This is a genomic window from Nocardia carnea (genome assembly GCF_029868855.1).
Classification (GTDB): domain Bacteria; phylum Actinomycetota; class Actinomycetes; order Mycobacteriales; family Mycobacteriaceae; genus Nocardia; species Nocardia carnea_A.
In genome coordinates, this window is sequence record NZ_JARWOV010000202.1 from 1 (window position 1) to 48,400 (window position 48,400).

The following is a 48,400-nucleotide window of genomic DNA, read 5'->3' on the forward strand; positions in this document are numbered from 1 at the left end:
TGGCGATATCGGCCGCCAGCAACGGCATCATCAGCGGTTTCGCCACCCACTGCAACGATTGCCGCCCGGGGCCCCCCGGGGGGGGGCGGGGCCGGCCCGCCCCGCGAACGCCGAACCCACCGCTGATGCCGCGACACCGGCGGCGGTGTACCCGAGCAGCGCACGTCGTGACAGCGAAACCATCGAAGACTCCTTCGCACCCGGTGGAAACAGCAGATGTCTGTTCGGGTGCCGTCCCCTCCGCACTGCGCGCCGACAGCCTCGAACGCGAAAACCATTGCATCACGTCCGATGCTCTGCGCTGTACGGACGCGCGGGGATCGGGGTTACCCGGCGCGGCGGGTCATTGCCACAGCCGGGCAGTTCGGTGCGCTTACAGCAGCCGGTCGATTCGTGCGGCTACGTCCAGGCTCCGGGTGGCCGGGTCGGCGAGTTCCGCACGGACCACCCGCACCACCTGGGCGATGATCTGCTTCTTGATTCCACCCAGAACACCGAGAGCGGCGGCGCGCATGCCCTGGGCCGCATATTCGAGGCGGACGTCCTCGCGGGCCGGTGGATCCACTTCGATCACGATCAGCAGAGGGTCGGCGGCGTGGGCGGTGAGGACCAGCGGGATTTCGAGGTCGGCACGGTAGCGGTTGTCCTTGAGGACATTGACGGTGATATCCAGCGACACCGGCACCGTGAGACCGAACCGCACCAGAGCGATATCGCTGTCCACCGCCGGGACCGCGGGCAGATCGGTGAGCAGCGGCTGCCCGACCTCGCCGTGTACGGTGACCTCGGCCGCCGCCCGGGGCCCGGTGCGAAACGGGCCGATCTCGATCGGCCGCTCCGCCACATACGCCACGAAACCGGCGAGCCGTTCGCGAGTGACCATCCACGGGAAGAAGCGACGGCCGAATTCGGCATAGTCGATCCACTCGAACTCGGTGCGGCCGCGGTGCGGGGAACGCCGCCCGTCGACGATGGCCTCGACATCGTAGATCCGGCTGCGCATGACACCGGGATCGCGCAGCATCGCATTCACCCGGTTCGCGACCTCGTTCTGCAATAGTCCCGAAATAGGGTCGAGCATCCATTCGGCCACCGAATCGGCCGCCGCCAAACGCAGCAGCACACGCACGTCCGAGCGGCGGACCTCCGGGATATCGATCACGATGAGCAGCGGGTCGGCCGTGCGGGCATGGAACGTGAGGTCGATCGAGACCACCGTTTCCAGTCCGAGCCGCCGGCCGCCTAGCAGGATCTTCGCAGCGAGCGAGACCGGTATCCGGACATCGAAGCTGACTCGCGACCCGCGGCGCACCACCTCCGGCCGGCCGATCCGGCCTTCGGCCAGGAAACCGGCGAGACCGGCCGGGCCGAGATTGAACGGGCCGATACTCAGCCCGCGTCCGGTGATCCCGGCAACCGCCGCCTCGATCCTGGATTCGGTCACCGCATGGGTGACGAATCGTTCGCCGAATTCGGCGTAATCGATCCATTCCATTTCGACCGCTTCGACCGGTTCCATGAGCCGTTCCGACACCTTCACCTCCACCGCCGAAGCTCACGCTACGCGATCGAGGTTGCGGGCCCGCGCGGCTGTCCCCGGCCGCCTACAACCGGCCGTATCCGACGATCGCGATATCGTCGGCGGCGGCCGGGTCCCACCGTTCGATGCGCACCTCGTCGTCTTCGTTACCGCCGATCGTGGTCAGGATTCCGTTTTCGGAAACGAGCACGATATTCGTGTGCTGTCCGAATCGGCTGTCCGGGCCGTACAGGATCACTTCACCGGTGGCCGGCCGGTAGTCCGGGCGGAACGGAACGAATCGGCCCTGGCTCTCGTAGTACTCCTGCAGGGTGTAGACGCCGGGAATCCGCCAGGAACCGGAATTCGGGTTGGCCAGCGGCATCCCGGCGGCACGCAACACCCAGCTCACGAAGTTCGCGCACCAGGGTTCGGTATTGCCCTCCGAATACCCGGGCCCGGAACGGGGCGCGGCGAATTCGGCCGCGGCCGCGTCGACGACTCTTGTCTGCTCCGGTGTCAGCATGCTCCGGTCGACGGCCGGGAATTCGGTGAGCCGCTCGCCCACGATGCCGTCGTTCGAGCCGGGCAGCGCACACCCGCAGAGCAAGGCCAGCACTGCCACCAGGACACACCAGGCACCTATCGCGCGTCGCACCGGCCGGCCCCGCCGGAGGGCGTATCGACTCTCCTTTTTCACCCCTGTTACTTCGGTTTCTCTGTGTCGTTCGTGAACGCATCGACGCCGCCGTATTCACGGGGCGGTGCAGCCACCACGGAGCGCGCCGCATCGGTCATACGGGCTCCGCCACATCTGTTCGCTTCGGGATCAGTGCAGTGAGCGCGATGGCCACACAGGCGGCGGCGACGGAGATCAGGAAGGTGGTGTGGAACGCGTCCCGGGACGGCAGGGACACGACGCCGAAGCTGATGGTCATATTGGCCAGCACCGCACTCATCACCGCGGCCGAAGTCGAGGTTCCGACCGAACGCATCAGCGCGTTCAACCCGTTAGCGGCCGCGGTCTCGGTAATCGGCACCGCGCCCATGATCAGCGCGGGCATCGCGGCATAGGCCAGCCCGACCCCACCCGCGATCAGCACCGATGCCAGCATGATCTGCCAGACGCTGTCCATCATGGCCGAAGCACACAGATAGCCGAGACCGATCACCGCCGACCCGGTTCCGAGGGTCAGTTTGGGACCGAAGCGGGCGGAGATCCGCGCGGATACCGGGGAGAGCAGCATCATCACGCAACCGCTGGGCGCCAGCGCCAGCCCGGCCGCGACCATGGACAAACCCAGCCCGTAGCCGGTTTCGGCCGGGGCCATCAGCAGCTGCGGGAAGGTCAGCGACATGCCGTAGAGGGAGAACCCGACGGCGATCGAGGCGATATTGGTGAACAGCACCCGGGGTCGCGCGGATACCCGCAGATCCACCAGCGGGTGCCGCCGGCCGAGTTCGTATCGGCCCCAGCCGAGGAAGACCAGGATGGATATCCCGAACAGGGTGAGAATCGACGAGCTGGTCCAACCCCATTGCGCGCCCTGGGTGATCGCGATGAGCAGGGCCAGTAAGGCGGTCGCCAGCCCCGCGGCACCGCCGAAGTCGAAGGGCGCGGGTGTGCGTACCGTCGATTCGGGAACGAACCGGAAGATCAGCCCCGCGCCGATCGTGCCCATGGCGGCCGCGGCCCAGAACAGCACATGCCAATCGGCGTGCTCGGCGATGACGGCGGCCAGCGGCAAACCGATCGCCCCGCCCACTCCGAGCGTGGAACTCATCACGGCCATGGCCGAACCGACGCGCTCCGGCGGCAATTCGTCGCGCAGGATGCTGATACCCAGCGGGATGGCACCGATGGCCACACCCTGTAGCGCGCGTCCGGCGACCGACGGAATCAGCGAGGACGACATCGCGCACAGCACCGAGCCGACGACCATCGCGAGCAGGTCGAGCAGGAGAATGCGGCGTTTGCCGAACATATCGCCGAGCCGGCCGCTGATCGGTGTGCACACCGCCGAGGCCAGCAGGGTCACTGTGATCACCCAGGAGGCGTTGGTGGGTGTGGTGTTCAGGAGGTCCGGCAGGCTCGGGATGAGCGGGACGACCAGTGTCTGCATCAGCGAGACGACGATGCCGATGGTGCTCAGGGTCGCGATCAGAAGGGTCGGCGATACGCCCGGACGACCCCGTTCGTCGGATCTGGAGGGGTCATCGGCTACGGCGGTCACTCTATGCACGTTACATAGCCTGTGTATGGTGCACAATTTTGCAATCGGACGAATCAGACGCCATAGTGGCCGAATGTCCGATTCGGCTCTGCCCGCCGGTGCGGCGGATCACCGGGATTCCAGTGTCCTGGCGCGACTCGTCCTGGAGTTGACTCTGCTGTCCCGGCATCATCCCGCCGCGCGCCGCAGAACGCCCTTCCAGCTGGACAGATCCGCGTATCTGATCTTGACCCGGCTACAACTCGGCGCGCCGCTCTCGCTGCGTGAACTGGCCGAGGCGTTCGGACTCGATGTCTCCACGATCAACCGGCAGGTCGCCGCGATGCTGGAACAGGATCTGGTGGAACGGGTTCCCGACCCCGACGGTGGGGTGGCCCGTAAGATCCGCCCGAGCGAAAAGGGTCTCCGGGTCTTCGAGGGCGACCTCGAACTACAGCGCGGCGGAATAGCCAATGTGCTCGCCGATTGGCCCGCTGACGAAATCGACCAGCTGGTCCGGCTGATGGAAAGGTTCAACGAAAGCGTCGAAGGAGTCGTCCGCCATCCCTGGCCGCGTCCGTATCGACCCGCGGCTTCCGGTGGTCGATAAGCGCGAACTCGCCGGTCACCCGGTGTTCTTCCGCAGCCGGTACGGTTGAGCCATGATCACGCTCAAAAAGGAAGACGGCGCTGCGGATCTCGCGGGGATGACCAAGCTGAGTGTCGGGGTCAGCTGGGATCCCTCCGCGGGCGCCAGCGGTGGCGCGCTCGGCTGGGCGCGCCGCAAGAAGGGGGTCGACCTGGACCTCATCGCCATCCTCATGCAGGGCAGCGAACCGGTGCGGTTCGCCGGCCTGGACTCGCTGGATCCACTGGGCAACGGCTCGGTGCTGCACTCCGGTGACGAGCAGACCGGCGCGGCGGCGGGGGACGACGAAACCGTGCACGTCACTTTCGCCGATGTGCCCGACGGAATCGACGCGGTGATCTTCGTCGCGGCCGCGTTCAAGAAGGGAACGTCCTTCGAGAAGGCGAACAATATCTCCTTCAAGGTGTACGACGCGTCCGGCGGCAGCAGCCAGCAGGTGGCCGATATCTGGCCGTCGCTACTGGGTGCCGACAACGCGAACGCCGTGGCCCGCGCTTTCCGTAACGGCAATGCGTGGCAGCTCGAAGTGCTGAACCGCAAGGGCAAGATCAAGCAGGGCGATAAGCAGGCGCTGCTGCGGTTCGCCATGGGCGGGCAGTGATCGAAACCTGAGCCCGGCGTCGCACCCCGCCGGTTCTCACCGGACCCGAGCCCGGCTCCTGCCGAACCGGTTCAGATCGGTTCGGCGGACCAACCGGCCCAGCGGGTGACCTCGAACGCGAGCACCGGCCCCGGCGGCGGCTGGTGCCGGTACACCGGGTAGCGCACGGTCAACTGCTCGATACCGATTCGCGCGCGCTCCCCCGCGACAATCGCTGCGACACCGTCGGCGCGCACCCACCACAGGCGCGTCCAGTCTTCGTCGTAGAAGTCCGCCAGGACAGCGACCTCCGGGTTCGCGGTGATATTCGCGAGCCGGCGCAGAGCCGTGGTGGATTTCGGTTTCGCGTCCACGGCCGTGTAGATCGTATTTCCGGCGACCGCGAAAACGATGGGCACGAGATGCGGCCGGCCCTCGGGGGTCACCGTCGCCAGCCGCGCTACCCGAGCGTCGGCGAACCGCTCCCGCGCCCGCCCTTCGTCCAACCGCATCCGTTCTCCTCGCGCGTGCCGGGCCGGCGGATCAGCGCCGCCGGCCCCGCAGATAGTCGCTGACCACGGCCGCGCCGAGGCCGTCCAGGTCCGGTGCCACCACCCGGCCACCGCTGCGCCGGGCCACCATATCCACGAAGGCGGCCAGCCGCGGCTGTTCTCCGAGCATGAACACCGAAATGGACGCACCCAGTTTCGCCAGGGAATCGACCTGGATCATGGTGGTGGCGAGGGTGCGCCGGTCCGGCGGCCAGTTGAAGAACGACGTACCGTCGGCCTCCAGATGGGCGGTCGGTTCACCGTCGGTCACCACCAGTACCACCGGCACGGCGTCGGGGTGGCGGCGCAGATGCCGACCGGCCAGCAGCAGCGCATGGTGCAGATTGGTGCCCTGTTCCCAGACCGGTTCCAGCGCGGTCAGTTCCCCGATCTCCACCGTGGTGGCATGGCGGCCGAAAGTGATCAGTTCGAGTGCGTCGGTGCGGAACCTGGTACTGATCAGATGTTGCAGCGCCAGCGCGGTGCGTTTCATCGGAACCCAGCGGCCGTCCTGCACCATCGACCAGGAGGTGTCCACACACAGCGCGACCGCTGCCCGGGAACGCTGCTCGGTTTCGGCGATCTCCACATCCGCGACATCCAAGGTCACCGTGCGGCTCCCGGTGGAGGCCGACCGCAGTACCGCATTACGCACCGTCCGCGAAACATCCCACGGTTCGGTATCGCCGAACTGCCACGGCCTGCTCGCGCCGGTCGGCTCCCCGGAAGCCCCGGCCCGGGCGGTCTCCCGCTCGCCCTTGCGGGTACGCAACTGCCCGACCACATCCCGCAGCGCCACCTCACCGAGTCGCCGTAATGCCTTGGGCGTCAATCGTAATGATCCGTCGGGCGCCCGTTCGAACAAACCTTGACGGCGCAGTTCCCGCTCCAGTTCCGCCAGCCGGGCGGCGTCGACCCGGGCGTCGGCACCGAGCTGGCGTTCCAGCATTTCCAGGTCGATATCCTCGAGCCGCGCACCCGGATACGACTGCGCGAGCTGCGCGGCGAGTTCGTCGAGTTCGCCGAGGTCTTGCATTGCCTCGACCGCTTCGCCCATACCCAGCGGGTCCTGACCGCGGAACCGCCGGCCCGACTCCCAGTCCTCGCCCGGGCGCAGCTCGCGCAGGTTCGCGTCCAAGGCGGCGATCTGCTGCGCCAGCGCGGGATCGCCGAATGCCTGCCCGAGCAGTTCGTTCAGCTCCGACCGCTGTTGATCCGACATCGAATTCAGCATCCGCTGCGCCGCGGCGGCGCGGGCGGCCAGGCTGTCGATCAGCTCCTCGGTATTGCGCGGGTTCTCGGGGAAGAACTCGCCGTGCTCGGACATGAACTCGGCGAACTGTTCGGTGGTGTCCTCGCCCCGGCCGTGCGTGGCCAGCAGATCGTTGAGATCCGACATCATCTGCCGGACCTGCTCCACGTCCTGCGGGGTGGTGTTCTGCAACGCCTGTTTCATGCCCTGGAAGCGGGATTCCAGTAGTTCCCGGCCGAGTAGGTCGCGGATCTGCCGGTAGTTCTCGCGTCCGGTTTCCGAACGCCACTGGTACTCGCCGAGTTCGCGGACCGCGCCCGCGGTACTCGACGGCAGGGCGTCCAGCTGCATTTCGGCGAAGCGGGCATCGTCGGAAGGGTCGGGGAACAGTGCCCGGCGTTCGGCTTCCAGTGCCTTGTCCAGAAGCTCCCGAACCTCTTGTAACGTCCCGTCCAGCCGGTGGTTGCGAGAGATCTCCGACCGCCGCTCCCACAGCCGCCGCGTCAGCTCCTCGAGCCCCGGCAACCCGGTCGTCCCGCGCCGCAACAGTTCCTCGAGAGCCGAGCGCGGCGACGATCCCTCCATCACTTCGCGGCCGATATCGGCCAGCGCCTCCCGCAGATCGAGCGGAGGCGCGAGCGGATCGGGCCCTTCGTGATAGGGCCCGTAGGAATATTCGCCCGCCGCTGTCATACCGTCTCTTCTCCGGCCAGTACAGCGGTCACGCGCCGTACACCGCTATGCCCTCGTCATCGGAATCCTTGGCCACCTGGCGTGCCAGATACAGGGATTCCAAAGCGAATTCGACCGTGGCCGCGATCCGCTGGGGCGCCTCCCCGGCGTCCACGCCGAGCCGGGCGGCCACCTCGTGCAGTACCGGCAGCTCCGGAAGACCCGCCAGCACCTGTGCTCCGGACACCCGTTCGCCCGTGGTCACCAGATGTCCCTGCTCGACAGCTTCGGCCAGCGGCCGCAGGTCCAGCCCACCGAGCCGCTCCCGCGCCGTATCGGCGAACGCACGCCGCAGCATATGGGTGAGATGTTCCTGCTCCCGCCCCTCCTCACCGGATTCGAATTCCAGTTTGCCGCGCAGCACGGCCGGCACCGATTCCAGATCGACCGGCCGGGCGACAGCGGGATTCTCCCCGGTGAGCGCGGACCGGCGCAGTGCCGCCGCGGCCACCGTTTCGGCCGCCGCCACCGCGAAACGGGCCGACACACCCGATCGCTGATCGATGGCCGGCGATTCACGCAACCGCCGCACGAACCGGGCCAGCACCTCGATCAGTGGATCGCCGACCTCGGCGACGAGTTCGGCTTCCTGCCGCACCAGCGCCATCTCGGCCGGCACGGTCAGCGGGTAGTGGGTGCGGATCTCCGCACCGAAGCGGTCTTTCAGCGGAGTGATGATCCGGCCGCGATTGGTGTAATCCTCGGGGTTCGCCGTGGCCACCAGGAGCACATCCAGCGGTAACCGCAGGGTATAGCCGCGGACCTGGATATCGCGCTCCTCCATGACATTCAACAGCGCGACCTGGATCCGTTCGGCCAGATCGGGCAGTTCGTTCACGGCGACGACTCCACGATGCGCTCGCGGCACCAGCCCGAAATGGATGGTCTCCGGATCGCCGAGACTGCGGCCCTCGGCCACCTTCACCGGGTCCACATCACCGATCAGATCGCCCACGGAGGTATCCGGGGTGGCGAGTTTCTCCGCGTACCGCTGCGACCGATGCCGCCAGGTGACCGGCAGATCGTCGCCGAGTTCGGCCGCCAGCCGCAGCCCCTGCGGGCTGATCGGTTCGAGTGGGTGTTCCCCCAGTTCCAGCCCCTCGATCACCGGGGTCCATTCGTCGAGCAACCCGAGCAGCGTCCGCAGCAGCCGCGTCTTGCCCTGGCCGCGCTCCCCCAGCAGCACCACATCGTGACCGGCCAGCAGAGCCCGCTCCAGCTGCGGCAGCACGGTCCGGTCGAATCCCACGATCCCCGGCCACGGATCCTCCCCCGCACCCAGGCGGGCCAGCAGGTTCTCCCGGATCTCGGCCTTCACACTCCGCGGCGCATACCCGGCCGCCCGCAACGCGCCCGCGGTCACGGGCAGATCCTTTGGCACAGTCACCTCACCGACGCTACGACGATTTCCGTCATCGGTCGACAGCTCGCCGATCACAGCCGCCGCCGCGACCGTATTCCAGACCACGAGCGGCCGCTTCGTTCCGGTTCGCGCGCCGCCCGATCCGCTACTCGCGAACCCTGCCGGACCGGCCTAACCGGCGTGCACCGCCAGGCGCGCTCGGAGCGTATCGACTCCGCTGCCGCCCAACTCGGCCGTGGCCACACTCCGCCCCGAGGCAGCCAGCAGCAAGGCGAGCAACGGGCCGGTGACCTCCGGCCCGGACCCCGTGGTGAAATCGGCATCATCGGCTACCAGCGTGAGTCCCGCGACCAGTTCCCGGCCACCGCCGAACCCTTCCGACGTGCGGATCTGCAACCGCAGCGCGTCCGCGACCGCCTCCTGCGGGTAGGCGCGGGCGATGCCCAGCGGCCGCCGGATGTCCTCCCCGTGCACGATCATCTCGACGAGCCGGCTGTCGGCCGGCGCGGGCGGTGAGACGGTCCGGTCCAGGACAGCGCGTAGCCGGCCGAGGGTTTCGGCGGGTTGTACGCCGCGTTCGCGTTCCACACCGTTGGCCGTGAAGCGATCGAAATCGAACCCCGCCCGTGCGAACTCCCAGCAGAATCCGAGTTTGGATGTTTTCGAGCTCGCCACGATATGGGCGAGTACATCGTGTACCGACCAGCCCGCACACAACGAGGGGGTTTCCCACTGCTGCTCGCCCAGCCCCTCGAGATCGGCGATGAGCGCCAGGCGCTCCGCCCGGACGGTCGGCCAGACATCCTGCACAGTTCCTCCAGAGCTGTAGGGCCGCAGTCCCGCGCGGCAGCCACTTGCGGGGAGCGTACGGCCACCGGCCGACAGATTTCCGTGATCAGGTCCTGGTCGTGGATTCCGCCGATCCGATCCCGACCGCGCGCACGAGTCGGCTGGATACGACCCGAATCAGCGGTTCGGGCGCTGAACGCGGTCGCCGCCGACTGCGCCGTGTGCGACGGCCTCGCTCCAGAGTCGCCGCAGAATCGTCGCGGCCGGGTCCGCGGCCGCCGACCGATATTCGGTACCTGCCCACAGCGCCATATCCTCCGGCGCACTCCCCGCGGCCGCGGCCGCACGCACCGGGCTGGTGAGGTGATGGACCTGGGGATATGCCGCCGGTGCGGCCTCGCCGTAGGTGGCGATGAATTCGTTGGCCAGCCCGCGGGCCGGTCGCCCGGAGAAGGCGCGGGTTATGACGGTGCGGGTGAACCGCGGATCGCTCAGCGCGTCCTTGTGCGCCGTTTTCGCCCCCGACTCCGGACTCCGGAGGAACGCGGTGCCCAGCTGGACGGCTACCGCCCCGTGGGCGAGCAGATCCGCGATCCGCGCACCGTCACCGATCCCACCGGCCGCCACGACCGGCAGCGGGCACCATGCCGTGATCTCGTCGATCAGAGCCGGTAGGGGCGTTGTCTCCGGTTCGTCCTCGACCCGGAACGTCCCCCGATGCCCGCCGCCGTCCGGCCCTTGCACGCACAGCGCCCCGGCTCCCAGGTCCGTCGCGGCACGCGCCTCCGCGTCGGTGGTCACCGTCGCGATCACCAGGGCGCCCGCCGTACGGAGCCGTCCGACGACATCTGCCGGCGGCAGGCCGAACGTCAGCGAGACCACGGGAACCTGCTGCTCGACCAGCAGATCCACCTTCGCCGCGAACCAGTCGTCGTCCCGTTCCCGGATGGGCGGTAATTCGATCCCGTACCGCTGAGCGGCCGCACGTAACCGGACCCGGTACTCCTGTACCGCGGCCGGATCGTAGGCGGGCTGCTGCGGAACGAACAGGTTCACCCCGAACGGCTGGTCCGTGCGGGCCCGCACCTCGCGGATCTGTTCCGCCAACGCCTCCGGAGTCTTGTATCCACCCGCGAGGAAACCCAGACCGCCGGCTTCCCCGACACTCACCACCAGGTCGGGTGTGGACGGGCCGCCCGCCATGGGCGCGGCGATGATCGGAACGGTCAGGTCCGCGAGGTCGAACACGGTTCCCCTCCTCAGCTGGTCGAATTCGGTTCCGACGTTACCCAGCGCTCCCGGAGGAGGTGGAAGCCGCACGGTGACGAGACCGGGCTGCAACCGGACCTCCACTGCTCCCCCGCCGAACCGGGCGTCGGCGATCTCCGGCGCCGGTCGCAGCCGTGGTGACCGCGCCACCGGCCGGCCGGGCGGGCACGACCCGCTCGACGCTGTCGCCGAGCAGCCGGACCCGACACGGACTGCCGGCCTCCGGCGGCGCGGCAGCGGACTGCGGAAGCCGCGTTCAGAAGCGGTTCTTGTGTTCGGTCACCCAGTCGGCGAAGGTCCGGGCGGGCCGGCCCAGGAGCCGTTCGACGGTGCCGTCCGGAATCCGCGCAGACGCGGGCGGATCGGCATGCCACCCGACCACGTACTCGGCGTCGGCCCGGGAGACACCGTCGCGCAGCATCCGTTCGATCGCCGCTTCGCCGCCGATCTGTTCGAAAACGATCTCCCGGCCCAGCGCGGCGGCGAGGATATCCACCCGCGCACGTGTGGTCAGAGCCTCCGGCCCGTTCAGGTTGTAGGCGCGGCCCGCATGTCCGTCCTCGGTGAGGGCGAGCGCGGCCACCGCACCGAGATCGCCCTCGTGCACCACCGCACTCGGCAGATCGAACGGCTCCCGGACCACGCCCTCGGCCTGCACGGATTCCCGCCAGGTCAGCGCATTCGCCATGAACTCCTGCGGTTCGAGCCGGGTCCAGGGCACACCCGATTCCGCCACCGCGGTTTCGGCGGGGCCCACGTATCCACCCCACAGGATGGTGATTCGCTCGACGCCGGCGGCGACAGCCCGCCGCACCAGTTCGGGCCCGGTCTCGGCCACCCCGGCCGTCACGGTGATATGCAATGCCGTGACGCCGTCCAAAGCAGCATCCAGCGTCTCCGGCTCGGTGTGGGTACCGGCCAGTACTTCCACACCCGCCGGCAGCAATCCCGCCGCCCGCCGCGGATCCCGGGTCAGTGCCCGCACCGGATATCCTCTGCCCAGCAGTTCGGACACCACGTGCCGTCCCGTGTTTCCCGTTGCGCCGGTTACCAATATCGTCACAATGACTCCCTTCCGCCGGCCACGCTATGACCTGAACAAAGGTTGAGGTCAACCCGTGAACGAGAGAGACTTCCGCATTGCGGCCGGGCGTCCGATCCGTTCCCGGATCCGACAGGGTTACAACGACTTTGGCCCTATCCGGCACGAGATGGTGCCAGCGGCCAGTCGTCGGGGTAGCGGTAGGGCACCGCGACGACCGCGCTCTGGAAGCGGATGTACTCGGCCATCGCGAGCACTTTATCGCCGGGACCGGCGGCGCGACCCGGCGGCAGAAGACACCCGGACCGCGACTACGACGACGGTGTGATGATTTCGTCGGCGACCCACTGCGCGGCACCGGCCGGATACGGCGGTTCCAGACCGAGGACGAAATGCCTGATACCGGCGTCCAAGGTTTCGGCAATCGCATCGCGGACCAGCCCCGGCCGGTCGTAGGAGACCGGAAGGAAGGTCGATCTGACGATCGAGGCCGGGTCGCGGCCGAGGGCGGTGCAGTAACGGTCCAGCAGGGCGGCGCGTTCGACGATATCGGCAGTATCGCCGCCGGGAATATTCCACAGGTCGGCATGCTCGGCGATCACCCGCAACACCGCGTCCGAGCGACCTCCGATCATGATCGGGGGATGTGGCCGCTGAACAGGTTTGGGGTTGCCGTACGCGCCGGCGAGCCGCACGTGTCTGCCCTGGAAATCGAACGGTTCCGGTTCGGTCCACAGCCGCCGGATCACCGTGCAGGCTTCGTCGAGGTTTTCCACCGAGTTGCCGAAGCCGTGGTACGGCAGGCCGTGCGCATCGTATTCGCGGCGGGCCATCGGCAGTCCGGGTCGTGAGCCCGCTCCGATGCCGAAATCGAGTCGGCCACCGGAGACGATATCGACGGTGGTAGCGATCTTGGCCAGCATCGCCGGTGGCCGGAAGCGGTTACTGGTGACGAGTAGTCCGAGGCGCAACCGCCGCGTCTGCGCGGCGAGAGCGGACAGCAGGGTCCAGCCTTCGAAGATCGGCCCTGTCATATCGCCCACGATCGGGAAGAGATGGTCGAACAGCCAGGCGTGCTCGATCTCCGGGAGAGCGTCGGCCTCCTGCCAGACGCGCTGGACATCCTGGTAGTCGACCTGCATAGGGGCGGTCATGATGCCGAAGCTCGGGGCTGTTCTGGGCATGGGCGGTCGGTCCTTTCGGCAGAACGCAGAAACTGTGGCAGGCCCCGCCGCTCACCGGCGACGCAGCGCCGGATCGAGCAATGCGGGTGGCGTATCGAATTTCTCCCCGGGGGCGAGGTCGACACCGGGGGCGACGATGGTGTCGATCGCGTCGAGCACCTCAGCGGACAGCACGGTGTCGGCCGCGGCCAACTGGGCGTGCAGGTGGTCCATGGTGCGCGGGCCGATGAGCGCGCTGGTCACGGCCGGGTGCGCGGTGACGAACCCGAGCGCCAGCTGGATCATGGACAAACCGGCTCCCTCGGCGACAACGGCCAGTTTCTCGACGGCATCCAATTTCGCGCGGTTGACGGGAATCGCGGTGTCGAAACGGTCCGGGAGCATCGCCGACCGGCTGGTCGAGATTTCCCGGTCCGCCCGGATGGCGCCCGACAGCCAGCCCGAGGCCAGGGGACTCCAGGCCAGCACCCCGAGCCCGTACTGCTCGGCGACGGGCAGCATATGCGCTTCGATCCCGCGCTGCAGGATCGAGTAGGCGGGTTGTTCGGTGACATAGCGGCTCAGGTGGTTCTCCCGCGCCGCCCACTGCGCCTGGACGATCCGATAGGCAGGGAAGGTCGAGGAACCGAAGTAACGGATCTTGCCCGCGCGTTGCAGGTCGGTGAGCGCCGAGAGGGTTTCGTCATCGCCGGTGTCCGGATCCCACCGGTGCATCTGATAGAGGTCGATATGGTCGACGTTCAGCCGGCGCAGGCTGTCGTCCACGGCCGTGAGCAGCCAGCGCCGGGAACTTCCTCGGTGGTTGCGCTCGTCGCCCATCGGCATGGTCGCCTTGGTGGCCAGCACGATATCGTCGCGCCGCCCGGCGACGGCTCTGCCGACCATCCGCTCCGATTCGCCCTGGCTGTACATGTCCGCGGTGTCGACGAGGTTGACACCGCCGTCCAGTGCGATATCGACCATGGCCGTGACCTCGTCCTGAGTCGTCTTCCCCAGACTTCCGAAATTCATGGCACCGAGCGAAAGGGTGCTCACCTGCACGCCGGTCCGGCCCAAACTGCGGTACTGCATAACCGACCTCTCCGAGAACGGGATCGCCACCCGCTCGACTCCGGGCGGGGCGTCCCTGGCATCCTGAAAGCGGAACGATGTTCCGATAACCAACGTACGGAACATTGTTCCGTTTGCCAACAGGAAGGACGGAGGTCGCTGCGCAGTGACCGAAACTGGCGCCCCCGGCTCGCCGGCCCCGCGGAAACGGGCCGATGCCCGCCGCAACGAGAAAACCCTGCTGGACGCGGCCGCTGCCGCGTTCGTCGAATCCGGGGTCGGCGTGCCCGTCCGCGATATCGCCGCCCGCGCCGGCGTCGGCGTCGGCACCATCTACCGCCACTTCCCCACCCGCGCCGACCTCATAGTCGCGGTCTACCGCCACCAGGTGGAAGCCTGCGCCGAGGCCGGGCCGGAACTACTCGCCGAGGGCCCCACCCCGCACGCGGCCCTGACCCGGTGGATCGACCTCTTCGTCGATTTCCTGGTCACCAAACACGGTCTCGCCGAAGCACTACAGTCCGACAATGCCGCCTTCGAATCCCTGCACGCCTACTTCATCGACCGGCTGCTGCCGGTCTGCACCCGACTGCTCGACGCGGCCGTGGACGCCGGCGAGATCGTGCCCGATATCGAGCCCTACGAACTGATGCGCGGTGTGGGCAACCTCTGCGTCGGCGCCGACAACGACCCCCGCTACCACGCGCGGCGCATGGTCGGGTTGTTGATCACGGGGCTACGTGCCCGCTAGCGGCCGCCCGCGAGAGTGGTCAGGAATCGAGAAGCGCTGGTCACCGCACCGTCATTAGCCTCGTCCGCATCGAGATCGCGGGGCACTGCGCCGGACGCGAACGGCCGAGGAGGACGAGATGAACTGGAACAAACGAGTCCGGCAGACACACCGGGTAGTGGCGATGGCGTTCGTGGCGACCGTCGTCGTCACCGTCGCCGTCATGGCATTGCAGGGACCGGTCTGGGTCTCCTATATTCCGCTGCCACCGCTCGCCCTGCTCCTGTTCTCCGGCCTGTATCTCTACGTGCGGCCGTACATCGTCGCCCGGCGCGGCGGGCGTACCGATACCACGCACGGTTCGACCCGGACCCGTGCGCTGCACCGCTTGTCGGCCGCCTGCTTCGCGGGCAGCATTCTCATCACATCGGCCACCCTGGCGTTACAGGGACCGATGTGGGTGTCCTATCTGCCGCTGCTGCCGCTCGCCGCACTCCTGTTTTCCGGCCTGTTCCTGTTCGCGCGGCCCCGCCCGGCCCAGCACCCCGACGACCGTGCCGGTCGTTCGGTTCGAGTCGGCCTCAATCCCTGACCGAGCACGATTCCGAGGTCACCGGATATCGCCCGGCGGGCGCACCGGCGAATCCCCGAATCCGGCGAACTCGGCGCAGCGCGCCCCCGTCGCGCAGCCACCGCCGATATCGTCACGCTCAGCCGGTGACTTGTTCACTGCGGGTTTCGGCGGGATCCGGAAGATCGAAACCGGTCACCTTGTGCGGGATGACGCGAATGATCACCCGCCGGAGGTGCCCGGGTTCTGCGGGTGCGTCCTGCCCGAGATACTTCTGCGACAGTCTCCGCGGCAACGATCTGCCCGGATCCTCGGACAGTTCGGCCGTACCCCGGATATCGACGGACCGGTAAGGATTCGCGGAATCCATCACGGTGAGGCTGATTCGCGGGTCCGCCCGCAGATTGCGGACCTTACGCTTGTCCGCCGTCGAGGAGAAAACGACGGTGTCGCCGTCCCGGTCCATCCAGACAACCGACGTATGCGGTGCCCCATCCGCTGACAGCGTCGCCACGGTGGCGAAGTTCCTGCCGTCGAGCAGTCGGCGGGTTTGCGCATCGAATTCGACAGTCATGGTGTCTCCGTTCAGATTTCGTGTGCCGGTACTTCCAGGCCCACGTTGTGGCCCCGGCGCTGTTCGCCGGGCGGATCTTGTGACCGGCTCCGTCAGTGCGCCGGTCGGCCCACTTCGGCGAGCCCGGGTTCCGGCAGCCCTCCGGAGGCAGCCGGGCGCAGTACGGTGGCCGCCACGACCAGCGCGGACACCAGCAGTCCGGCGGCGACTGCGAAGGCCGACCGGTAGCCACTCGTCAGCGCTTCCGCGGCACCGGCTCCCGCGTCGAGCAGGGTGCCGGTCCGGGCCGACGCCAGCGTGGACAGAACCGCGACACCCAGCGCCATACCGATCTGCTGGGTGGTGTTGAACAACCCGGAGGCGAGCCCCGCGTCCCCGGCCGCGGCATCCGACATACCCAGCGCCGTCAGTGCGGGCATGATCAGTCCGAACCCGGCCACCAGCACCATCACCGGAAGCAGATCGGTGAGATAGGCGGCCTGCACCGGAAGCCGGGTGAGCCAGAGCATTCCGGCGGTGACGATCAGCAGACCGACGATCAGCACGTTGCGCTCACCGAAGCGGGCATTGAGCCGGGGTGAGACGAACAGCGACACTCCCCCGATCGCGACCGCCGCGGGCAGCATCGCCGATCCGGTCTCGAGGGCTCCGTAACCGAGTACCCGTTGCATATACAGAGCCACCAGGACTTGGAACGCGAACATTGCCGACAGGGCGAGCATCTGCGTGAGGTTGGCCCCGGTGACATTGCGCGAGAGGAAGATCCGCAGCGGCATCAGCGGTTCACGCGCGGTCGCCTGACGTGCTACAAAGGCCACCAGCAGGGTCAGCGATACAGCACCGAGCCCGAGCGTGCGCGCCGCGGTCCAGCCGTACCTCTCCACCTCGACGATTGCGTAGATACCCAGCATCGGTCCCGCGGTGGCCAGGGCGGCGCCCAGCACATCGGCCTTCGCGATCCGGCCGGCACCCCGGTCGGCGGGCAGCACTCGAACGGCCGCGAGAATCGTCACCAGGCCGATCGGCACATTGATGAGGAAGATCCACTGCCAGCCGAGTCCGTCGGTCAGGACGCCGCCCAGCACTTGGCCGAGTGCAGCACCGGCCGCTCCGGTGAAACCGAAGACTCCGATGGCGACCGTACGTTCCCGGCGTCCGGTGAACAGCGTGATCAGGATGCCCAGCGCAACGGCCGATGCGAAGGCACTACCCACCCCTTGGAGGAAGCGTGCCGCGATCAGCTGGCCGGGAGTGGTTGCCGCACCAGCGAAGAGGGAGGCGGCGGCGAATATCCCGTTCCCGGCCAGGAAGATCGTCCGGCGGCCCACGAGATCACCGAGCCTGCCACCGAGCAACAGCAGTCCGCCGAAGGCGATCAGGTAGGCGTTGACGATCCAACTCGATCCGGCCGGGGTGAAGCCGAGTTCGTGTTCGATCGCGGGCAGCGCCACGGTGACGATGCTGCCGTCGAGGATCGTCATCAGCGTCGCGGCCGACAGCACGGCCAACGCGAGACGTTCGGGGTAGGTCATGGCACTCTCCTGCTCGAACCAACAGAAGAGACTGTAATAGATAGTTTCGTTACAGACAATCCATAAAATTACTATTGCCGAGCCCGGCGAGCCGCGACCGGCGTCTCCGCCGGCTCGGCGAGAGGCCCCTCGGCCAGCAGGCGCAACGTGCGCAGCAGTGACTCGCGCTCTTGCACGGGCAGTGAATCGAGCGCCGCCCTGTGCACACCGTCGACGATCTTCTGACTCCGAGCGGCCACCTTGCGCCCTTCCTCGGTGACCGCGATGATCCGGGCACGACGATCAGTGGACGAGGGCCGCCGCTGCGCCCACCCGGCCTTCTCCAGCGCATCGACGGTGACCACCATCGTGGTCTTGTCCATATCGCCGATCTCCGCGAGCTGCGCCTGGGTTCGCTCCACTTCCAGGGCGTGTACCAGCACGCAGTGCATCCGGGCGGTCATCCCGATCTCCGACAGCGCTGCGGCCATCTGGGTTCGCAGCACATGGCTGGTGCGGTCGAGCAGGAACGACAGGTCGGGTTGGGTACGTCCGGTGGCCATCGCGGTCATGACCTCCATGGTAGTTCCGTTGCAAACTATCTTTCCCCGACGCGAGCCGGCCCGGAGGTCACCCTCGCCAGGTCCAGCGGGCCTTCGACGCCTGGCATGTTGCGGGTTCTGCCAGGATGACCCGTATGAGAACCACGGCGCGACCCGGCACGATCTCCGCCGGGACTCTGGTTCTGCTGACTGCCCTCTACTTCGCGCAGGGACTGCCCTACGGGTTCTTCACCCAGGCACTGCCCGTCGTACTCCGCGAATCCGGTTTCTCGCTGATCGAGATCAGCGCCACGGGAGTCCTGTTCGCTCCGTGGGCACTGAAGTTCCTGTGGGCCCCCTATGTCGACCATTACGGCACCCGCCGGCAGTGGCTGCTGTCGCTGCAGCTGACCAGTGCGGCAGTTGCCTTCGGGCTCGCCTGCCTGGATCTCTCCTCGTCGTTGCGCTGGCTTCTCATCGGGATCGCCGTGGTGAACGCGGTATCGGCGACCCAGGATGTCGCCACCGACGGGCTCGCCGTGCAACTGCTGGGCACACGGGAGCGCGGTCTCGGGAACGGGATCCAGGTCGGCGCCTACCGGATAGGCATGATCGTCGGCGGCGGCGCGCTGCTCTGGCTGTTCGCGCTCGCGGGCTGGCGGAGCCTGTTCGCCGCCATGGCGATCCTGCTCCTGCTGACCACGATCCCGGTCTGGTGGCTACCACGGACCTCCACGCGCACCGAACCGAAAGCACCGGCGCCCCGCCCGGCCGCGTTGACAACCGGATGGTGGAAACGCCTACGACGACCGGGGATGCTCGTCTTCATCCTGCTCATCGGCGGGTTCAAATTCGGGGATTCGATGGGCTCGGCGATGGTCGGTCCGTTCATGTCCGACGCCGGACTGACACTCGGCCAGATAGCTCTCGTCAAAGGCGCCCTGTCCTCGGCGGGAGCTCTCGCGGGTGCGGCACTGGGCGGCTGGCTGTGCTTCCGGTACGGCCGCCGCCGCGCCCTGCTGATCGGCGGTGTCACCCAGACCGCGAGCCTGGCGCTCTACCTGCTCGCCGCGCTGGGAACCGGGGGTTTCGGACTGATCGTCACCGCGAGTCTGGCCGAACATATCCTCGGCGGCGCCGCGACTGTAGCGGTTTTCACTCTCATGATGGACGCCTCGGACCGCGACCATGCCGGCAGCGACTACACGCTGCTGGCCTGCGCGGTCGTGACGGTGCAGGGTATCGCGGGGTTCGCGGCGGGTACGGTCGGCGAATTGCTCGGCTACCCGGCCCTGTTCGGGTCGAGCCTGGTCCTTTCCGGTCTCGGTTGCGCCGTGCTGATCATCGCGACAGATCGCGGCAAGGGCCCCAGCGGTGTGCACGAGGTATGGGACAGCCCCCGGCCGGCACGGCGGCGCCCGCCCGAATCCACAACCCGCGCGAAGCCCTCCGTATGAGTTTCTGCGCGCGGCAAACGGTTCGGCCTCAGCACACCGCTCCCCGGCTGTCACTCCGGTCTCAGCACACCCTCCAGGACTCGGCGCAGCAGCGGCTCGAAAAGATTCCCCGGCCCGCCGGAGCCGCGGTCCGACGGTTCGAGAGCCGCCGCCAGGTACCGATGATCACCTGCCGCGGCGATCTTGTGCACATAGGCCGCCTGGGAGATCTGCCGCGAACGGTTCGTCGTTCGCTCCCCGGCTTCGGCGCGCGCGAACTGCTGGACCAGCGCGTTCAGCACCGCAACCGCCTGCAATTTGACCGCCCCGGGCACGTCGACATCCGCCATCGCCCGTAGCGCGTATTCGAGATAGTCGATTCCGCGTGGTCCGACCCGGAGCGGCTCGACCGGGATATCGGTCAGCCAGGGGTATTTCACATGGACACTCTTCGCGCGGACCGCCAAGGCCACGAGGTCGTCGAGCGCCGAACCGCTCAGCGGTATATCGAGATCTATTTCGCCGGCGGCGAGATCGAGCATGAGGTCGAGTACATCGTCGCGACCGGACACGTAGCGGTACAGCGCCGACTGGCTGACGCCGAGTTTCTGCGCGATCCGGCGGGTGGAAACAGCCTGCAGACCGCCCTCGCCGGCCAGTTCGATCGCGGCGGCCGCGAGTTCGTCCCGGCTGTGTGCGGGCACCGGCCCGCGCCTGCCGTCGGCTCGTTCCCATACCGTCGGCGCCGCGTTCCCGGACTTCGCCACTCGCCGATCCCCTCTGTTCACCGATACCCTCTCTGCCGTATTCTAAATTGCGTTCAGTGAACGCTATTTATGGAGGTTCGGAATGTCACCCGACGAGACCTGGGGACCACGACGCTGGGCCCACAACGGTGCGGTACGCCTCGCCTTCGACGAGTTCGTATCGCCGCACGGCGGAGAACCCCTGCTCATTGCCACCGGACTCGGCGCGAACCGGCACTGGGTCCCCGACGGGTTCTGCGCACAACTGGCCGAACAAGGTTTCGCGGTGGCGAGATACGACCAACGCGACGGCGGCGAATCGACCCACCTGCCGCCGACAGCCGTACGGAACCCGATCACCGCACTATTGACCAGGCGCGGCGCGGCCTACACCGCAGAGGACATGGTCGACGACGCGATGGCGGTACTCGACGAACTCGGCCGGCACTCGGCGCATATCCTCGGCGTCTCCTTGGGCGGCGCGGTGGCCCAGCGCATCGCCCTCCGGCACCCCGGCCGCGTACGTTCCCTCATCACCTTCGACGCCGTTCCGGGCGATGTGACCGGACTGCGCACACTGCGTTACATCCGGTTGCGCACACTCGCGAAGTTCGCCCGGGTGGAATTCCCCGACACCCGGGAGGGCGCGATCGAGGCGGGCGTCACAGTCGCGAAACTGCTCTCCTCGCCGAAACGGGTGTTCGACGAGGTCGCCGTACGCACAGCCATGGAACACAACCCCGACAGCGGAATCCACGACCCGGAGGCGCAGAGCCGGCAGATCGGCGCGCAATGGAGCGGTCCGCCGATCACCGAAATCAACTGCCCCACTTTGGTAGTGCACGGCGAGGACGACCCGTTGATCAAAACCGGCGCCGCCCACGCCATCGCCTCCCGGATCCCCGGCTCGCGCCTGCTCCTGCTTCCCGAAGTAGGACACGAGCTACCCGAACACTCTTGGAGGCCCCTGGCCACCGCAATCAGAGAACTCGCCGACGGCCAACCGAGGCGCTGGTCGCCGATGAACCGGCCAGCGGTCTCGACGCGCTCGTCCACCTCGCACTCCCGGCCCGGACGTACAGCAACGACCCCACAATGCACGTCATGACCGGTTTCGGTAACAAGAGCGACTTCTCAGCGATGTTTTCCACACAGCATCAATTCAGGAGGTTCCGATATGTTTTCTGCGAAACGGCTCGCCGCCGGTGCCATCGTTGCCACCGCGACCGCGGGCACTGTACTCGCCGGTGGCGGTGTAGCCCAGGCCGATGTCCCGGTGTGGCAAGCCAATTGTCACGTCTACAACGTGTTCAACACCGGCGGAATGGCCAACTGCGAGCTGCCCACCTGGCACCAGGTGAAGCTCACCTGTGTCGCGTGGCCCGTCCCGTTCACCTACTGGAAGTACGGGCCGGTGCAGTACGGGCAGAACCAGTCCTGGGCCAGCTGCGACGCACCGGGCGCACTGGTACGGGTCGAGGTCATCCAAGCGTAGTCCGCGCCCAGTGATCCGCTGATCAGCGCGTCGACCCGGCCGAGGCCGGAAAACGGCCTCGGGTAGCTCAGCGGTGCACCGCTGCGCTACCACGCCGATCCATCAGACGCCGAACCGGAACTCGGCCGAATTCTGCAATCGAGCGACTTCCACGGCCAGAGCCGCCCGCAATTCGTCATGACACGGACCGAGCAGGGCCGCCGGCTCGTCCCACCGATCGGACGGGTAACTCAGCACCGGCATACCCACGAGATGTCCGGGCTCCCACTCGTACTGCGGCCAGATATTTCACGCAGACGCACAGCCGATCAACCGCCTGCCTTCGCGCCCTCGTGACGGACGCCGTCGACCCGGGTCGGACAACCGGTCCATCAGCACGACCGCAGCCCGCCGGCTCACCAGTCTGCTCATCGCCGCGGCAAACCGATTGCTCACCCCGTCGACGACGCTCGGACCTGGAGACCGGTGGTCGAGATGCGCCAGCGCAGTCGCCACCACCTCGGCCGCCGACCGCATCCGCGCGCCCGCGGTCGCATCATCGGTACCGACGACCGCATTGAACTCGGTATCCGTCGCCCCCGGCGACAACGCGAAAGCCGCGACACCACTATCACGCATTTCCGACCACAATGCCTCGGTGAAGCTGAGCACGAACGCCTTCGACGCGCCGTAGACCGCCATGCGCGGCGTCGGCGCATAGGCCGCCATGCTCGCGACATTGATCAGAAACCCGTTGCCCGCCGCGGCCAGATCCGGCAGGAATGCCGAGCTGAGCTGCACGGGCGCGGATACGTCCACCGCGATTTCCTGTGCGAGCTGTTCGGGGTCCTCATGGCGGAAGTGGCCGAAGGTGCCGAACCCCGCGTTGTTGATCAAGCTGGTGACCCGCAAGTTCCGCTCCGCGGCGGCCCGCCGCAGATCCGGTCCGGCGGAAGGTGACGCCAGATCGTAGGGGATCACCTCGACCACGGCTCCGTGCGCGGACCGCAACTCCGCGGCAAGTTCGTCCAGCAGGTCGTGACGCCGGGCCACCAGCACCAGCGCCGCCCCACGCGCGGCGAGCGCCCGCGCGAATTCCCGCCCGATTCCGGAACTGGCCCCGGTGATCAACACGGTCTGATCGGAATATGCAATCGGCATACCTGACATGCTAGGCCAGATTGACACTGAGTGCCAGATTGGCACGAGGTATGCTCCGCGCATGGCGAAGGAAACCGTATGGGACCGCCAGCGTGCGGCCGTCCGGAGCGAAATCGTCGGCACCGCCCTCGAGATGTTCCTCACCGACGGCTTCGACGAGACCCCGATCGACCGCATTGTGGAGGCGGTCGGCGTTTCCCGGCGGACCTTCTTCCGTTACTTCGGCACCAAAGAAGACATCGTCCTGGGCGACCTCGTCTCCCGTGGCCGAGTGATCGCCGGCGAATTGGCCGCCCGGCCCGCCGGCGAAGGCCCATGGGAAGCCCTCCGGGCCGCCCTCCACGCCAGCCGCGAAACCACGGTCCCCGATATGGACGCTGCCCTCGCGCTGGGAAAAATGCTTTTCGACACCCCGACACTGCGGGCACGACTGATGGAGAAACGACTGCGCTGGCAGGAGATGTTCGTACCGTTGCTCGCGGCACGGATGGACGGGCCCGCAGAACGGGCGACGCTACGTGCCACCGCGATCGTCGCGGCGGCACTCGCATGCCTGGACACGGCCTCGGAAGCGTGGATCGAATCGGACGGTGCCGGCGATCTCGCCGAACTCTACGACGAGGCAGTGACGGCGGTCCGGGGCTGACCGAGCCCGGAGCCATCATATGGTCCTCCGACCTCTCGGCCGGAGCGATGAGTTCTGGGTGGACCCGGCGTCGACACCTCTGGATACACCGACGAGCAATGGGTCAGAGCAGAAGTAATGGGTCCGGACAGTGATCCGGCCGGGGTGACCGGGAGGCGCAGTGAGTGGTACCAGAGTGTTGGTGGCGGGGGCGAGTATCGCAGGGCCCGCACTGGCCCACTGGTTACGTCGGCGGGGGGCCGAAGTGACCGTGGTGGAGCGGGCTCCCGCGTTGCGTCCGGGTGGGCAGGCTGTGGACGCGCGCGGAGTGACCAAGGAGGTCATCCGGCGGATGGGTCTCGGCCCGGCGGTGCGCGCGGCCTGCACCCAGACCATCGGCGCGCATACGGTGGACGTGGACGGCAATGTGCTGGAGACCTTCCGCGTGGACGACGACGGGGGCGACGGACTCATCGCGGAGATCGAGGTCCTGCGCGGTGACCTGTCGCAGGTGCTCTACGACGACACCCGCGACAGCGTCGAATACGTCTTCGGCGACCGGATCGCCCAACTCACCCAGGACACGGAGGTGGTCGACGTGACTTTCGCAAGTGGCGATCGGCGGCATTTCGAGCTGGTGATCGGCGCGGACGGGTTGTATTCGGCGCTGCGCACAATGGTTTTCGGCCCGCACGAGCAGTTCGTCCGCCACCTCGGGCATATACTGGCCTTCTACAGCGTGCCCAACGAGTTCGGGCTGGACAGATGGCTGATCGAGTATCACGAGTCGGGGCGCTCGGCCGGCCTGCGACCCATACAGGACGCCACCCGTGCAATGGCAATGTTCGCCTTCCCCGCGGCCGGTCTCGTCGTCGACTACCGAGACGTCGCGGCCCAGAAGCGCCTGCTGCGTGAGCAGATGGCCGGTTTCGGCTGGTGGACCCCGGCCATCCTCGCGCATCTGGACGATACTCCGGACTTCTACCTCGACCAGGTCGCCCAGGTGCTGATGGACCGCTGGTCCAGCGGACGGGTGGGGTTACTCGGGGACGCGGCATTCAGCTCGTCACCGATGTCCGGGCAGGGCACCGGACTGGCACTGGTCGGCGCGTACGTGCTGGCCGGTGAGCTGGCCACCGCCGGGTGGAATCCGGCGGCCGGGTTCGCCGCCTACGAGGAGCGGATGCGCCCGTTCGTCCAGGCCAACCAGGAGATCGCCCGATTGAACGCCCGCAGTCGCGACGTCGGCGACCCGAATGCCGAACCGATCCCCGATTTCACCGGAAAGTGGTTCGCCGAGCTGGTCGAGCGCGCGATCAACGGCGTAGAACTGCCGGACTACAAGGGGGTGCCGGACTCCCTCTCGGACGCTATACGTTGAAGCGGAATTCGACCTTATCGACAGGCTGGTAGCAACGTCATCACACGCCGTCGACCTGCTTCGCTATGAGGTTGCCCAGCTTCGGAACTCCAACGCGTTCCGCCGCGAACCAACGTCATAGCGAAGGCGCGATGTATTCGCACTGCAGGTCGGATACCCTCGCGATATGCTCGAAATCGTGGTCCGCGGCGAGCACGGTCGCATCGTTCACGATGGCATAGCCGGCGATGAGGATGTCCTGTGAGCCGGCCGCCCGGACAAGCCCCTCATTCCACAGCGCTGCCTGGATATCGAGCACGAGCGATTCATCGGGTGCGTGCTCGAGCGGGAATCCGAGAGAGATCTGCTCTCGGTAGTTCGCGTGCTCTTCGGGCGTTCGGGCGCTGTGGCAGAACTCGAGCACCTGCGGCGGGCAGGTGACGAACAGGTCGGCCGGTGCTCGCTCGATACGTCGCAGTCGCGCAGTGATACCCGGGTCCCCAGTGGCCAACCTCGCCCAGACGGAGTTGTCGACCAGGTAGTCGGTCACGAAGGCTCGGACTCGCCCGGAGAGACCACCGGCGCGCCGAGCTCGTTGTCGAGGTCGGTCAGTCCTGCGATACCGTCGATCATCGCACCCTTCTGCTTCGAGGCGATGAGTCGGCGCAACGCCAGGTCGAGGACGGCCCGGTTCGATCGCTCGCCCGTTAGCGCTCTAGCACGTTCGATGAGCCGCGGATCCAGGTCAACGCTGGTGACTGTCATGACAGCCCCTCTCAGTCTTATATGAGTGATTATATATCGAGCGGCCTGATGGGGCCACCCCGACCGTTCCGAGACTCCGGCTCGAGCAACCCATCACCCGCGGCCCGCAACATCAACTGACCTTGCACAAACCCGGGACCGCTACCGAGCATGGTCGCGTCACCGGACAGATCAGACTCCAACTGAGTAGCTTTCTGATGCCGAATGGGCCCTCAGCCCGACGTCTCAGCGCCTCAGAATTGGCTGCGATCGGCCGCGAAGGGGGGCGGCTTTCCAGCGGCCAGTCGGTATGGGCAACGACGCGTCGGGTGGCAAGAGCGCATAATGGAAAGCAGAAAGGTCGTCATGCGAGCGATACAGGGCCTGCTCAATTTCGTGTTGGGAATCGTAACGGCCGTGCTCGGCACGGTGGTCGGGTTGCTGGCGGCCGTGGTGTGGATCCTCGGTGCGGTGTTGTGTGCGACGATCCTCCTGATTCCGCTGGGGCTTCCCGTCATCAAGCTCGGCAGCCGCCTGTTCGGCCTTGCTCGACAGCTGATGCATCTCCCCTGACGCACCTCCCCGACATCCACGCCGCAGATAGCACTGTCCCCGACATCCACGACGCGCGCCGACTGGGCGAGGGAAAACTGCAGCCCAGGACATGCCTACTGCCGGTCAGCAAACTCGAGTCGTCCATCACATCCCCTGGGGATTTCTACCCACCGTATCGGGCGGCCAGCAACCCCTCGACACGAACATCCTGTAGTGCCGCACACCCCGTTGAGCGAACTGGTCAGCTTGCGGCGCCGGCAGTACTGCCGAGCCCCCACCCGGAAACCAGATGGGGGCTCAGCAGAGTCTCTACCAGCGGCGGTACACGCCCTGCGCTACTTCTTCGCAGACGCTAGTCCGCTGCGGAACTCCACTACGTCGCCGTCTGCCATGACGTAGTCCTTGCCTTCCATCCGGACCTTGCCCGCAGCCTTCGCCGCGGCCATGGACCCGGCCTCGACCAGATCGTCGAACGCCACCACTTCGGCCTTGATGAAGCCGCGTTCGAAGTCGGTGTGGATGACACCGGCGGCCTTGGGTGCGGTATCGCCCTGGTGAATGGTCCAGGCGCGGGCCTCTTTCGGACCGGCGGTGAGGTAGGTCTGCAGGCCCAGGGTGTGGAAGCCGGCGCGGGCCAGGGCGTGCAAACCGGGCTCGGATTGGCCGATGGATTCCAGGAGTTCGGCGGCGGATTCGTCGTCGAGTTCGAGGAGTTCGGATTCGACCTTCGCGTCCAGAAACACCGAATCCGCCGGGGCCACTGAGGCTTTCAGCTCGGCGACCTTAGCCTCGTCGCTGAGCACCGATTCGTCGGCGTTGAAGACATAGAGGAACGGTTTGGTGGTGAGCAGGGACAGTTCCTTCAGGAGTTCGCCGTCGATCTCCTTCGCGGCGTGGAACAGGGTCCGCCCGCCGTTGAGGATTTCCTGGGCCTGCTTCGCGGCGTCCGCGTAGGGCTTGCGGTCCTTCTTGACCTTGGCTTCCTTCTCGAGCCGGACGACCGCCTTCTCGAGGGTTTGCAGGTCGGCGAGGATCAGTTCGGTTTCGATGACCTCGATATCGGAGGCCGGGTTCACCTGGCCGTCCACGTGGACCACATCGTCGTCGGCGAACACGCGGACGACCTGGCAGATGGCGTCGGCTTCGCGGATGTTGGCGAGGAATTTATTGCCCAGGCCGGCGCCCTCGGAGGCGCCCTTCACGATGCCGGCGATATCGACGAAGGACACCGTGGCGGGGACGATACGGGCCGAGCCGAAGATTTCCGCGAGTTTCTCCAGCCGGGGGTCGGGCAGCGGAACCACACCGACGTTGGGCTCGATGGTCGCGAACGGGTAGTTCGCGGCGAGCACGTCGTTGCGGGTCAGCGCGTTGAACAGCGTCGATTTTCCGACGTTGGGCAGGCCGACGATTCCGAGGGTGAGACTCACGAGGACTGGAGTCTACGCGGGACAGCGGCCGGGTCGGCGGTCGGCCGTGCGTGGGCGCGGAAACCCCGGCGGCGATGCGCTCCGGACCGGCGTAGCGTGACAGCTATGGAGCCGACCTCTCAGGTGGTGACGGCCCACCCAACCCAGGCGCTGGCCGCTTTCATCGACGGATACATCGGCTACCGGATGACCGGGTTCGAAGCGGGCCTGCATCGTGGACTGCCGTCACGGCATATGACATTCATCGTCGCCATCGGGCCCGTCATCGACGTGATCAGCCAGACCGATGCCCGCCAGTCCCCGGACAACTACCGCTGCGTGCTCGGCGGCCTGCAGGACACCCCGGCGATGATCGCGCACGACGGTACTCAGGAGGGTGTCGCCGTGAAACTCACCCCGATAGGTTGCCGGGCGCTGTTCGGACTGCCGGCGGCGGAGCTGTGGAGTACGTCGATCGAATTCGCCGATCTCATCGGCGCGCCGGGACGGCAACTGTGGGACGAGCTCCAGGAGCATTCCGGCTGGCCACAGCGGTTCGCGGCCTGCGATCGCGTGCTGACCCGGCTGCTGATCCCGGAACGGACCGTGGGCCCGGAGCTGTCCTGGGCATGGCGGGCGGTGGCGCGGTCGCACGGGACGGTGGGCGTCGAACCGCTCGCCGAACGTATCGGGTGGAGCCGGCAGTACCTCACCAAACGGTTCACCGGCGAGTTCGGATTGAGCCCGAAGGTGGCGGGGCGGATAGCGCGGTTCGAGCGGGCCAAGCAGATGCTGCTGAACACCCCTTCGTTCGTTTCGATCGCGCAGGTGGCCGCCGCCTGCGGGTACTACGACCAACCGCATCTCAACCGAGAGTTCGCACGGCTGGCCGGGTGCAGCCCGACCCAGTGGCTCGCCGAGGAGATTCCATCCGTCCAAGACCCGGAGCTCGCCGGCGGGCCAGGCTGAAACCATGACCGCAACCGAGAAAAACACCACGACAACCACACCTGCCCCGACCGTCTGGCCGTGCCTGGGATTCCGGGACGCCCGCGGCACCGCGGACTTCCTGGTCCGGGCCTTCGGGTTCGAACTGACCGCGATATATGCCCGGGACGACGATCCGTCGGTGATCGAACACGCCGAACTGCGCTGGCCCGAAGGCGGCGGAATCATGTTCGGCACCGCCGGCAGAGGTGGCGGCCTGCCGGACCGGCGCACACCGGGTACCGAATCCGTGTATGTCGTCTGCACCGACCCGGACGCCCTCTACGAGCGGGCCACGGCCGCGGGCGCGGAGACGGTCGCCGGACTGAAGGACGAGGACTACGGATCGCGCGGGTTCACTGTCGCCGACCCGGAAGGCAATTACTGGAGTTTCGGGACCTACCGCGGCCAGTGACACCACGACCTGCTCCGTTTCGGACACCTCGAAGGGGACACGATGCCGATGGACAACGACGAGATGCGCGCCCTTTACCACAGGTGGTTGCCCGGACTGTGGAATTCGGCTCCCGATGCGATGCCGGCGATCGCCGCGGAGATCTTCGCACCGGACGCGGTGGGGCACTGGGGTGGCAGCCAGGACCCGGTAGGCCCGAAGGCGATCGCCGCGAAGGTCCAGGAAACCTTCACCATGTTCGACAACGTCTCGGTCACGCTGCTCACCCAACCCATCGTGGACGGCAACTGGATCGCGGCGCGGTGGGAATTCGCCGGGAGATATATCGGAGGCGTGCCCGGTGTCGGGGCCGCGGCCGGCACCCGGGTGCGCTACCCCGGTATGGACCTGTTCCGCGTCGCGGACAACCGGCTCGCCGAATACTGGCCGCACGGTGCCGATCTGCTCCTGATGCGGCAACTGGACGCACTGGGCTGATCGACGCGCTCCCGCGCGCTTGACCTTCAGGTTGCTCGAAGCCCGATGATGGGCGGGTGCCCGAATCCGACCTGATCACCATCGGCGCGTTCGCCCGCTCCTGCGGTATCACCGCCAGCGCGCTGCGGTTCTACGACGACTCCGGCCTGCTCGCGCCGGCCGGGGTCGACGAGATCACCGGCTACCGCTACTACGCCCCCGAGCAGGTGGCTCGGGCGGTGACCATCCGGCGGCTACGGGATATCGGTATGCCACTGGACGGTATCGCCCGGGTGCTCGCGGCCGACGCGCACGCCGGCGCCGGGCTGATCGACGACCATATGGCGCGGCTGGTCGAGCGCACCCAGCAGGCGCGGCGGACCGCGGAGATCGTGAAGGCCGCCCTGGGCGAATCCGCCGGATGGCCGGTGGCGACGGTGCGCGGGCCGGTGCTCGCGGCGGCGGTCGAGCAGATCCTCGCCGCTACCGGCGCCGACCCGGACCTGCCGGTATTGGCCGGCGTCCGGCTGGAGGCAACAGCCGACTCGCTGACTCTCACCGCCACCGACCGGTACCGGTTGTCCACCCGCACCGTAGTCCCCGAACAGGCCGGATCGGCCGAATGGGCGGCGACCGTGGACGGCGCCGATCTGAGCGCGGCATTGCAGGAGATCCGCCGGGCCCACCTGGTGGATCTAGAAGCCGGCGAGCACAGCATCCGGTTCCGCTCGGACGACGGAGTCGTGCGCACCTGCCGGACGCTGACCGACCCGTTCCCCGATCACCGCGCACTGCTGGCATCGCTACCCTCGGCACAAACGCACGTGGTGGTCCCGAAACACGAACTGATGCGCGCACTGGAACAACAGCGGGCACGCTACCTCCGGTTCGCTGTCGCGCCGGGCTCAGTCACTGTCTCCGGTACGGCAGACGAACCCGTATCCGAAATGTCCGCGCTGGTCACCGGGCCACCGGGCGATCTCGTCTTCGGTTTCACCATCCTGCACCCGGCCGTCGCCACCGCCATCGGCCCCGATGTGCGGATGGATATCGGCGGCCCGCGGGACCCGATGGTCGTCCGGTCCGCGGACAACGGCGATCTCACCACGCTGGCCATGCCGGCCGACCCCACAGTTGTCGACACAGAGAACGGAACCCTGAATTGACCACCGACCAGCTGTCCCCCGACACCACCATGAACGCGATCAACGAGGCCGTCGTGCTCGGCCGAACCGGTGATCTCGAAACCGCGCGTACCCGGCTGCTCGAGCTCTGGGCCGAGATCGGCACCGCCGGCGACCCGCTGCACCGCTGCTCCCTCGCCCACTACCTGGCCGACCTCTACGACGATCCCGCCCAGGCATTGGCCTGGGATATCCGGGCACTCGACGCCGCCGACACCCTCGGCGACGATCGAGCCCAGCAGTACCACGCGAGCCTGCACGTGGCCGGCTTCTATCCCTCACTGCACCTCAACCTGGCCGACAACTACCGGCGGCTGGGGTCGTGGGACGCGGCGGGCGAACAGATCACCGCCGCCCGCAGACATCTGAATGCCCTCCCGGACGACGCCTACGGCGCGATGATCCGTACTGCCCTCGACGAGGTCGCGGAATCGATCGCCCAGCGATCAACAGAGCCCCGCCCAAGTGCGCCGGCGCCGAAGGCTTGAACGAATCAGCGGCGGGCCGCACGAAAGTCACTGTCCCGGCAGGCGGTAACGCCGATCTCTCCACGCGCACGGCAGCGAGGCCGCGGACCGTCACTCCGGTCTCACCCGCACGGGCAGAAGATCACCTGATGCGCCGGACACCGCCTGGATAGGGTCGGTGGGTGATCTCCTTCCGGGCCGTCGGGCGGGCAATGTATGTCACCGTCGCGGCCGTTCTCACGTTGCTGATCCTCGTTCCGCAGGTCCGGCTGTACCGGGACGGACAGCCACGCACGGATGTCATTGCCCAACTGCGGTTCCTGCGCACGGAATTGGGGGCGGGGCTCGGGGAGGAGATGCAGGGCATGTTCCCGGAGGGGTTCTTCTTCGCACATGCCCTGTACGGGTTGGCGTGGACCGATATCGCCCGTGACGACGCAACATATCGGGACGAAGCGATAGGTCAAGCACGCTGGGCGCTGGAACGACTGGAATCACGTTCGGGGAGAGATCCTTTCGATTCGAGCCTGCGTCCGGCGCACGGAGTGTTCTACGTCGGCTGGTCCAGTCGATTGCGCGGGGCCGTGATCGAACTGGCCGGCCCCGGCGCAGCGGAGAGGGCGCAGTTCACCGCCGACTGCGCGGCGCTCGCGGCAGCTTTCGAGGCGGACGGGCCGTTTCTCGAGGCATATCCGGGGCAGGCCTGGCCGGTCGACAGCGTGGTCGCCGTCGCGGCGCTGCGATTGCACGATCGGGTGGTCGCGCCCCGTTTCGGACAGGCGATATCCCAATGGCTGGTATCCGCTCGCAACCGGCTCGATCCGGCGACCGGGTTGCTTCCGCACGCGGCGGCACCCGTGACCGAGGGCGCGCGCGGCTCCTCCCAGGCCCTGATCCAGCGGTTCCTGCCGGAAATCGACAGCACCTGGGCCGGCGAGCAGTACGCCACGTTCCGTAGCGCGTTCGTCGGCACCCCACTCGGCCTGCCGGGGGTACGCGAGTATCCGCACGGGCGCGACGGTGCGGGCGATGTGGATTCCGGGCCGCTGATTCTCGGCGTCAGTGCCTCGGCCACGGTGGTCGCTCTCGGCGCGGCCCGCATGCACGGTGATCAGTCCCTCGCCGGAGCGCTCACCGGCCTCGGCGAAAGCCTGGGCGTACCGGTTACGCTCGGCGAGTCCAAGCGCTACGCCTTCGGCGTGCTCCCGATCGGCGATGCCTTCCTTGCCTGGTCCTTCGCCGCCCCTGCCGCCACCGGACCATCTTTTCTGCCGGTGACCGCCTGGTGGTGGCGCTTACCCTGGCACGCGCTCACGCTGGCGGTCATTGCCGTGCTGTGGTTACCGGTGGCCCGGATTCGCGTCCGGCGTTCACTTCGCGGCGGCCATGGTCAGGGCGCGACGAGCTTTGCGAAGTCGGGCGCGTAGACGGTCATCCAGTGCGGACGCAACCGGTAGAAGACGACGTCGCTGTCCCAGTCGAAGGCATCGTCGCCGTAGTGGTCCTTGAAGTACGCGAGCAGCTCGGGCCACTCGGCGTCCGGCTCACCGCTCGCCGGATTCAGGATCTCCGCCGTGCCGTGCGTGAACACGCCCAGTTCCTCACCGTCCATATGCGCGACGCTGGCACCCGGACGCGCCGCGAGATGGCGGGCCTTCGCGGCGTTACGCGCCGTACCGAAGTACCAGCGGCCGTGCAGGAAGTGCCCGTCGACGCCACTGATCCGTGGTTCTCCCTTGGCGGTGACGGTGGACAGCGCCAGCGTGCGCATACCGGTGAGAACCGCGGTGAGCTGTGCCGCGGTCAAGGTGCGATCCGTGGCGATGATCGAACGCAGGTGGCTCGTGGAGCCGGCGAGGGAGGTATCGAGCAGGGCCTGCAGTTCGGCCAGTTCTTCCGGAGTTTCGCGCATTGCCCCACCGTAAACGCGCCCGGGCCCGCCGCGGTTGACCGAAATTGCTCGATTCGACGGCGACCGGCCGGCGCCGCGCGGGACGGAGCACTGTCCGCTCGGCGCGCCACAGCGACCGTTCGGCGCAATCGTCCGACCGTCCGGTACCCATCGGTTAACTTCATGTGACAGGCATGTCCGCTCGCTGTACAGGAGTTGCCCGATGGGGACAATCGAATACCTCAAGACCGACCCCGACCGACCACCGGTCGGTGTGGTCGACCGCTCCCCGATCACACCCGCCAAGAAGGCGATCTTCGCGGCCATCGGGGTGCTCGGGGCAGTGGCCTGGACGATCCTCGCGATTGCGCGCGGTGAGTCGGTCAATGCCGTCTGGATCGTGATCGCCGCGGTCTGCACCTACATCATCGCCTACCGGTTCTATGCCCGGCTGATCGAATACAAGGTGGTCAAACCCCGCGACGACGTCGCGACGCCCGCCGAGATCCTGGACAACGGCAAGGACTTCATGCCGATGGACCGCCGGGTGCTGTTCGGGCACCATTTCGCGGCCATCGCGGGTGCGGGTCCGCTGGTCGGACCGGTGCTGGCGGCACAGATGGGGTACCTGCCGGGGACCATCTGGATCATCGTCGGTGTGGTGTTCGCCGGTGCCGTCCAGGACTACCTGGTGCTGTGGGTATCGATGAAGCGGCGCGGCCGCAGCCTCGGGCAGATGGCGCGCGACGAGCTCGGCGCGATCGGTGGCGTGGCCGCGATCATCGGCGTGCTGGTGATCATGATGATCCTGCTGGCGGTACTCGCACTCGTCGTGGTGAACGCGCTCGCGGAAAGCCCGTGGGGTGTCTTCTCCATCGCGATGACCATCCCCATCGCCCTGTTCATGGGTGTTTATCTGCGCTATCTGCGGCCGGGTGCGGTCGGTGAGATCTCGGCCATCGGGTTCGTACTGCTGATCCTGGCGATCATCGCGGGCGGCTGGGTCAACGAGAACGAGACCTGGGCGGGCTGGTTCACCTTCTCGCCGGTCACCATCTCGTGGATGCTGATCGCCTACGGTTTCGTGGCCTCGGTGCTACCGGTCTGGCTGCTGCTGGCGCCGCGCGACTACCTGTCGACATTCATGAAGATCGGCACCATCGGGCTGCTGGCCGTCGGCATCCTGGTCACGATGCCCGTACTGAAGGCGCCGGCGATCTCGGAGTTCGCCACCTCGGGCACCGGTCCCGCGTTCGCGGGCAGCCTGTTCCCGTTCCTGTTCATCACCATCGCCTGCGGTGCCCTGTCCGGTTTCCACGCACTGGTGTCGTCGGGGACGACGCCGAAGCTGCTGGAGAAGGAATCGCACGCCAAGGTCATCGGCTACGGCGGCATGCTGATGGAGTCGTTCGTGGCGGTGATGGCCATCATCACGGCCTCGATCATCGACCAGCATCTGTACTTCGCGATGAACGCCCCGGCCGGTGCGACCGGCGGTACCGCGGAAACCGCCGCCGCCTACACGAACAGCCTGGGTCTGTCGGGTCCGCCCACCAGCGGTGCCGCACTCGATCAGGCCGCGGTGGATGTCGGCGAGGAATCGGTGATCTCCCGTACCGGCGGCGCGCCGACCCTGGCGATCGGTATCTCGGAGGTGTTCGCGGGATTCCTCGGCGGCGCCGGGATGAAATCCTTCTGGTACCACTTCGCGATCATGTTCGAGGCGCTGTTCATCCTGACCACGATCGACGCGGGCACCCGCGTGGCGCGGTTCATGCTCTCGGATTCGCTCGGTAATCTGCGCGGTCCGGCCCGCAAGTTCTCCGATCCGTCCTGGCGGGTGGGCGCCTGGCTGTGCTCGGCGATCGTGGTGGCGGCCTGGGGTTCGATCCTGCTCATGGGCGTCACCGACCCACTGGGCGGCATCAACGCCCTGTTCCCGCTGTTCGGTATCGCCAACCAGCTGCTGGCGGCGATCGCACTGGTGGTGGTGCTGACCATCCTGGTGAAGAAGGGGCTGACGAAATGGGCCTGGATCCCAGGTATCGCACTGGCCTGGGATCTGATCGTCACCATGACGGCCTCCTGGCAGAAGATATTCTCCGCCGACCCGAAGGTGGGCTACTGGAAGCAGAACAGCATCTGCCGCGCCGCCCGCGATGCCGGTGACCTCTGCCTGACCGCCAAAACCCCCGATGACGTGGACGCGGTGATTCGCAATACGTTCATCCAGGGCACGCTGTCGATCGTCTTCGCGGGGCTCGTGCTGATCGTGGTGCTGGCCGGAGCGTGGGTGTGCTACCGGGCCTGGAAGGCCGGCGGTACGTCCACCACGGAATCGCCGGAGGAGCCGTCGAAGATCTTCGCACCCAGCGGCTTCCTGGCGACCTCCGCGGAGAAGAAAGTGCAGCAGGAGTGGGACGAGCTGATCGCCAAGGGCGAGGTCGCGGTACCGGGGTCGGCCCACGCGGAGGTACGTAGTTGATCCGCCCCGCCGTCCCGGATCGCCCGGACACCCCGGCACGCCACACATCGTGGCGTGCGGGGGCAGCCGCGGTGGTCCGGGCGGCGCGGTCGGTCGTCTGGTATGTCGACTCCGTCCTCGGCGGCCAGGATTACCAGCGATATGTAGCCCATATGCGCCGGGCGCATCCGGGCGAGCCGATCGCCGACGAACGCGTCTACTGGCGTGAACGGTATGCCGACGCGGAACGGAACCCGGGCGCCCGCTGCTGCTGACCGATCGGTTGCGGCACCTCGGAGACTCGCCGGTTGCGATGTCCGTTTTCCGCTAGCCACAGCCCGCCCGACCTGACATCGTGAACCGGGTGAGCATCACGGTCCTGGATTTCGAGCGCTGCTACCGCGCCGTCACCGCGCGCGACTCCCGGTTCGACGGGCAGTTCTACACTGCCGTCCGCACCACCGGGATCTACTGCCGCCCATCCTGCCCGGCCATCACCCCCAAACCCGCCAACGTGACGTTCCTGCCCACGGCGGCCGCCGCCCAGCAGGCCGGTTACCGGGCCTGCCGGCGTTGCCTGCCCGATGCCGCGCCGGGGTCACCGCTGTGGAACACCCGGGCGGATCTCGCGGCCCGGGCCATGCGGCTCATCGGCGACGGGGTGGTGGAACGGGGCGGCGTGTCGGCGCTGGCGGCGAAACTGGGCTATTCACAACGCCAGCTCACCCGGGTCCTGACCACCGAGCTCGGCGCCGGGCCGCTCGCACTGGCGCGGGCCCATCGGGCGCATACGGCACGGCTGCTCATCCAGACCACGGATATGCCGATGTCCGATATCGCCTTCGCCGCAGGCTTCGCGAGTATCCGCCAGTTCAACGACACCGTGCGGGAAGTATTCGCGGTCAGCCCCAGCACGATGCGCACCGAGGCCCAGCGGCGGGGTCGCTCCGGAACACAGCGGCAGCGCCGCTCGGAATCACCGGGGCAGGCTCGTGCGGACGGGCAATGGGCGAACGACCCGGCGGCCACCACCGGCTGCGGCACCCTCACCCTGCGCCTGCCCTATCGCGAGCCCCTCGATCGCGAGTGGCTGGAATGGTTTCTGTCGGCCCATACGACCCCCGGGCTGGAGCTGTGGCAGTCCGGACCGGCCGGCGAAGGCACCTACCTGCGTAATCTCCGCACCCCGCACGGTTACGCGGGAATACGGCTCAGTGTGCTGCCCGGCCATGTCCGCGCGGAATTGGCGCTGCGCGATATGCGCGATCTCGCACCCACGGTGGCCCGGATCCGGCATCTACTGGATCTGGATGCCGATCCGGTCGCCATCGACGAAGCGCTCCTGCACTCCGGGCAGCTGCCGGGCACGTCGACCGGCGAAGACGCCCAGTTCACCCCGGGCATCCGGGTACCCGGATGCGCGGACGCACCGGAATTGTTGTTGCGCACCATGATCGGGCAGCAGATCTCGGTGGCGGCCGCGAACACCCATACCGCCCGCCTGGTCGCCGCGCTCGGCGAACCCACCGACGGGCCGATACCGCGACTCTTCCCCACCGCCGCGGCGATCGCCGAGAACGGCGCGGAAGTACTGGCCGGCCCCGCCCAGCGGATCCGGTCGATCACCGCCGTCGCGGCCGCGCTGGCAAGCGGCGAACTGGTTCTGCACCAGGGCCGGACGGCCGCGGACCTGCGCCGCGATCTGCTGGCACTCCCGGGCGTCGGCCCGTGGACCGCCGACTATGTGACCATGCGGTTGCTCGCCGACCCCGATATCGCGCTCACCACCGATCTCGTGGTCCGCCGCGGCGCCGCCCGGCACGGGATCGACCTGTCCGACACCACGCGCTGGTCGCCCTGGCGCTCCTACCTGTCCATGCAACTGTGGCGGTCCGAACTGCGTGCCCGCGCCGCGAACGGCGCCGCCGTGCCGAAAACCGCCGAATCCGAAGCGAAAGTGAGTACCTCGTGATGTCCGCTCCCACCCTCTCCCCCGCCCGCACCGGCACAGCCGATTTCGCAACGGTCGATACGCCGATCGGCCCGTTCACCACCATCGTCGCAGCGGACGGGGCGGTACTGGCGGCCGGCTGGACCGCGGCACCGGAAGACCTGCGTGTTCTCGTGCATTCCACCCTGCGACCGAACGACCTGCGCGCCCGCACCGAACTCGGCTCCGTGACCGCTGCCGTCACCGCCTATCACCGTGGCGACCTGACCGCGATCGATACCGTCCCGGTACGGCAACAGTCGGGCGAATTCCTCGCCCACGCCTGGGATGTGCTGCGCACGGTACCCGCCGGAGACCCGATCTCCTACACCGCTTTCGCGGCCCGCGCCGGCCGCCCGGCCGCCACCCGCGCCGCCGCCGGCGCCTGCGCCCGCAATGCCGCCGCGCTCTTCGTGCCGTGTCACCGGGTCCTGCGCACCGACGGAACCCTGGGCGGTTTCCGGTGGGGGCTGCCCGCCAAACGCTGGCTGCTCGACCACGAGTCGCGCCGCTGACACCGATTCAGACCACGGTGGCCTGTACCCGGGAACCGTGCGGTCCGCGGATCACGTGGAGGCGGCTGGGGATGCGCTGGCGCATCTCGTCGACATGGCTCACCAGGCCGACCACCCGGCCGCCGGCGCGCAACTCGTCGAGCACGCCCATCACGGCATCCAGCGTGTCGGCGTCCAGGCTGCCGAAACCTTCATCGATGAACAGGGTATCCAGGATGATCCCGCCGGCCTCGGCGGCGACGGTATCGGCCAGGCCCAGCGCCAGCGACAGCGAAGCCATGAAGGTCTCACCGCCGGAGAGTGTGCGGGCGGGGCGGACGACACCGGTGTAGTCGTCGTGGATATCCAGTCCCAGCCCGCCACGCCGGCCGTGCGTACCCGCACGGTCGGTGTGCACGAATTCGAACCGTCCGCCCGACATTCGGCGCAGTCGCGCCGACCCGGCCACCGCGACCTCTTCCAGCCGGGCCGCGAGCACATAGGACCGCAGCGACATCCGCCGGTTGTTCTCGCCACGGCCGGCCACCACCTCGGCCAGCTCCGCCAATTCCCGGTGCGCCCGCTGGGCCGGGGTGATCAGATCCACGGCCGCCCACAACTGCCCGCACAGGGTTTCCAGCCGGGTCACCCGCTGCACGGCGGCCCCGTGTACGGCCACCGCTTCGTCCAGCGCCTGCCGCGCCTTGTGCACCGCCTCCGCGAGTCCATCGGGGTCGCGGGGTTCGGCGGCGGCGGCCGCCTGGATCTCCGGTTCGTCCACCACGGCTTGTGCGGCCGCCCGCAACTCCTCGGCGGCGGCCAGTGCTGCACGGATGGTTTCCTGCCGTTCCCGGGTCCGGGTCGCCACCGCGATCAGAGGCGCGTACCAGCGCAGGACGGCCAGTAGTGCCGCAGGCACAGTGGGCGCTCCCGACGCCACAGCGGTCTCCGGATCACCCGCCACCCCGCCTGCGCCGGACCCCTCGGCGTCACCCGCCACTCCCACGACACCAGAGCCCTCCGACTCACCAGCCACCCCCCAGACACCGGAGCCCGCGGCGGTACCAGCCACTCCGGCGATACCGGAACCCTCTGCCCTACCGGACATCCCGGGTTCCTCGGGCTCGCCGGCACCTCCGGCGACATCGGACGGCTTCGGTCCGCCGGCGTCCCGTGCAACGCCCCGCACTGCCGGTCCTTCGACCGCCCCCGTGGCGTCGGTGGCCCCGGCGCCGGCCGACGCCGCCACGGCACCGGCCGCATTCCGTCCGTAGTCGTCCCCCGCCGCACCCGGCGCGACCGTTGACGGCTCCGCCGATGCAGCGAATCCAGGCCCGCCGGGTACATCGGTGACCGCCGGGAGCCCGACATCACCCGGCGCGTAGGCGGCGGGCACCTCTGCGGCACAGACATCCGGGGCAGTGTCCTGACGGTCCACGCTCTGGTCGGCGTACGAACCGAAACCTGCTGCGGTCGCCAGCTTTTCGACTCGGGCAACACAGCCTGCCACCTTGTCCCACGCGGCCCGCGCGGCCGCCAGGGTTTCGCGCCGTTCCCCGGCGGCGGCGATCAGCGCGTACAGGCGTTCACGGCGCCGGCCGATCGTCATGTCGCGACCCGCCGCGGTGCGCAGTTTGCGCTCGATTTCGGTGAGGCGGTGCTGTCCGGCCCGGATCTGCGCGGCCACCGCGCCGGCCTGTGTCTCGGTTTCGCGCAGGGCATCGTGCAGCCGATTCTCGTCCGCGCGCAGGCGAGTGAGCTCGGCGGCGCATTCGTCGGCGGTGGCGGCCAGTTCTTCCGCGTCACCGCAGCGGTCGGTGGCCCGGTCCAGGGCGGCGGCGAGTTCCACCCGGTCGGTATCGCCGCCGCGGGCGACGAGGGCTTCGATCTCGCGTTCCACCTCGGCCATCGCGCTCTGGGAACGTTCCAGCGTCAGGTGAGCAGCGTGTTCGGCCGCGACCGCCGCCGCTTCGTCCGATTCGGACACCGACGTGGTGCCGGGCCGCGCGGGCTGTGGGTGGTCGGCCGATCCGCACACGGCGCAGGCCTGTCCGTCGACGAGGTGCCCGGCCAGTTCCGCGGCCATCCCGGCCAGACGCTGCGCACGCAGATCCAGCACCCGCTCGCGGGCTTCCAGATGCGCCGCCCGCGCCGTGTCCGAATCGACACGCGCCCTGTCCAGCCTCGTCCGCGCCCCGGCCAGTTCGACCGCGGCCGTGGCCGCCTGCCGCAACCGCTCGTGGTCGGACCGCAGCCCGGGCAGCGCCGCCTTTGCGTCGTCGGCCTCCCGTGCCCGGGCCTGGGCGGCCGCGAGGATCTCCGGCAACTGCGCCCGGTGGGCGGTGAGTTCGGCGGCCCGGTCGCGCAGCCGCGTATCGGTTTCCCGAAGTTCGCCGAGTTCGCTCCGCAACTTCTCGGCATCCGCGGCGGCAGATCGGATTTCCTCGAGTTTGCCCAGGTGCGCGCTCCACCCGCGGATCGCGGTATCCAGCGTGAGATCCTCGTCCGGGTTCTCCGTAGCGGGCCGTGTGACAGCGCCGGTCGCGGTGTCCTCACCGGAATCGACGGTCGCGCCCGGTCCGGACACCGTGTCGGCTTCGGCTTCGGCTTCGGCTTCGGCTTCGGCTTCGGCTTCGGCTTCGGCTTCGGCTTCGGCTTCGGCTTCGGCTTCGGGGGGCACCGATACACCCACCGCTCGCTCCGGTTCCAGGGCGAAAAGAGCGAAGTCGTCGCCGTCTTCGTCGCGACTCGACTCGGTTCCGGTATGGAGTTCACCGGCCACGGTGTTGCCCTGAGCGGATTCACCGGGTCGGTTCCCGGCGGCCCGATCGCTGTGCGCCCCAGGCCGTACCAGGTGAATTCCCGGAACATCCAAGCTTTCGGGGGCAGCGGCCAGCCGAGCCAATCGCCGGGCCGCCTCCTCGGCCTCCGCTTCGCATCCCCGCGCGGCTTCCACCGCTGCCTCGGCTTCTGTCAGCCCGGCGGCCACGGGCTCGGCACGTCGGGCCCGTTCCAGTTCGGCCCGGTCCGCTTCGCGTTGCCGGGCACCGGCCGCGTAGTCGTCGAGCTGCTGCCGGGCGAGCGAGAGACGGCGGCGCCGTTCGGCCGCGCGTCGTTCACTTTCCGCCTGTTCGTCGGCGTCCGCCGATTCCGCCCGGCGCAACGCCAATTCGCGTTGTGCCATATCCAGGTCGCCGCGGGCGGTGGTCAACAGATCCTGTGACCATTCGACCGCGTCGAGGATGTCGATCCGTTCGGTGCGGTCGATACCGGCGGTCACCGCGACCCGGGTGATCAGATCTTCGACATTGCGCTGCTGCGCTCCGATCTGTTCACCGGAGTTCTTGCGCTGCGCGGCGAGCCACTGTTCGGCCGTGCCGAAGCGGCCGGTGTCGAACAACTTCTCCAGCAGCCGTTCCCGGTCCTCGTTCTCGGCACGCAGGAAACGAGCGAAATCTCCCTGCGGTAGCAGAACGACCTGGAAGAACTGGTCGGCACTCATTCCGAGCAGGCGGATGACCTCGTCGCCGATCTCGTTGATCCGCGACAGATTCGTGCCGCGGCCGTCCAGCCAGGTGAGAGTGGCCTTGGCGTTCTCCACCCGGGTTCCGCTGCCGCGCAGTTTGGGCCGTTCGAATTCCGGGCTGCGGATGATCCGCACCCGGCGGCCGCCCAGGGTCGCCTCGAGATCCACCTCCGGCCGGATATTCGCGGGCGCGTGGTCGGAATGCAGGCGTTTGTCCCCGCGGGCACCGGGGACCCGGCCGTAGAGCGCGTAGGCGATGGCGTCGAGGATCGTGGTCTTACCCGCGCCGGTGCGACCGTGCAGCAGAAACAACCCGTCCGCGCCGAGTTCGTCGAAATCGATCGTCGTGGTTTCGGCGAACGGGCCGAACGCCGTCATCTGCAGCCGGTGCAGCCTCATGCCGTGAGTTCCGTTCGGGCGGCCGCCGGTTCCGCGGCGGCGCCACCGCCGGACTCGGGCTCACGCACCGCAGCAGCCATCGCCCGGGTCAGCCACTGCATCTCGGTTTCGCTGGGCTCGCCCCGGACATCGCTGAGAAACGTACGCGCGATATCCGTATCGTCGCGGCCGCGCACCCGCTCCCGGTACTTCAGGGCCGTGTCCGCCTGTGGACGCTCCCATTCCACATGCACCGCGTGCGGAAATCGCTCCCGCAGTTTCCGCATGGCGTCCACCGGGCGGGCGTAATCGGTGAGGGTGACCGAGACGTAGTGCTGTTCGGCCGGCTCCCACGCGGAATCGCCGAGCAGATCCTCCAGGGTTCCGGTGAGTTTGCTCAGTCCGCGCACCTGTGGCAGTTCGTGTTCCCGCACCCGGGCGGGACCCGCGGCGTCGAGATCCACCAGCCACACCTTCTTCCGGTGCGAGCTCTCACCGAACGAGTACGGCAGCGGCGATCCCGAATAGCGCACCGATTCGGCCAGCGTCTGCGGGGAATGCAGGTGCCCCAGGGCGACATAGTCGGCGGCGAGATCGGTGAACAACTGCAACGGAACCGTCTCCACTCCGCCCACCGAGATGGAACGCTCCGAACCACCGGCCACCCCACCGACCACGAAGGCGTGCGCCAGCAGTACCGCCCGGACGCCCGGGCGCTCCGCCATATCGGCGCGGATACGGGTCAGCACCGCGGCCAGCACCTCGGCATGGGAGCGCGCCTGCGGAACCCCGAGTTCTGCCCGGCATATCTCCGGCTCCAGGTAGGGGATCCCGTAGAACGCGACCTCGCCGAAGGTGTCGGACAGCAGGATCGGCCGGTGCGAATCGGCCACGGTGGTGCGCAGATAGAGCCCGCCGGCGGCGGCGAAACTGGCTCCGGCCCCGAGCCTGGTGGGGGAATCGTGGTTGCCCGCGGTGGCCACGATCCGTGCCCCGGCAGCGCGAATCGCCTCGAAACCCCTGTTGCACACCGCGATAGCGTCGGCGCTGGGGATGGATCGGTCGTAGACGTCGCCCGGCAGCACAACGGTGTCCACCTCCTCCGCGGCGACGAGTTCGGCTATCGCCTCCAGGACCCGCTCCTGGTCGGCCAGCAGGTCGACGCCGTGGAAGGTGCGCCCGATATGCCAGTCCGACGTATGCAGGATTCGCATGACCGCGAACTTAGGGCAACCCACCGACAGCTTTCAATGCGAATCCGATTCCCGGTCGCGCCACACCGGCAACACGCCGACGTCCTTCTCCGCCCGTCGATCCGGACGCATCGCGCACCGGCGGCAGTGTCTCAGTCCGGCCCGTGTCTCGAATGAGCCATCGTGGCGGGCGCCACCTACGGGACTGGACAGTCATGAATACGCCCGCCGAGCACGGTTTCCGCACAATCGTGGCGCCGGACCCGCCGTGCCGTAACACGGCCGACCCTTCCGGGCGATAGTGTTCATTACGTGGCTGCTTCCCAACGAGTGAATTCCCGGGTGCCCGCGCCGCAACGTTCGTTACTGCCGACGGTGCCGGGCGTACCGGCGTATGCCGCGGTGCTCATCGCGGCGGCGTGTACTTTCGTGGGCTTCCTCATCGATGCCCTCGGCGATGTCACGGACCTCACCGGTACCTTCAGCGCCTTCTATATCGTCGGCTGTCTGGCGGCCGTGGCGGCCGTGCGGTTCCGCGGTCTGTTCACGACGATGGTGTTACCCCCGCTGCTGCTGTTCATCGCGGTTCCGATCGCCTATCGCCAGCTCACCGGAAGTAGTACCTCCTCGCTCAAGGACATCCTGCTGAACCTGGCCATCCCCCTGGTCCACCGCTTCCCTCCGATGATGCTGGCCACCGTGCTGGTATTGCTGGTGGCCGCGATCCGGATCGCGCAGTACCGGTCGGAGAAAACGGCCCGGGAAACCGCCGAGGCACGCCGCGGCACCAGCTGGGGACGGCGCGAACGGCGGACGGGCCGCGCGGAGCCGAGGAGCCGCGCGGAAGACCGGCCGCGCCGCGATACCGCGAAGCACCCCGGGCGAGGACAGTCGAAGCGTTCGGCGGCGGGCGAAGGCAAAACAGCCCGCGGAGGTAAACCCACCCGCGCCGAAACGCTGGCCGCACGTACGAAGACGAGCACGAAGACCAAGGCCAAATCCCGGCCGAAGCGCCCGCAGAACCCCGAGCCGGATTACACGCGCGAATCCGCCCCCGAACCCCCGCGCCGCGATGGACGCGGCCGGCCGGCCACCGAACAACCGGCACGCGCGGCAGCACCGCGCTCCCGGGAGGGCCAGCCGCGGGGCCGGGAAGTGCATCAGCCCCGCCCGCCGCACCCCGGTGCCCCGGTTCCGGAAGAACCGGCTCGAGCCCGCCCCCGGCGCGGTGGCGGCGAACCACCGCGCCAGCCGCAGGTCGCCCGGTTCCGCGATCGCGAGCCCATCCCGGAACGCCGGCGCCCGGAACGGATGTGAACGGGCCGGGACAGCAGTTCCGCAGGCAGGGCGTGTCGCAGATCGGCGCCGACATGCTTCGGCACTCCTGTTGATCGCACAACCTGTCAGGTGGCCGGCAGCGCCCTGGTGACAGTCGGCGGACAGCGCATGGACCCGCCGGCCCGCAACCGCCGCGCGGCAGCGCCCGAACGCGCCGTTCTCGGACACCGGCTCACCTGGTGGGGCGTCACACTTGCGCGTCCTGCGGTCGACTCCGGTCCCGCGCGTCACCCGACCAGACGGCAACCGCACGCGAGCCGGCATCGGCGCGTCCGCAGACCAGCGGGGAGAGCTACGTACCCTCACCCGGCCGCATACCAGCGTAATCGCAACCCTCCGGGCGTCACCGCCACGATCACCGAGTCGACCACCCGTGGCCGAACGGGCGCCGGGAGGGTGCCGGACCGACGGCACGGATGCTGCCGCACGACCGGCCGACCGGTCACCGCAACCGTTGCGAGCGCTGTGCGGGTGCCCGGACCGACGGCCGGGGCAGGCCGCCGGATCAGCGCCGTGCGGCGCGCAACTCTCGCGGCAGAGCGAAGACGAGGGTCTCGTTGGCGGTGGTCACCGGCTGCACCTCGCCGAAGCCGTGTTCGGCCAGCATGTCCAGCACCCCACGGACGAGGATCTCCGGGACCGAGGCTCCGGAGGTGATTCCGACCGTCTGCACGCCTTCCAGCCAGGCCGGATCCACTTCGCGTGCGTAGTCGACCAGATGCGCCGCGGCGGCGCCGGCGCCCAGCGCCACCTCCACCAGTCGCACCGAGTTCGACGAGTTCCGGGACCCGACGACGATCACCAGATCGCATTCCGGTGCCATCGCCTTGACCGCGACCTGCCGGTTCTGCGTGGCGTAGCAGATATCGTCGCTGGGCGGATCCTGCAGCGCCGGGAACTTCTCGCGCAGCCGGGAAACGGTCTCCATGGTCTCGTCCACGCTGAGCGTGGTCTGCGACAGCCAGATCACCTTGGATTCGTCGCGCACCCGCACCCCGGCGACCGCGTCGGGCCCGTCGACCAACTGCACATGGTCGGGTGCCTCTCCGGCGGTGCCTTCGACCTCCTCATGGCCTTCATGGCCGATGAGGAGGATGTCGTAGTCGTCGCGGGCGAATCGTTTGGCCTCCTGATGGACCTTGGTCACCAGGGGGCAGGTCGCGTCGATGGTGCGCAGGTTGCGTTCGGCGGCGGTGGCGTGGACGGCCGGGGAGACGCCGTGGGCGGAGAACACCACGAGCTCGCCCTCGGGCACCTCGTCGGTGGTGTCGACGAAGATCACGCCCCGTTCGCGCAGGGTTTCCACCACATGGCGGTTGTGCACGATCTCCTTGCGGACATAGATGGGGGCGCCGTGTTTCTCCAGCGCTTTCTCCACGGTTTCCACCGCGCGGTCCACGCCCGCGCAGTAGCCGCGGGGTTCGGCGAGCAGCACTCGTTTCCCCTCGGCGGTGACGGTGGCGGCGCCTGCCGAGCGAGTGATTCCGACATTCAACGGTATGGCCGAGGACATGCCGACAGGATACGTGCGTACCCGAGCCCCCGCTGCGCCCGTGCGCCGCGGCACACCCCCGTCGGCACCGGCACGCACTTCCCACGCCGCCGGGCGGCCGCCGCACCGCGCTGACCTGCGGTGCGAGGTGCGCGACGACGGCCGGTGCCGTATCCGGGCCGGCCGCGGACCGAACGGACCGGAGCCGAGGGCGTGCCGCGGCTTGCCGGGCGGGCACACCCTCTTTTGCGGACCATGCGATATCGGGCAGGCTAGTACCATGTTTCGACCACCGTTCCTGGCCCGTGTCGCCGCCGGAGCCGCCGTCTATGTCCTGGAGGAGACGCGACGGCTGCCTTCCGCGGCGGTCAAGTTCCCCATCACCGCGGTGAGCCAGCTGCTGCAGGCGGGGATGCACGCCCAGCAGTTCGTCACCAGTCTCGCGATCAAGGGTGATTCGGTTTTCGACCGGATCGTCAACCGTCCGGAACAGCAGCCGGAATGGGCCACGTTCGACGAGGATGATGAGCTGCCGGTGCGCAGGCCCGGCACCGCACCGGCGCGTAGCAGCGAATTCGACCGGTTCGATTCCGATCCTGCCGAAGTGGAACTGGCCCTGCAGGAAACCCTGGCCGGTCTGCGCGCGATGCAGAACGGGAGCCCGGTACCCGAGGCGGCCACCTTCGAGACCGAGGAGTGGGAGAAGCAGGTCGCGACCGATCCCACCCCGGAGCCCGAGCCTGCGCCGGTCTCCGAGGCAGCAGCGGAGGCAGCCGATACCACCGAACCCGAGGTGACGGACGATCCGGAACCGGCGAATGCCCCCGAGCCCGAACTTCCCGAGGTCGGCGCCCGCTACGACTACCCGAACATGACCCTCGCCCAGTTGCGCGGCCGTCTGCGCACCTTGACGGTCGCCGACCTGGTGGCCCTGCTGGACTACGAGCAGTGCACCCGGGACCGCGCGGCCTTCGTGACCATGCTGACCAACCGGATCGCCACCGTGCGAGCCCAGTGACGGGAGCCGATCCGGTGCCCGCGGCCGGCCGGGCCGCTTCCGGCCGGTCCGGGCAGCCGGCCGCCCCCGCCAATTCCGCCGAACAGCCATGGCCGGTGCGATCGGTGTCGATGAAGGTCGCCCAATGGATCGACCGGCTCGGCAGTATCTGGGTCGAGGGGCAGCTGACCCAGATCAATCTGCGGCCCGGCACCCGCACCGCATTTCTCGTCCTGCGCGACCCCGCCGCCGATATGTCGCTGTCGGTCACCTGCGATCCGGCGCTGTTGCGCGATGCCCCCGTCCCGCTGCAGGAGGGCAGCCGGGTGGTGGTGTACGGCAAACTCTCGTTCTTCACCGGTCGCGGCACCCTGTCGCTACGGGTCACCGAGATCCGCCCCGTGGGGGTCGGTGAACTGCTGGCCCGGATCGAACGGCTCAAGGCGCTGCTGGCCGCGGAAGGGTTGTTCGACGAGCGCATCAAACGACCTCTTCCGTTCCTGCCCGCGACCGTGGGTGTGATCACCGGCCGCGGTAGCGCCGCCGAACACGATGTGCTGACCGTGGCCCGGGGCCGCTGGCCCGCAGTGCGCTTCGAGGTGCGCAATACCGCCGTACAGGGCCCATCCGCGGTACCGCAGATCCTGGACGCGCTCGCCGAACTCGACCGCGACCCCGCCGTCGAGGTGATCGTGCTGGCCCGCGGCGGCGGCAGCGTCGAGGATCTACTGCCCTTCTCCGACGAGACCCTGTGCCGTGCGATCGTCGCCGCGACCACGCCGATCGTCAGCGCGATCGGTCACGAGCCCGATTCCCCGCTGTCGGATCTGGTCGCCGATCTTCGCGCCGCCACCCCGACCGATGCCGCCAAACGCGTCGTACCCGATGCCGCCGCCGAAACCGCGCTGGTCCACGAGTTGCGCTCCCGCTCCGCCGCCGCTCTGCGCGGCTGGGTTCAGCGGGAGGCCGCCGCCCTGGCGCAACTGCGTTCGCGCCCGGTCCTGGCCGACCCCTTGCGCGAACTCGGCCATCGCCACGACGAGGTCGAACGCCTGCGCGCCGCCGCACGCCGCACTGTCACGGATCTGCTCCGCACCGAATCCACCACCGCCGGCCATCTACGGCGCCAGCTGACCGCCGTGGGTCCGGCCGCGACCCTGGCCCGCGGCTACGCTGTCGTGCAACGAGTGGCAGGCCACGAACGCCATGTGGTGCGCAGTATCGAGGACGCGCCCGCAGGTAGTCAGCTGCGGATCCGGGTCGGTGACGGCGCGATCTCCGCCGCCGGCCTGGGCACGACGCCGCTCGGCGAGGGTCGGTCCCCGACCCCGGGCCCGGCCCCCCCCGCGCCCCCCCCGACCACCCCCTCGAGGCCGCTGACGAAATCGTCCGGGACCTGGCCGGCCCCTGCAATGCCGGAATTGGTGGTCATACGCGACTCTCCTTTCAACAGGACTCTATCGCTTTGCTACTCCGGAGTAACGTCTGGCCCATGTC

The 48,400-nt window shown here is 68.2% G+C and carries 46 protein-coding genes and 1 pseudogene; 23 read left to right on the plus strand and 24 right to left on the minus strand.

What is annotated here, in order from left to right; all coding sequences use genetic code 11:
- Positions 1-373: 373 nt before the first annotated feature.
- The 3 genes from QH195_RS19290 to QH195_RS19300 form a co-directional block, all read right to left on the minus strand.
- Entirely contained in the window at positions 374-1,534 is a 1,161-nt protein-coding gene (locus QH195_RS19290; RefSeq protein WP_280436446.1) for a hypothetical protein, read from the minus strand.
- A gap of 70 nt (positions 1,535-1,604) precedes the next feature.
- On the minus strand, positions 1,605-2,144 hold the full coding sequence (locus QH195_RS19295; RefSeq protein ID WP_280436447.1) for a CHAP domain-containing protein: 540 nt from the start codon (positions 2,142-2,144) through the stop codon (positions 1,605-1,607).
- A gap of 169 nt (positions 2,145-2,313) precedes the next feature.
- Entirely contained in the window at positions 2,314-3,753 is a 1,440-nt protein-coding gene (locus tag QH195_RS19300; RefSeq protein WP_432278488.1) for an MFS transporter, read from the minus strand.
- A gap of 73 nt (positions 3,754-3,826) precedes the next feature.
- Here QH195_RS19300 and QH195_RS19305 point away from each other — a divergent pair, with 73 nt between their 5' ends.
- Both QH195_RS19305 and QH195_RS19310 read left to right on the plus strand, forming a co-directional pair.
- Positions 3,827-4,342 (plus strand): MarR family winged helix-turn-helix transcriptional regulator, encoded by a 516-nt coding sequence (locus QH195_RS19305; RefSeq protein WP_280436448.1) that lies wholly within the window; start codon positions 3,827-3,829, stop codon positions 4,340-4,342.
- A gap of 52 nt (positions 4,343-4,394) precedes the next feature.
- Complete coding sequence (locus QH195_RS19310) at positions 4,395-4,982, plus strand: TerD family protein (protein WP_062973285.1); 588 nt, start codon at positions 4,395-4,397, stop codon at positions 4,980-4,982.
- A 71-nt stretch (positions 4,983-5,053) separates the two neighbouring features.
- Here the strand turns inward: QH195_RS19310 and QH195_RS19315 are convergent, their stop codons facing one another.
- From QH195_RS19315 to QH195_RS19350, 8 genes are all read right to left on the minus strand, one after another.
- A complete protein-coding gene (locus QH195_RS19315; RefSeq protein ID WP_348536884.1) occupies positions 5,054-5,467 on the minus strand; it encodes a TIGR03668 family PPOX class F420-dependent oxidoreductase in 414 nt (137 codons plus the stop codon).
- A gap of 37 nt (positions 5,468-5,504) precedes the next feature.
- On the minus strand, positions 5,505-7,457 hold the full coding sequence (locus tag QH195_RS19320) for a vWA domain-containing protein (protein ID WP_280436449.1): 1,953 nt from the start codon (positions 7,455-7,457) through the stop codon (positions 5,505-5,507).
- 28 nt (positions 7,458-7,485) lie between these two features.
- On the minus strand, positions 7,486-8,883 hold the full coding sequence (locus QH195_RS19325) for an ATP-binding protein (protein ID WP_280436450.1): 1,398 nt from the start codon (positions 8,881-8,883) through the stop codon (positions 7,486-7,488).
- Between the two features lie 147 nt (positions 8,884-9,030).
- Positions 9,031-9,669, minus strand: a complete 639-nt coding sequence (locus QH195_RS19330) for a maleylpyruvate isomerase family mycothiol-dependent enzyme (RefSeq protein WP_280426458.1) — start codon at positions 9,667-9,669, stop codon at positions 9,031-9,033.
- A gap of 156 nt (positions 9,670-9,825) precedes the next feature.
- Entirely contained in the window at positions 9,826-10,896 is a 1,071-nt protein-coding gene (locus QH195_RS19335) for a nitronate monooxygenase (protein WP_280436451.1), read from the minus strand.
- Positions 10,897-11,173: 277 nt separating this feature from the next.
- Positions 11,174-11,980: an NmrA family NAD(P)-binding protein gene (locus tag QH195_RS19340; protein ID WP_280436452.1), complete on the minus strand. Its 807-nt coding sequence runs from the start codon at positions 11,978-11,980 to the stop codon at positions 11,174-11,176.
- A 290-nt stretch (positions 11,981-12,270) separates the two neighbouring features.
- Positions 12,271-13,143 (minus strand): LLM class flavin-dependent oxidoreductase, encoded by an 873-nt coding sequence (locus tag QH195_RS19345; RefSeq protein WP_280436453.1) that lies wholly within the window; start codon positions 13,141-13,143, stop codon positions 12,271-12,273.
- 51 nt (positions 13,144-13,194) lie between these two features.
- Entirely contained in the window at positions 13,195-14,214 is a 1,020-nt protein-coding gene (locus QH195_RS19350) for an aldo/keto reductase (RefSeq protein ID WP_280436454.1), read from the minus strand.
- Positions 14,215-14,359: 145 nt separating this feature from the next.
- Here QH195_RS19350 and QH195_RS19355 point away from each other — a divergent pair, with 145 nt between their 5' ends.
- Both QH195_RS19355 and QH195_RS19360 read left to right on the plus strand, forming a co-directional pair.
- Positions 14,360-14,944 (plus strand): TetR/AcrR family transcriptional regulator, encoded by a 585-nt coding sequence (locus tag QH195_RS19355; protein WP_280426461.1) that lies wholly within the window; start codon positions 14,360-14,362, stop codon positions 14,942-14,944.
- 118 nt (positions 14,945-15,062) lie between these two features.
- A complete protein-coding gene (locus QH195_RS19360) occupies positions 15,063-15,515 on the plus strand; it encodes a hypothetical protein (RefSeq protein ID WP_280436455.1) in 453 nt (150 codons plus the stop codon).
- Between the two features lie 118 nt (positions 15,516-15,633).
- Here the strand turns inward: QH195_RS19360 and QH195_RS19365 are convergent, their stop codons facing one another.
- From QH195_RS19365 to QH195_RS19375, 3 genes are all read right to left on the minus strand, one after another.
- The gene (locus tag QH195_RS19365) at positions 15,634-16,068 is read right to left on the minus strand and encodes a PPOX class F420-dependent oxidoreductase (RefSeq protein WP_280436456.1); all 435 of its coding nucleotides are present in this window, start codon (positions 16,066-16,068) and stop codon (positions 15,634-15,636) included.
- Between the two features lie 92 nt (positions 16,069-16,160).
- Complete coding sequence (locus QH195_RS19370; RefSeq protein ID WP_280436457.1) at positions 16,161-17,600, minus strand: MFS transporter; 1,440 nt, start codon at positions 17,598-17,600, stop codon at positions 16,161-16,163.
- A gap of 71 nt (positions 17,601-17,671) precedes the next feature.
- Positions 17,672-18,151: a MarR family winged helix-turn-helix transcriptional regulator gene (locus QH195_RS19375; protein ID WP_280426465.1), complete on the minus strand. Its 480-nt coding sequence runs from the start codon at positions 18,149-18,151 to the stop codon at positions 17,672-17,674.
- Between the two features lie 125 nt (positions 18,152-18,276).
- On the opposite strand from QH195_RS19375, the gene QH195_RS19380 reads away from it, so the two are divergent.
- On the plus strand, positions 18,277-19,578 hold the full coding sequence (locus tag QH195_RS19380) for an MFS transporter (RefSeq protein WP_280436458.1): 1,302 nt from the start codon (positions 18,277-18,279) through the stop codon (positions 19,576-19,578).
- 50 nt (positions 19,579-19,628) lie between these two features.
- Here the strand turns inward: QH195_RS19380 and QH195_RS19385 are convergent, their stop codons facing one another.
- Positions 19,629-20,324: a TetR family transcriptional regulator gene (locus tag QH195_RS19385; RefSeq protein WP_280436459.1), complete on the minus strand. Its 696-nt coding sequence runs from the start codon at positions 20,322-20,324 to the stop codon at positions 19,629-19,631.
- Between the two features lie 82 nt (positions 20,325-20,406).
- On the opposite strand from QH195_RS19385, the gene QH195_RS19390 reads away from it, so the two are divergent.
- Together QH195_RS19390 and QH195_RS19395 are read left to right on the plus strand one after the other, a co-directional pair.
- Entirely contained in the window at positions 20,407-21,411 is a 1,005-nt protein-coding gene (locus QH195_RS19390; RefSeq protein ID WP_280436460.1) for an alpha/beta fold hydrolase, read from the plus strand.
- Positions 21,412-21,480: 69 nt separating this feature from the next.
- Positions 21,481-21,798: a hypothetical protein gene (locus tag QH195_RS19395; RefSeq protein ID WP_280426469.1), complete on the plus strand. Its 318-nt coding sequence runs from the start codon at positions 21,481-21,483 to the stop codon at positions 21,796-21,798.
- Between the two features lie 102 nt (positions 21,799-21,900).
- On the opposite strand, the gene QH195_RS19400 is transcribed toward QH195_RS19395, so the two are convergent.
- Together QH195_RS19400 and QH195_RS19405 are read right to left on the minus strand one after the other, a co-directional pair.
- On the minus strand, positions 21,901-22,041 hold the full coding sequence (locus QH195_RS19400; RefSeq protein WP_280436461.1) for a hypothetical protein: 141 nt from the start codon (positions 22,039-22,041) through the stop codon (positions 21,901-21,903).
- Between the two features lie 45 nt (positions 22,042-22,086).
- A complete protein-coding gene (locus QH195_RS19405; protein WP_280436462.1) occupies positions 22,087-22,938 on the minus strand; it encodes an SDR family NAD(P)-dependent oxidoreductase in 852 nt (283 codons plus the stop codon).
- A gap of 61 nt (positions 22,939-22,999) precedes the next feature.
- Between QH195_RS19405 and QH195_RS19410 the strand changes: the two genes are divergently transcribed.
- Both QH195_RS19410 and QH195_RS19415 read left to right on the plus strand, forming a co-directional pair.
- A complete protein-coding gene (locus QH195_RS19410) occupies positions 23,000-23,584 on the plus strand; it encodes a TetR family transcriptional regulator (protein ID WP_280436463.1) in 585 nt (194 codons plus the stop codon).
- 160 nt (positions 23,585-23,744) lie between these two features.
- Positions 23,745-24,944 (plus strand): FAD-dependent monooxygenase, encoded by a 1,200-nt coding sequence (locus QH195_RS19415; protein WP_280436464.1) that lies wholly within the window; start codon positions 23,745-23,747, stop codon positions 24,942-24,944.
- A gap of 115 nt (positions 24,945-25,059) precedes the next feature.
- Here the strand turns inward: QH195_RS19415 and QH195_RS19420 are convergent, their stop codons facing one another.
- Entirely contained in the window at positions 25,060-25,473 is a 414-nt protein-coding gene (locus QH195_RS19420; RefSeq protein ID WP_280436465.1) for a PIN domain-containing protein, read from the minus strand.
- Positions 25,470-25,688 (minus strand): type II toxin-antitoxin system VapB family antitoxin, encoded by a 219-nt coding sequence (locus QH195_RS19425; protein WP_280426475.1) that lies wholly within the window; start codon positions 25,686-25,688, stop codon positions 25,470-25,472. Before QH195_RS19425 ends, QH195_RS19420 begins: the two co-directional genes overlap by 4 nt.
- Positions 25,689-26,033: 345 nt before the next feature.
- Between QH195_RS19425 and QH195_RS19430 the strand changes: the two genes are divergently transcribed.
- The gene (locus QH195_RS19430) at positions 26,034-26,240 is read left to right on the plus strand and encodes a hypothetical protein (RefSeq protein WP_280436466.1); all 207 of its coding nucleotides are present in this window, start codon (positions 26,034-26,036) and stop codon (positions 26,238-26,240) included.
- Between the two features lie 317 nt (positions 26,241-26,557).
- On the opposite strand, the gene ychF is transcribed toward QH195_RS19430, so the two are convergent.
- Complete coding sequence (gene ychF, locus QH195_RS19435; RefSeq protein ID WP_280436467.1) at positions 26,558-27,652, minus strand: redox-regulated ATPase YchF; 1,095 nt, start codon at positions 27,650-27,652, stop codon at positions 26,558-26,560.
- A 105-nt stretch (positions 27,653-27,757) separates the two neighbouring features.
- Here ychF and QH195_RS19440 point away from each other — a divergent pair, with 105 nt between their 5' ends.
- From QH195_RS19440 to QH195_RS19465, 6 genes are all read left to right on the plus strand, one after another.
- Positions 27,758-28,600, plus strand: a complete 843-nt coding sequence (locus QH195_RS19440; protein WP_280436468.1) for a helix-turn-helix domain-containing protein — start codon at positions 27,758-27,760, stop codon at positions 28,598-28,600.
- Between the two features lie 4 nt (positions 28,601-28,604).
- A complete protein-coding gene (locus QH195_RS19445) occupies positions 28,605-29,033 on the plus strand; it encodes a VOC family protein (RefSeq protein WP_280436469.1) in 429 nt (142 codons plus the stop codon).
- Between the two features lie 42 nt (positions 29,034-29,075).
- Positions 29,076-29,510: an ester cyclase gene (locus QH195_RS19450; RefSeq protein WP_280436470.1), complete on the plus strand. Its 435-nt coding sequence runs from the start codon at positions 29,076-29,078 to the stop codon at positions 29,508-29,510.
- 56 nt (positions 29,511-29,566) lie between these two features.
- Entirely contained in the window at positions 29,567-30,655 is a 1,089-nt protein-coding gene (locus QH195_RS19455) for a MerR family transcriptional regulator (protein WP_280436471.1), read from the plus strand.
- 29 nt (positions 30,656-30,684) lie between these two features.
- Positions 30,685-31,161, plus strand: a complete 477-nt coding sequence (locus QH195_RS19460; RefSeq protein WP_280436481.1) for a hypothetical protein — start codon at positions 30,685-30,687, stop codon at positions 31,159-31,161.
- A gap of 161 nt (positions 31,162-31,322) precedes the next feature.
- Positions 31,323-32,567, plus strand: coding sequence for a hypothetical protein (locus QH195_RS19465; RefSeq protein ID WP_280436472.1), 1,245 nt, complete (start codon positions 31,323-31,325; stop codon positions 32,565-32,567).
- Here QH195_RS19465 and QH195_RS19470 read toward each other — a convergent pair.
- Entirely contained in the window at positions 32,531-33,052 is a 522-nt protein-coding gene (locus QH195_RS19470; RefSeq protein WP_280436473.1) for a pyridoxamine 5'-phosphate oxidase family protein, read from the minus strand. The genes QH195_RS19465 and QH195_RS19470 overlap by 37 nt on opposite strands.
- Positions 33,053-33,254: 202 nt before the next feature.
- Here QH195_RS19470 and QH195_RS19475 point away from each other — a divergent pair, with 202 nt between their 5' ends.
- From QH195_RS19475 to QH195_RS19490, 4 genes are all read left to right on the plus strand, one after another.
- Positions 33,255-35,516 carry a carbon starvation CstA family protein gene (locus QH195_RS19475; protein WP_280436474.1) on the plus strand — a complete coding sequence of 754 codons (2,262 nt, stop codon included), beginning with the start codon at positions 33,255-33,257 and terminating at the stop codon, positions 35,514-35,516.
- Positions 35,513-35,770: a YbdD/YjiX family protein gene (locus tag QH195_RS19480; RefSeq protein WP_348536882.1), complete on the plus strand. Its 258-nt coding sequence runs from the start codon at positions 35,513-35,515 to the stop codon at positions 35,768-35,770. Before QH195_RS19475 ends, QH195_RS19480 begins: the two co-directional genes overlap by 4 nt.
- An 89-nt stretch (positions 35,771-35,859) precedes the next feature.
- Complete coding sequence (locus QH195_RS19485; protein ID WP_432278487.1) at positions 35,860-37,467, plus strand: Ada metal-binding domain-containing protein; 1,608 nt, start codon at positions 35,860-35,862, stop codon at positions 37,465-37,467.
- On the plus strand, positions 37,467-38,000 hold the full coding sequence (locus QH195_RS19490; RefSeq protein WP_280426485.1) for a methylated-DNA--[protein]-cysteine S-methyltransferase: 534 nt from the start codon (positions 37,467-37,469) through the stop codon (positions 37,998-38,000). Before QH195_RS19485 ends, QH195_RS19490 begins: the two co-directional genes overlap by 1 nt.
- 7 nt (positions 38,001-38,007) lie before the next feature.
- Here the strand turns inward: QH195_RS19490 and QH195_RS19495 are convergent, their stop codons facing one another.
- The gene (locus tag QH195_RS19495) at positions 38,008-41,904 is read right to left on the minus strand and encodes an AAA family ATPase (RefSeq protein ID WP_280436476.1); all 3,897 of its coding nucleotides are present in this window, start codon (positions 41,902-41,904) and stop codon (positions 38,008-38,010) included.
- Positions 41,901-43,097, minus strand: a complete 1,197-nt coding sequence (locus QH195_RS19500) for an exonuclease SbcCD subunit D (RefSeq protein ID WP_280436477.1) — start codon at positions 43,095-43,097, stop codon at positions 41,901-41,903. The genes QH195_RS19495 and QH195_RS19500 overlap by 4 nt, the downstream gene beginning before the upstream one ends.
- A 291-nt stretch (positions 43,098-43,388) precedes the next feature.
- On the opposite strand from QH195_RS19500, the gene QH195_RS19505 reads away from it, so the two are divergent.
- Positions 43,389-44,393, plus strand: a complete 1,005-nt coding sequence (locus QH195_RS19505) for a DUF6542 domain-containing protein (RefSeq protein WP_280436478.1) — start codon at positions 43,389-43,391, stop codon at positions 44,391-44,393.
- A gap of 526 nt (positions 44,394-44,919) precedes the next feature.
- Here QH195_RS19505 and QH195_RS19510 read toward each other — a convergent pair.
- On the minus strand, positions 44,920-45,927 hold the full coding sequence (locus QH195_RS19510; protein ID WP_280426489.1) for a 4-hydroxy-3-methylbut-2-enyl diphosphate reductase: 1,008 nt from the start codon (positions 45,925-45,927) through the stop codon (positions 44,920-44,922).
- Between the two features lie 259 nt (positions 45,928-46,186).
- Here QH195_RS19510 and QH195_RS19515 point away from each other — a divergent pair, with 259 nt between their 5' ends.
- Both QH195_RS19515 and xseA read left to right on the plus strand, forming a co-directional pair.
- Entirely contained in the window at positions 46,187-46,924 is a 738-nt protein-coding gene (locus QH195_RS19515; protein ID WP_280436479.1) for a lipid droplet-associated protein, read from the plus strand.
- Positions 46,921-48,198 (plus strand): annotated as a pseudogene (xseA, locus tag QH195_RS19520) (exodeoxyribonuclease VII large subunit); the annotation flags it as partial. The gene QH195_RS19515 and the pseudogene xseA, both read left to right, overlap by 4 nt.
- Positions 48,199-48,400: the final 202 nt, after the last annotated feature.

Excerpts from the sequence above, each read along its gene's own strand:
- QH195_RS19305 (WP_280436448.1), top strand. The coding sequence starts at position 3,827 with ATGTCCGATTCGGCTCTGCCCGCCGGTGCGGCGGATCACCGGGATTCC.
- QH195_RS19310 (WP_062973285.1), top strand. The coding sequence starts at position 4,395 with ATGATCACGCTCAAAAAGGAAGACGGCGCTGCGGATCTCGCGGGGATG.
- QH195_RS19320 (WP_280436449.1), bottom strand. The coding sequence starts at position 7,457 with ATGACAGCGGCGGGCGAATATTCCTACGGGCCCTATCACGAAGGGCCC.
- QH195_RS19345 (WP_280436453.1), bottom strand. The coding sequence starts at position 13,143 with ATGCCCAGAACAGCCCCGAGCTTCGGCATCATGACCGCCCCTATGCAG.
- QH195_RS19350 (WP_280436454.1), bottom strand. The coding sequence starts at position 14,214 with ATGCAGTACCGCAGTTTGGGCCGGACCGGCGTGCAGGTGAGCACCCTT.
- QH195_RS19360 (WP_280436455.1), top strand. The coding sequence starts at position 15,063 with ATGAACTGGAACAAACGAGTCCGGCAGACACACCGGGTAGTGGCGATG.
- QH195_RS19365 (WP_280436456.1), bottom strand. The coding sequence starts at position 16,068 with ATGACTGTCGAATTCGATGCGCAAACCCGCCGACTGCTCGACGGCAGG.
- QH195_RS19370 (WP_280436457.1), bottom strand. The coding sequence starts at position 17,600 with ATGACCTACCCCGAACGTCTCGCGTTGGCCGTGCTGTCGGCCGCGACG.
- QH195_RS19375 (WP_280426465.1), bottom strand. The coding sequence starts at position 18,151 with ATGACCGCGATGGCCACCGGACGTACCCAACCCGACCTGTCGTTCCTG.
- QH195_RS19380 (WP_280436458.1), top strand. The coding sequence starts at position 18,277 with ATGAGAACCACGGCGCGACCCGGCACGATCTCCGCCGGGACTCTGGTT.
- QH195_RS19390 (WP_280436460.1), top strand. The coding sequence starts at position 20,407 with ATGTCACCCGACGAGACCTGGGGACCACGACGCTGGGCCCACAACGGT.
- QH195_RS19395 (WP_280426469.1), top strand. The coding sequence starts at position 21,481 with ATGTTTTCTGCGAAACGGCTCGCCGCCGGTGCCATCGTTGCCACCGCG.
- QH195_RS19400 (WP_280436461.1), bottom strand. The coding sequence starts at position 22,041 with ATGCCGGTGCTGAGTTACCCGTCCGATCGGTGGGACGAGCCGGCGGCC.
- QH195_RS19405 (WP_280436462.1), bottom strand. The coding sequence starts at position 22,938 with ATGCCGATTGCATATTCCGATCAGACCGTGTTGATCACCGGGGCCAGT.
- QH195_RS19410 (WP_280436463.1), top strand. The coding sequence starts at position 23,000 with ATGGCGAAGGAAACCGTATGGGACCGCCAGCGTGCGGCCGTCCGGAGC.
- QH195_RS19425 (WP_280426475.1), bottom strand. The coding sequence starts at position 25,688 with ATGACAGTCACCAGCGTTGACCTGGATCCGCGGCTCATCGAACGTGCT.
- QH195_RS19430 (WP_280436466.1), top strand. The coding sequence starts at position 26,034 with ATGCGAGCGATACAGGGCCTGCTCAATTTCGTGTTGGGAATCGTAACG.
- QH195_RS19440 (WP_280436468.1), top strand. The coding sequence starts at position 27,758 with ATGGAGCCGACCTCTCAGGTGGTGACGGCCCACCCAACCCAGGCGCTG.
- QH195_RS19445 (WP_280436469.1), top strand. The coding sequence starts at position 28,605 with ATGACCGCAACCGAGAAAAACACCACGACAACCACACCTGCCCCGACC.
- QH195_RS19450 (WP_280436470.1), top strand. The coding sequence starts at position 29,076 with ATGCCGATGGACAACGACGAGATGCGCGCCCTTTACCACAGGTGGTTG.
- QH195_RS19460 (WP_280436481.1), top strand. The coding sequence starts at position 30,685 with ATGAACGCGATCAACGAGGCCGTCGTGCTCGGCCGAACCGGTGATCTC.
- QH195_RS19470 (WP_280436473.1), bottom strand. The coding sequence starts at position 33,052 with ATGCGCGAAACTCCGGAAGAACTGGCCGAACTGCAGGCCCTGCTCGAT.
- QH195_RS19475 (WP_280436474.1), top strand. The coding sequence starts at position 33,255 with ATGGGGACAATCGAATACCTCAAGACCGACCCCGACCGACCACCGGTC.
- QH195_RS19490 (WP_280426485.1), top strand. The coding sequence starts at position 37,467 with ATGTCCGCTCCCACCCTCTCCCCCGCCCGCACCGGCACAGCCGATTTC.
- QH195_RS19495 (WP_280436476.1), bottom strand. The coding sequence starts at position 41,904 with ATGAGGCTGCACCGGCTGCAGATGACGGCGTTCGGCCCGTTCGCCGAA.
- QH195_RS19500 (WP_280436477.1), bottom strand. The coding sequence starts at position 43,097 with ATGCGAATCCTGCATACGTCGGACTGGCATATCGGGCGCACCTTCCAC.
- QH195_RS19510 (WP_280426489.1), bottom strand. The coding sequence starts at position 45,927 with ATGTCCTCGGCCATACCGTTGAATGTCGGAATCACTCGCTCGGCAGGC.
- QH195_RS19515 (WP_280436479.1), top strand. The coding sequence starts at position 46,187 with ATGTTTCGACCACCGTTCCTGGCCCGTGTCGCCGCCGGAGCCGCCGTC.